Annotated in this window: 32 protein-coding genes; 18 read left to right on the top strand and 14 right to left on the bottom strand. The window is 72.7% G+C overall.

Features of this window, described 5'->3' with window-relative positions; genetic code table 11:
* Positions 1–55 precede the first annotated feature (55 nt).
* Positions 56–529, top strand: a complete 474-nt coding sequence (locus tag ABT247_RS08220; RefSeq protein WP_350739828.1) for a nuclear transport factor 2 family protein — start codon at positions 56–58, stop codon at positions 527–529.
* Between the two features lie 134 nt (positions 530–663).
* On the opposite strand, the gene ABT247_RS08215 is transcribed toward ABT247_RS08220, so the two are convergent.
* Entirely contained in the window at positions 664–3,585 is a 2,922-nt protein-coding gene (locus ABT247_RS08215) for a helix-turn-helix transcriptional regulator (RefSeq protein ID WP_350739825.1), read from the bottom strand.
* A 121-nt stretch (positions 3,586–3,706) separates the two neighbouring features.
* Here ABT247_RS08215 and ABT247_RS08210 point away from each other — a divergent pair, with 121 nt between their 5' ends.
* Entirely contained in the window at positions 3,707–4,264 is a 558-nt protein-coding gene (locus ABT247_RS08210; protein WP_350739823.1) for a TetR/AcrR family transcriptional regulator, read from the top strand.
* A 164-nt stretch (positions 4,265–4,428) separates the two neighbouring features.
* Here the strand turns inward: ABT247_RS08210 and ABT247_RS08205 are convergent, their stop codons facing one another.
* Positions 4,429–4,620 (bottom strand): hypothetical protein, encoded by a 192-nt coding sequence (locus tag ABT247_RS08205; RefSeq protein ID WP_350739820.1) that lies wholly within the window; start codon positions 4,618–4,620, stop codon positions 4,429–4,431.
* Positions 4,621–5,283: 663 nt separating this feature from the next.
* On the opposite strand from ABT247_RS08205, the gene ABT247_RS08200 reads away from it, so the two are divergent.
* A complete protein-coding gene (locus tag ABT247_RS08200; RefSeq protein ID WP_350739817.1) occupies positions 5,284–6,930 on the top strand; it encodes a DUF6351 family protein in 1,647 nt (548 codons plus the stop codon).
* Between the two features lie 179 nt (positions 6,931–7,109).
* Here the strand turns inward: ABT247_RS08200 and ABT247_RS08195 are convergent, their stop codons facing one another.
* On the bottom strand, positions 7,110–8,171 hold the full coding sequence (locus ABT247_RS08195; protein WP_350739814.1) for an alpha/beta fold hydrolase: 1,062 nt from the start codon (positions 8,169–8,171) through the stop codon (positions 7,110–7,112).
* A 464-nt stretch (positions 8,172–8,635) separates the two neighbouring features.
* Here ABT247_RS08195 and ABT247_RS08190 point away from each other — a divergent pair, with 464 nt between their 5' ends.
* A complete protein-coding gene (locus ABT247_RS08190) occupies positions 8,636–9,187 on the top strand; it encodes a CGNR zinc finger domain-containing protein (RefSeq protein ID WP_350739811.1) in 552 nt (183 codons plus the stop codon).
* A gap of 100 nt (positions 9,188–9,287) precedes the next feature.
* Here the strand turns inward: ABT247_RS08190 and ABT247_RS08185 are convergent, their stop codons facing one another.
* Complete coding sequence (locus ABT247_RS08185; protein WP_350739808.1) at positions 9,288–9,719, bottom strand: Ohr family peroxiredoxin; 432 nt, start codon at positions 9,717–9,719, stop codon at positions 9,288–9,290.
* A 437-nt stretch (positions 9,720–10,156) separates the two neighbouring features.
* On the bottom strand, positions 10,157–10,999 hold the full coding sequence (locus tag ABT247_RS08180) for an alpha/beta fold hydrolase (RefSeq protein WP_350739805.1): 843 nt from the start codon (positions 10,997–10,999) through the stop codon (positions 10,157–10,159).
* Between the two features lie 385 nt (positions 11,000–11,384).
* Here ABT247_RS08180 and ABT247_RS08175 point away from each other — a divergent pair, with 385 nt between their 5' ends.
* Together ABT247_RS08175 and ABT247_RS08170 are read left to right on the top strand one after the other, a co-directional pair.
* Positions 11,385–12,302: an alpha/beta hydrolase gene (locus ABT247_RS08175; protein ID WP_350739802.1), complete on the top strand. Its 918-nt coding sequence runs from the start codon at positions 11,385–11,387 to the stop codon at positions 12,300–12,302.
* A gap of 242 nt (positions 12,303–12,544) precedes the next feature.
* A complete protein-coding gene (locus ABT247_RS08170; RefSeq protein WP_350739799.1) occupies positions 12,545–13,651 on the top strand; it encodes a serine hydrolase domain-containing protein in 1,107 nt (368 codons plus the stop codon).
* A gap of 219 nt (positions 13,652–13,870) precedes the next feature.
* Here the strand turns inward: ABT247_RS08170 and ABT247_RS08165 are convergent, their stop codons facing one another.
* The 3 genes from ABT247_RS08165 to ABT247_RS08155 form a co-directional block, all read right to left on the bottom strand.
* Positions 13,871–14,050 carry a hypothetical protein gene (locus ABT247_RS08165; protein ID WP_350739796.1) on the bottom strand — a complete coding sequence of 60 codons (180 nt, stop codon included), beginning with the start codon at positions 14,048–14,050 and terminating at the stop codon, positions 13,871–13,873.
* Positions 14,051–14,285: 235 nt separating this feature from the next.
* Positions 14,286–14,942, bottom strand: a complete 657-nt coding sequence (locus tag ABT247_RS08160; RefSeq protein WP_350739793.1) for a TetR/AcrR family transcriptional regulator — start codon at positions 14,940–14,942, stop codon at positions 14,286–14,288.
* A 25-nt stretch (positions 14,943–14,967) separates the two neighbouring features.
* Positions 14,968–16,407 carry an MFS transporter gene (locus tag ABT247_RS08155; protein WP_350739790.1) on the bottom strand — a complete coding sequence of 480 codons (1,440 nt, stop codon included), beginning with the start codon at positions 16,405–16,407 and terminating at the stop codon, positions 14,968–14,970.
* 222 nt (positions 16,408–16,629) lie between these two features.
* Here ABT247_RS08155 and ABT247_RS08150 point away from each other — a divergent pair, with 222 nt between their 5' ends.
* On the top strand, positions 16,630–17,973 hold the full coding sequence (locus ABT247_RS08150; RefSeq protein ID WP_350739788.1) for a GH1 family beta-glucosidase: 1,344 nt from the start codon (positions 16,630–16,632) through the stop codon (positions 17,971–17,973).
* A 95-nt stretch (positions 17,974–18,068) separates the two neighbouring features.
* Here the strand turns inward: ABT247_RS08150 and ABT247_RS08145 are convergent, their stop codons facing one another.
* Positions 18,069–19,073, bottom strand: a complete 1,005-nt coding sequence (locus ABT247_RS08145; RefSeq protein WP_350739786.1) for a LacI family DNA-binding transcriptional regulator — start codon at positions 19,071–19,073, stop codon at positions 18,069–18,071.
* 279 nt (positions 19,074–19,352) lie between these two features.
* Between ABT247_RS08145 and ABT247_RS08140 the strand changes: the two genes are divergently transcribed.
* The 9 genes from ABT247_RS08140 (at position 19,353) to ABT247_RS08100 (ending at position 34,766) form a co-directional block, all read left to right on the top strand.
* Positions 19,353–20,648: an ABC transporter substrate-binding protein gene (locus ABT247_RS08140; RefSeq protein ID WP_350739783.1), complete on the top strand. Its 1,296-nt coding sequence runs from the start codon at positions 19,353–19,355 to the stop codon at positions 20,646–20,648.
* Between the two features lie 2 nt (positions 20,649–20,650).
* On the top strand, positions 20,651–21,616 hold the full coding sequence (locus ABT247_RS08135) for a carbohydrate ABC transporter permease (protein ID WP_350739780.1): 966 nt from the start codon (positions 20,651–20,653) through the stop codon (positions 21,614–21,616).
* A 46-nt stretch (positions 21,617–21,662) separates the two neighbouring features.
* The gene (locus ABT247_RS08130) at positions 21,663–22,508 is read left to right on the top strand and encodes a carbohydrate ABC transporter permease (protein WP_350739776.1); all 846 of its coding nucleotides are present in this window, start codon (positions 21,663–21,665) and stop codon (positions 22,506–22,508) included.
* Positions 22,505–24,391 carry a DUF5107 domain-containing protein gene (locus ABT247_RS08125; protein ID WP_350739773.1) on the top strand — a complete coding sequence of 629 codons (1,887 nt, stop codon included), beginning with the start codon at positions 22,505–22,507 and terminating at the stop codon, positions 24,389–24,391. The genes ABT247_RS08130 and ABT247_RS08125 overlap by 4 nt, the downstream gene beginning before the upstream one ends.
* Positions 24,392–24,489: 98 nt before the next feature.
* The gene (locus ABT247_RS08120; protein ID WP_350739770.1) at positions 24,490–26,952 is read left to right on the top strand and encodes an RICIN domain-containing protein; all 2,463 of its coding nucleotides are present in this window, start codon (positions 24,490–24,492) and stop codon (positions 26,950–26,952) included.
* 461 nt (positions 26,953–27,413) lie between these two features.
* A complete protein-coding gene (locus ABT247_RS08115) occupies positions 27,414–28,421 on the top strand; it encodes an ROK family protein (protein ID WP_350739767.1) in 1,008 nt (335 codons plus the stop codon).
* A complete protein-coding gene (locus ABT247_RS08110) occupies positions 28,409–29,266 on the top strand; it encodes a class II fructose-bisphosphate aldolase (RefSeq protein ID WP_350739764.1) in 858 nt (285 codons plus the stop codon). Before ABT247_RS08115 ends, ABT247_RS08110 begins: the two co-directional genes overlap by 13 nt.
* Before the next feature lie 564 nt (positions 29,267–29,830).
* Positions 29,831–32,230 (top strand): ricin-type beta-trefoil lectin domain protein, encoded by a 2,400-nt coding sequence (locus ABT247_RS08105; protein WP_350739761.1) that lies wholly within the window; start codon positions 29,831–29,833, stop codon positions 32,228–32,230.
* Positions 32,231–32,735: 505 nt separating this feature from the next.
* Positions 32,736–34,766: a HelD family protein gene (locus tag ABT247_RS08100; protein WP_350739758.1), complete on the top strand. Its 2,031-nt coding sequence runs from the start codon at positions 32,736–32,738 to the stop codon at positions 34,764–34,766.
* Between the two features lie 465 nt (positions 34,767–35,231).
* On the opposite strand, the gene ABT247_RS08095 is transcribed toward ABT247_RS08100, so the two are convergent.
* Entirely contained in the window at positions 35,232–36,221 is a 990-nt protein-coding gene (locus ABT247_RS08095; RefSeq protein ID WP_350739755.1) for an aldo/keto reductase, read from the bottom strand.
* Positions 36,222–36,903: 682 nt separating this feature from the next.
* On the opposite strand from ABT247_RS08095, the gene ABT247_RS08090 reads away from it, so the two are divergent.
* Together ABT247_RS08090 and ABT247_RS08085 are read left to right on the top strand one after the other, a co-directional pair.
* Complete coding sequence (locus tag ABT247_RS08090; RefSeq protein WP_350739835.1) at positions 36,904–37,365, top strand: DUF2199 domain-containing protein; 462 nt, start codon at positions 36,904–36,906, stop codon at positions 37,363–37,365.
* Positions 37,366–37,633: 268 nt separating this feature from the next.
* Complete coding sequence (locus ABT247_RS08085) at positions 37,634–37,963, top strand: deoxyxylulose-5-phosphate synthase (protein WP_350739753.1); 330 nt, start codon at positions 37,634–37,636, stop codon at positions 37,961–37,963.
* 22 nt (positions 37,964–37,985) lie between these two features.
* Here ABT247_RS08085 and ABT247_RS08080 read toward each other — a convergent pair whose 3' ends face one another.
* The 4 genes from ABT247_RS08080 to ABT247_RS08065 form a co-directional block, all read right to left on the bottom strand.
* Positions 37,986–38,519, bottom strand: a complete 534-nt coding sequence (locus ABT247_RS08080; RefSeq protein WP_350739750.1) for a DUF6193 family natural product biosynthesis protein — start codon at positions 38,517–38,519, stop codon at positions 37,986–37,988.
* A gap of 25 nt (positions 38,520–38,544) precedes the next feature.
* Positions 38,545–39,105, bottom strand: a complete 561-nt coding sequence (locus tag ABT247_RS08075) for an HD domain-containing protein (protein ID WP_350739832.1) — start codon at positions 39,103–39,105, stop codon at positions 38,545–38,547.
* A 374-nt stretch (positions 39,106–39,479) separates the two neighbouring features.
* Positions 39,480–39,956 carry a hypothetical protein gene (locus ABT247_RS08070; protein WP_350739747.1) on the bottom strand — a complete coding sequence of 159 codons (477 nt, stop codon included), beginning with the start codon at positions 39,954–39,956 and terminating at the stop codon, positions 39,480–39,482.
* A 115-nt stretch (positions 39,957–40,071) separates the two neighbouring features.
* Positions 40,072–40,899 (bottom strand): hypothetical protein (locus tag ABT247_RS08065; RefSeq protein WP_350739744.1); only part of this gene is annotated, 828 nt, incomplete at its 5' end.

Here is a 40,899-nt window from a genome sequence, read left to right as displayed (position 1 = left end):
GCGGGTCCGTCGTCGGACCCGCTCCGCACCACATCCGTCCCACCCGGGAGAGCCCGTGCCCGCATCCACCGAACCGTCCACCGATCCGGCGGCGAGCCACCGCGCCATCGAGAACCTGATCGCCCGCTACGCCGAACTCGTCGACGACGGCGACTTCGCGGGCCTCGGCGCCCTCCTCGCCGACGCCACCTTCACCGGCGGGGGCGAGCCCGTGCGCGGGGCCGGGGCGATCGAGCGGATGTTCCGGGACACCCTGGTCGTCCATGCCGACGGCACACCGCGCACGCATCACGTCACCACCAACATCGCCGTCGAGGTCGACGAGCGGGCGGGCACGGCGGCCGCACGCTCGTACGTGACCGTCCTTCAGGCGCTGCCCGGCTTCCCCCTGCAGCCCGTCGCCGCCGGCCGCTACCACGACCGCTTCGAACGCCGGGACGGCCGGTGGCAGTTCGCGGAACGCCGGGTCCGCATCACCCTGGTCGGCGACGTGAGCCACCACCTGCGCCGGACCGACGGGCCCCGGTGACCCGCCCTCGGCGCCGGTCGCACGCGCCGCGCCGTCCGGGTGGATCGGGCGGCTGCCGACCGTGCCGTACCGGGCGCGGCGCACCGGCACCGGTCGTCGAGGGCCCGGGCGGGGAGAGGTCCACCGGGCCCCGGTCAGGGCGCGGCGGAGTGGTGGTCGATCCGGGTCAGGGCGTCGCGGAGCGCGGCGCGGGTGGTGATGCCGAGCTTGGGGAAGGCGCGGTAGAGGTGGGCGCTGACCGTGCGGGGGGAGAGGCGGATCTGTTCGCCGATCTCCTTGTTGGTCAGGCCGCCGGCGGCCAGTTCGGCGACCCGCCGCTCCTGCCACGTCAGCGGCACCCCGGTGGGGGCCGGGGACTGGGGTGCGACCCCGGCGGCCCTCAGCTCGGCCTGCGCCTGCTCGGCCCACGCAGTGGCGCCGAGCCTGGTGAGCGCCTCGGCCGCCAGGGCGAGGGAGGTGCGGGCCGCCGCGCCGCCGCGGGTGCGGCGCACGCGGATCCCGTACGCCAGCCGGATCCGGGCCAGTTCGAACGGGAACCGTTCGGCGGCCGGGTGGGACTCGGCGCGTGCGTACATGCGCGCGGCCTCCTCCTCGTCGTCGGCCGTGACCGCCAGGGCCCCGTGGGTGATCAGGGCCAGGCGCGGGGAGATCTCGGGCAGGCCGGCGTCCCGTGCGGCGAGCGCGTGGACCCGGGCCTGCTCGGCACGTCCGGTGTGCAGGGCCGCCTCGACGAGGTCGAGGAGGGTCCGCGACGCCTGGTGGGTGTAGGGCCGGAACGCTCCCGGAGCGGTGATGCCGATGGCGTAGAGGAAGGCGGTCTCGTAGTCGCCCGCGCTGAGGGCGGTGGTCGCGCCGACGGCCTCCGCGAGCTGGGTCAGGAACCCGACACCGCGCGGACGGGCCCACGCGTCGACGGCGGCCTGGAGGTCGCGTGCCTCCTCCACCCGACCGCGCACGGCCGCGAGCTGGGCCAGGTAGGCCCGTGTCTGGTACGCGAACAAGTGGTTGCCGGGCTCCACCGCCAGGGTCAGGGCACGCTGCCCGGTGCGTTCCGCGGCGTCCCACTGGCCGAGCGCCAGCTGGTCGAGCATGATCAGGTGCAGCATGACGATGCCGCTGGACGTCGCGCCGGTGTCCAGTTCACGGTCCACGACGCGCTCCAGGTACGGCCGCAGCGGGCTCAGGACGTCGAGGTGGTAGGCGGACACGGCCAGGCGCGCGACGTCCCACGGATCCTGGTTCTCCAGGTCCGCCGAGGCCCGCTCCACCTTCTCGGACCAGCCGGCGCCATGCCGGACCACGTCGCTCCACGTGTGGGCGTACATCCAGGCCCGTTCGGTGGCGAGGCCGCCGAGGGAGGCGAGGATCTCGTGGGTGCGCTGCCACGCGGCACGGCTCCCGGCGAACTGGCTGACGGCGAGCAGGAGGCTCACCAGCCGGTCGAGCACCTCGTCGTTCCGGCCCGGGGCGTGCTGGTCCGCGTCGCTCCGGTCCGGGGCGTGATGGGCCTCGTCGCTCCGGTGCTCGTCGCTCCGGTCCGGGGCGTGGTGGTCCGCGTCGTGCTGGTCCGGGCCGCTTCCGGCTCCGGTCGGGCCGTTCCGGTCCGTCCCGCCGTCGCGCAGCCGCTCCACCGCCGCCGCGACCTGGCGGTGCGTGGCCCGCACGTCGCCGTTCTGGTAGAGCGCGAGGTAGGCGTTGGCGAGGACCGCAGCGGGGTTGTCGCCCTCTCCGGGCGCGGCGGCGAGCGCGAGGCTGTGGGCCTGGTCGAGCCGGTCGGCCTGCCCGGCGACGTACGCCGCGTCAGCGAGCCGCCTGGAGCGCTCGGCGCGGTTCTCGCTCAGCTCGGCGGCGCGGGTCAGCCAGGACACGGCCACGTGCGCCCCGCCGCGCCGGGTCGCGGACCGGGCGGCGGCTTCCAGGACGGCGGCGACGTCCTCGTCGGGGTCGAGGGTGGCGGCCGCCAGGTGGATGGCGCGCCGCTCCGGGTGCTCCTGGTGGACCTGCGCCAACACCCGGTGCGCGGCGCGGCGTTGGTCGGGCGTGGACAGCTGGACGACGCTCGAGCGCACGAGCGGGTGCCGGAAGGCGAGTTCGCCGGTGGCCGGCTCGACGACCAGCAGACCGCACGCGACCGCTTCGTCGACGCCGCGCATGCGGTACCGCACGGCCGGGGCCGGGCCGTCGCCCGACCTGGCCGTCGCGCCGTCGAGGGCACCCGTGAGCAGCTGCGCCCGGACGGTGTGGTCGAGGCGGGCGAGACGGGTGGCGTAGATCTCCTGGATCCGCCGGGGCAGCGGTACGGCGTCCGGGCCGAGGAGGTCCTCCGGCGCGCGGTCGCCGGGGCGGGAGGCGAGGTGGGTGGGCAGCTCCAGCAGGGCCAGGGGGTTTCCGCGGGCCGTGTCCAGCACGAGCGCGCGCACCTGCTTGCCCAGGTGGGGGTGGTGACGGTCCAGCAGGCAGGTGGCGTCCGCGTCCGCCAGCGCGCCGACCGGCACCTCCGGCAGCGCCGCGGTGTCGAACCGCGAGGCGATGTCGCTGCGCACGGCGACCAGGAGTTTGACGCCGGGGCTGCCGGCCAGTCGGCGGCCGATGAACCCGCAGACGTCGGCGCTCGCGTCGTCCAGCCACTGGCCGTCGTCGAGGACGAGCAGCAGGGGCCGCTTGGACGCCGTCGAGGACAGCAGGTCGAGCACGGCGATGCCGAGGGCCATGACGGACGGCGGCGGGGCGTCCACCCGGCTGGTCACGGCGTCGAACGCCGTGCGGACGACGGCGTTCGGCTGTCTCCGGCCGGGCTGGCCGCCGTCCGCGAGCAGCGGGTAGAGGAGCTGGTGCAGCCCGGCGTAGGGCAGCTCCGTCTCCGCCTCGACCCCGGTGGCGCGGATCACCAGGTGACCGTCCGCGGCCGCGAGCCGGGCCGCCAGGTCGAGCAGGGCGCTCTTGCCGACTCCAGCCTCCCCCCTGAGCACCAGGGCCTGTCCGTCGGGGACCCGGACGAACGCGGACAGCCGCGCCCGCTCGTCGTCCCGACCGACCATCACCATGCCCGGTTCCATGCCCGGTTTCCTCCCCCTACCCCGAGGTACCGCTGACCCAGCCGGTTCAACTGGATGGTTAGTTGATTACACTGTGTGAAAGTGGACCTGTCAAGTAAACGGTTAGTTAGGAGCTGGACGCATGGAGCGTGACGCCGAAGCAACGAGGCGCAGACTCATCGCGGCCGGGCGCGCCGAGTTCGCCGCGCACGGCCTGAACGGCTCCCGCGTCGACCGCATCGCCGCCGCCGCCCGGAGCAACAAGGCGCAGATCTACCACTACTTCGGGAACAAGGCTGGACTGTTCGACGCGGTCTGGAACGAGCTGGTCGAACAGATCGTCACGGGCGTGCAGGTCGACGTGGACGACCTGCCCGGGTTCGCGGCCGGCCTGAGCGACCTCTACGCCGAGTACCCGGACATCCCCCGGATCATCACCTGGCAGCGCCTGGAGCGCGGCGACGCGCTCAACGAGCTCGGGGTCGCCGAGGTGCGTTCCAGGAGTGCCGCGATCGCCGCGGCGCAGGCCAGGGGACTGGTCTCCGACCGCTTCGAGCCCGAGGTCCTGTTCGCCCTGCTCGTCCACCTCGCGATGCTGTGGGCCGCGGCCAACCCGGAGGTGCTGGCGGTGGTGGGCCTCGCCGACCGGGAGCGGCGTCGCGAGACGGTCCGCCGCATCGCCGCCGCCCTGGCGGAATGAGCTCGCACCGCGCCGGGCGGTGAGCCCGGTCGCGGAGGCGTCGCCCCATGGCGGCGGCCGTGGGCGGTCGGGCCTGCCGTGGCCGGTCGGGCCGGGGGTGGCGCGGCGTCGCCGGTCGCGGCGCTGTGGGTTGGCGCGGGCCGCCGTGGGCTGCCGTGGGCTTTTCAGATCAGGCTGCCGCACCAGGTGTTCCGGGTCAGCCAGTCGTCGTGGCTGAACCCGCCCTGCCCGGGATCGACCGTCGATGTCGGCACGGAGACGAACGTGCTCTCCGGTCGGATCCGCTCGGGCAGCTCGCGGAAGCGGTCCCGTCCGGGCTCGGGAGCCGGGGCGGACGTGTCCTTGCGAGGTTTCATCGGGTACCTCCCGCACGTGGTCGTGCTGTGGACGGGGTGCGCAGGCGCAGTGCGGCGTGCTCCCGGCGAGCTTCGCGTCGGGAGCGGGGCCGTGTCGCCTACGGCATGAGAATAACCTGTTGGAACGGTTATGGAAAGCGCCTCTTGGGCGTCGTCGTCTTGTGGGGCGGCGCTGCTTCGGTTCATGCGTCGGCTGATTGCTGGTGCTTGGCCAGGATGAGGCGATCTGGCGTCGCCATGGATAACCGTCTAGATCGGTTATGCGCTGTGCACGGTGGACCGTCGAATGACCTAAGCAACGCGGGCCGGGCGCGCACGTCGGCGACCTTCGCCCGGCCGACGGCCGCGGCCTGCGGCGCAGCCGCGCCGACCGTCAGGTTCCGCCACCGCCACTCCCGTCCCGCCGTTCGGGCGCGGAGCGGCCCAGGAAGGTGGTGATCCGCCGTCAACTGACTGATGTGCCGGGCTGCCACGCCGGGCACTGTTGGTCCCGTCGGCCCACGGGAGGGCGGGCGGACCCGGCCATGGATGGCGGCCGACGCCGGTCCGCCGGTCCGCCGGTCCGTGGGCCTGCCGCCCTCCCCGAAAAAGCGGAACACCCCGCGCACGCCGTAGCGCGCCCCTGCCGGAGCGATCCAACCTCACATCCAAGAAAGGCACTTGATGAAAAGACTGGTGACAGTACTCACGGCCGCGGTGCCCCTGGCCGCCGCGCTGTCCGCGCCGAGCGCCTCGGCGGCAGCGGGCGGCTCCGCCGCCGCCCCGTACAGCTGCACCGCCCCCGCGCTGAAGGCCCCGCCCGGCACCCAGGTGGAGAGCGTCACCGCGGTCGCGCACGCCGCGGGCACGGTGGACGTCCCCGCGGTGTTCCCGCTGGGCGAGAACCACGTCCCCGACGTACCGGCGTTCTGCGACATCACGGTGACCCTCACCCACCCCGGCCAGGGCGAGCACGCCAAGGTGCGGGTCTGGCTGCCGGCGCAGAAGTGGAACGGCCGGTTGCAGACGGTCGGCGGCAGCGCCTACGCGGCCGGCGACTACGGCACGGGCCTCGCGGCGGCGGTCAAGAGCGGCTACGCCGCCGCGACCACCGACGCGGGCGTCAGCTCGTACCTCGACACCCGGTGGGCGTTGAGGGGCGACGGCCGGGTCGACACCGCGCTGCTGGAGAACTTCGCGTCCCGGTCCGAACACGAGGCGGCGGTCGTCGCCAAGGAGGTCATCGTCGGCCACTACGCCCGCGCCGCCTCCTACTCCTACTTCAACGGCTGCTCGACCGGCGGACGCCAGGGCTACGCGGAGGCCCAGCAGTACCCGGACGACTACGACGGCATCCTCGCCAACGCGCCCGCCGTCAACTGGGACGAGTTCGAGGTCGCCACCCTGTGGCCGCAGGTGGTGATGAACGAGGAGGGGACCTACCCGACCGGGTGCGAGTTCAAGGCCTTCACCGAAGCCGCCGTCCGCGCTTGCGACGCGCAGGACGGTTCCGCGGACGGCCTGTTGGCCGATCCGGGCGCGTGCGGCTACGACCCGCGCCGACTGGTCGGCAGCACCGTCGAGTGCGAGGGCCGGCAGCTGACCATCACCGCGGCCGACGCGGAGGTGGTGCGCCGGATCTGGGACGGGCCGCGCACCCCGGCGGGGAGGAAGCTGTGGTCCGGCGTCCCGGTCGGCGCCGACCTGAGCGCCCTCGCGGGCACCACCGTCGACGACAGCGGCCGGCGGGTGGGCGCGCCCTTCCCGGTGCCGGCCGCGTGGGTGACGTCGTGGGTGCAGAAGCAGCCCGTCGCGGACGTCCCGGCCATCACCTACGAGCGGTTCGCCCAGCTGTTCAGGCAGTCCCAGGCCGAGTACGACCGGATCATCGGCACTGACGACCCCGGCCTCTCCGGGTTCCGCAAGGCCGGTGGCAAGCTCCTCACCTGGCACGGCCTCGCCGACCAGTTCATCCCCGCCGAGGGCACCGTCCGGTACCGCCAGCAGGTCGAGCGGCGGATGGGCGGGGCCCAGAAGGTCGATGACTTCTACCGCCTCTTCCTCGTGCCCGGCGCCGTGCACTGCGGTCTGAGCGGGACCGACGACCTCGCCGCGCTGACGGCCTGGGTCGAGCACGGCAAGGCCCCACGGACGCTGCCCGCCACCGTGACCAACGCCTACGGCCAGGCGGTCAGCCGGAACGTCTGCCCGTACCCCTCCGTCGCCCGGTTCCAGGGCCAGGGCCAGGGCCAGGGCCAGGGCGAGGGCCAGGGCGGCGACACCGGCGACGCCGGCTTCCGCTGCGGCCCCGCCGCCGCCACCCGGAACTGACCCGCCCGAACCCGCCGCGGCCTGCCCGCCCTTGTCATGAGTGGGCAGGCCGCGGCTCTCGGCGGAGAAAGGGCGAGGGGGTCCGGCCGTGGCCGGACCCCGTCGACGGTTCCGCTGTCCCGCTGTCCCGCTGTCCCGCTGTCCCGCTGTCCCGCTGTCCCGCTGTCCCGCTGTTCCGCTCAGAAGTGGTCCACGTCCACGACCGCCTGGGCGAACGCTGTCGGAGCCTCCTGCGGCAGGTTGTGGCCGACGCCGGCGAGCATCCGGTGCTCGTACGCCCCGGTGAACATGGCCCGGTAGGAGGAGCCGTCGCCGGGAGCGGTGAACGGGTCCAGCGCCGGGTCCAGGGTGATGGTCGGCACGGTGATGACGGGCTTGCGGGCCAGCCGCTCCTCGTAGCGGTCGTAGCGGCGTTCCCCCTCGGCGAGGCTGAGCCGCCAGCGGTAGTTGTGGATGACGATCGCGGCGTAGTCCGGGTTGTCGAAGGCGGCCGCCGTGCGCTCGAAGGTCGCGTCGTCGAACTTCCAGGTGGGGGAGACCAACTGCCAGACCAGGCGGGTCAGATCGCGCCGGAGCTTCCGGTCCTCCATGGCCTTCCGGCCGCGCTCGGTGGCGAAGTAGTACTGGTACCACCAGGTGTGCTCGGCGGCTGCCGAGATCGGCTCCAGCTGCGCCTCGCGGTTGGTGATGAGGTAGCCGCTCACCGAGACCAGGGCCTTCACCCGCGCCGGCCAGAGGGCCGCGAGGATGTCGCCGGTCCGGGAGCCCCAGTCGAAGCCGGCCACGACCGCGCGGTCGATCCGCAGGGCGTCCAGCAGGGCGATGACGTCCAGGGCGATGGCGGACTGCTGGCCGTTGCGGACCGTCCGGGGCGACAGGAACCGGGTGGTGCCGTGGCCGCGCAGGTAGGGGACGATCACGCGGTACCCGAGATCGGCGAGGAGCGGGGCGACGTCGACGTAGCTGTGGATGTCGTACGGCCAGCCGTGCAGGCACAGGACCACCGGCCCGTGCGCGGGGCCGAGTTCGGCGTACCCGACGTTCAGCAGCCCGGCCTCCACCTGCTTCAGGGGCGGGAAGGTCGTGTGGCTGCCCGGGGTGACGGCGGGCACGGCCGGGGCCTTTCCGGAGCGGCCCGGGACGGGCGCGGCGTCCGAAACCCCCTGCAGGCCGGTCAGCGAGAGCGCGGCGGCCCCGGCACCCAGCCCCAGAGCCTTGTTGAAATTGCGCCTGTCGATCATGTGATGCCTTCCGAGAGAAGCGGATGCGTCCCCTGCGCGGGACAGGGGCCGGTCGGGGCGTACCCAGGTGCACGGGGCGGCTGTCGCCGGGTGGCTCCACCCGGAGCACAAGGGCACAGAGCACAAGGGCTCCGAGCACAAGGGCGCAGAGCGTCAGGGCGTCGGGCGGAGCCGGTGGCGGGCCGGTGCACACGGTTCGCCGCCCCGCACTCTTCCGCCCACCGGAGGGCCGGGACATCGGTCATATGACGGTCAGCACCCGGGGCAGTGTGGGGTGCCGGTGGGGCCCAGCGGCTGGCCCGTGACCGGCTTGGAGGGTGACGGTGCGCTGACGACGGGTCGGCGAGGTGATGGCGAGGCCGTACGGGGGCTGTGAGTGGGGCCCGTCGTCCGAAGCGTCGGCGGGAAGGTGCGTCCGAGGGGCGGGCATTGCGTGCTCACCCATAACTTGTCAAACTGGTGATGTGATCCACGCCTTTCCCTGCGGGACCCTGCCTCTCGACTTCGTCGGGACCCTGCGCGCACGGCGCAGGGCCGCCCCGACGGAGAAGCTGGCGACCCCGGACCAGCTCGACGCGTGGTTCGTCGAGGCGGGCATGCTCGACGCCGCGCCCGGTGCCGACGAGACCGACCTCGCCATCGCCGTGGACCTGCGCGAGTCGATCTACTCGCTCGTCGTCGCCCGCCTCGACGGCGAGCCGCTGCCGCCGCGGGCCGTCGCCGAGGTGAACAAGCACGCCGCCGGGCTGCCGGTGACGCTGCGCCTGCACACCGACGGCGCCACCAGGACCGGAAGCGTGGCCCAAGGGCTCGCGGCCCTGGCCCGGGAGACCGTCGAGATCATCGGCGGAGACGAGGCGGCCCTCCTGCGGGAGTGCGCCCGACCCGAGTGCACCCAGGTCTACCTCGACCGCTCGCGCGGCCACCGGCGCGAGTGGTGCGCGATGAGGACCTGCGGGAACCGGGTCAAGGCCGCCACCTACCGCGCCCGCCAGCACAGCGGGGCCGCGTCGTGAGCACCTCGCCGGGGCCGGCCCGCCGCTGAGGCCGGCCGGCCCCGGCACGGCCTGGGTGGCGCGGGGACCCGGGCGGCCCGGGCTGGGGCTCGTGAGCGGGTCAGCCGGCCAGCGCGGTGGCGTTGACGGTGACCGGGATGTTTCCGCGCGTCGCCTTGGAGTACGGGCACAGCTGGTGTGCCGCGTCGCCCAGCTCCACGGCCATCTCCTGCTCCACACCGCCGAGTTCGAGGTTGAGGACCGCGCCCAGGCCGAACTCGCCGTCGTCGCCGTGGGTCAGTGTCACCTCGACGGTGATGGCGGTGCTCGTGAGCCGGACCTTCCGTGCGGCGGCGGCCCGGCGCACGGCCCCCAGGAAGCATGCCCCCCAGCCGGCGGCGAACAACTGCTCCGGGTTCGTCGCCCCGCCGGCGCCGCCGAGTTCCTTCGGGATGGCGAGCGGGGTGGCGAGGAGTCCGTCACTCGCGGCGACCTGGCCTCCGTTGCGACCCTCTCCCATGACGGTGACCACTCCGGTGTAGCTGACTCCCATTGGTCTGTCTCCCTGTGTCCGGGGCCGTGAGGCGGCCCTGAGGAATAACCGGTTGAACCGGTGACGATTATGGTTGGGCCTCTTGTGGGGCGTCAACCCTGCGTTCGGCGCGCGACCGGCGGGCGAGACGTTCGCGGGTGTCTGCTGTCGCTGCCTCGGATGCCCGCCGCAGGGCCCTTGATGTATCGCCAACTCGCTTGGAACAGAGCCGATGTGTGCTGCATGGCGGCGCTCGCCTCGAGTGGCTCGGAGGGGCGCACGCCGGCGCGGCCGGTATGCCTTTCCGGGTCTGGCGAGGTGGCGGGTGTGCGTCGATCGGGGCCGCACTCTGGTGATCCGTCGGATCGGAGTAACCGGTTCGAGCGGTTATGAACGCGGTCGCGAGTTGACTTGGCGTCAAGGTGCGCCCGCCCCGGACCGACGCGCCCCCGGCAGTGTCAACGGGTCGCCCGCGCGGCCTCCTCGATCACCCGGACCACGACCTCCGGACGAGCCACGGCGACCGAGTGGGAGGCCGCCACCTCGGTGACGTGGGCGTTGGCCCGCCGGGCCATGAAGAGCTGGGCCGCCGCGGGGATGTTGAGGTCCTCGGTCGTGACGACGTCCCAGCTCGGCTTCTGCTGCCAGGCGGCGACCGTCGCCGGTTCCTCCAGGGCGCGCTGGGCGATCGGGCGCTGGGTGGCGGCCATCAGCGCCGCCTGGCCGGCCGGCACATCGGCGGCGAACTGGTGACGGAACGCGTCCGTCCGGATGTACAGGTCCGTGGTGCTCGTGCCGTCCGGGCCCGGGTAGGTCACCGGGTCCAGGGCGCCCGCCAGCGTCGACCCGGGGTACCTGCCCGTCAGCTCCAGCGCCGTCTCCCCGGGGGCCGGCAGGAAGGCGGCCACGTACACCAGGGCCTTGACCTCGGGGTCGTCCGCGCCGGCCGTGCTGATGACCGAGCCCCCGTAGGAGTGGCCCACCAGGATCTTCGGCCCCGGGAGGTGGCCGGTCAGGCCGCGCAGCGAGGCCGCGTCGTAGGCGGGCCCGCGAAGCGGGTCGGCGGGGGCCACGACCGGGTACCCGTCCGCCTGCAGCCGCTTGATCACCGCGTTCCAGCTGGACGCGTCGGCGAACGCGCCGTGCTCCAGGACGATCGTCGGCTTAGCGCCGGCCGTGCCGGCGGCCGGCGCGGGCGCGCTCGCGGTGCCGCCGACCACCGTGGCGCCCACCGCGAGGACGGCGGCGGCCCGGATCGCCACGGTGGAGAACCGACGCCTGCTGATGTTGCTGCCTGCCATGGGGGAGTCCTTCCGCGGAAGTGTGATCAGCCCGGCCGACGCGCGGTGTGCGCCCCCTGGCCCGGCCCTCTCGGGCGGCAGGGGTTTCGGCGCCTTCACCCTGCCGCCATGGCGGCCAGGGGAGATCCGTCAGATGACGGTCGATCCGGACGGGCGCCGCACGCACCCAAGTCCGCCCGGGGGACCAGCACGGGCGGAACCAGGTCGCGTTCGACGGTCAACTGACTGATGCGGCGATCCCGCGGTCCGCACCAGGGTGAGTACGACCCGGAGCGCCTTCGCACGGGCACGCACACCGGCGGCCCACCCGTCCGGTACCCCCCTCCCGCCCACCCGTCCGGCACCGCCTTCCGCCACAGCCTTCCGCCCCACCAGGAGACCTTCCATGGCCCGCATGAGCGTGACCTTCGACAGCGCCGGCATCGACATCGCCGCCCACCTCCACACGCCCGACGCCCCGGCGGCGGCCGGCCCGTGGCCCGCCCTCGTGGTCGGCCACCCCGGCACCAGTGTCAAGGAGCAGTCCTCCGGCCTGTACGCGCGGCGGCTGGCCGAGCGCGGCTTCGCCACCCTCGCCTTCGACGCCGCGCACCAGGGCGAGTCCGGCGGCCTGCCCCGGGGCCTGGAGGACCCCGGCCAGCGGGTCGAGGACTTCAAGGCGGCCGTCTCCTACCTGAGCCTTCGCGAGGACGTCGACGCCGCCCGCATCGGGCTCCTCGGCATCTGCGCCTCCGGCGGCTACTCGCTCGCCGCGGCGGGCGGGGACCGCCGGGTCAGGGCCGTCGCCACCGTCAGCGGCGTCGACGTGGCCCGGCAGTTCCGGCTCGGCGCTGCCGGCACCCAGGACCCGGCCGTCTTCCTGAGCCTGCTCGACGCGGCCGCCCACGCCCGTACCCTGGCGGCCCGCGGAGAGGACCCCGGCGCCCTGCCGGTCTTCCCGGAGAGCGCCGAACAGGCCCGTGAACTCGGTGGCGAGCACGCGGTGGAGGGGTTCGAGTACTACTGCACCGCCCGTGGCCGGCACGAGCGTTCCGCCAGGACCCTCGCCTGGCCCAGCATCGACAAGCTGGCCGCCTTCGACGCCTTCCACGCCGTCCTGCTGATCGGCCCCCGGCCGCTGCTCCAGATCGTGGGCACCAGGGCCGTCACCGACTGGATGGCCGTCGAAGTCCACCAGCGCGCCACCGGCCCCAAGGAGCTGTACCGGATCAAGGGGGCCAGCCACGTCGACCTCTACGACCGGAAGGAGTACGTCGACCCGGCCGTCGACAAGCTCACCGCGTTCTTCACGGCGAACCTCTGAGCGCGCCGCCCGCCACCACCGCACTCAGGAACGGCCACCTGCCGCTCCGCCCCCGTCCGCCCCGGCAGGGCTCCCGGGCGGTGGTCGCGGCGGCCGCACCGATGTGGTGGGGGTACCGCGTCGCATCACCCACGGGACGGTCCAGGGTCATTATCAGGGTGATCACTGATGGCGGCGCCGGCTGCGCGCAGCAGAGTTGGCGCGGTCAACCCGTCCCACGAGCGCCGTTCAGGAGAAGCTCGATGCGCATCCGTCTCGCCGTCACCACCGTCGCCCTGGCCACTGCTCTCGCGGCGGGGGCGGCTGCACCCGCCATCGCCGCGAGGCCTGCTTCCGGCGCCCCGATGTCCGCGACGCCCACCGTGCAGGACATCCTCGGCCGCCTGCCCGACGACGTCGTCGCGGGCGCACTGATCAGGAGGGACGGTGTGGGCGCCACCGCCGGCCCGGTCACCGCCGATGCGTACCTACGGATCGGCAGTGTCACCAAGGTGTTCACCAACACGGTGGTGCTCCAACTCGTCGCCGAGCACCGGATCGGACTGGACACACCGGCACGGCGGTACGTCCCCGAGGTCCTGCCCGAGGCGTACGCCGGCGTCACGGTGCGCCAGCTGCTCGACCACACCAGCGGCCTGCCCAAGCCCGCCGGGACCCCCGGTCCGGCCGACGGACCCGGATGGCAGCTCAAGTCCGTGGCGCCCGGGGACTTCCTGCGCGAGTCCTTCGCTGCCGCGGCCGACGAGGTGCCGCCGGCAACGCCCGCCGCACAGCAGTACAACGGGCTCAACTCCCTGGTCCTCGGCCTGATCGTCGAGAAGGTCACCGGCCGCTCCTTCACCGCCGAACTGGAGCGCCGGATCATCCGGCCGCTGCACCTGAGCCACACCAGCCTGCCCGCCGCCGACGACCCGGCGCTGCCCTCGCCCCACGCGGAGGTGTACCTCGACGGACAGGACGTGACCGAGCAGAGCCCGTACCCGTGGGCCGAAGGCGGCATGATCTCCACCGCCGCCGACCTGGACCGCTTCCTGACCGCGCTGTTCCGGGGGCGTCTGCTCCCGCCCGCCCAGCAGGAGCTGGTGTTCGAGGTGCCCGACGTGTCGAACGGCGTCGACAACACCAACTGCGTCAAGGACCCCTGCTACAGCGTCGGCGGGCTCATGCGCTACCAGCTTCCGAACGGCGAGTACGTCTGGGGCAAGACGGGTTCCCGTCCCGGCTGGGACAACGGGTTCTTCGCCACCCGCGATCTCCGTCACCGGCTGGAGTACTCCCTGAACCCGACGGGGGCGGGCAACGACCTCCCGTACATCAAGGCGCTCGTCAACGCCGGACTCGCCGACTGACGGCCGGCGAACCGTCCGTACCGCCCGGGGCGGGTCCGACCGATGACCGGAGCCGGGGCGACCCGGCGGACCTCCTCGGTCACTGCACCGGTCGCGCGCCGAGGTCGATGTGCGCGGGAGGGTATTCACCAACGGGTCCTGAGGGCAACCGCGTTGTACCGGCCGGCAGTATCGACCCGCGGGATCGGGGCGCGGAGCGGGCGGCCTGCTGATCCGGTGTCACCAGCCGGTCAGGACGGCGCCGAGTACGACGGCGGCCGCCGCCAGGAATCCGAGCAACCAGGGCAGGTCGGGCAGCGTGCCGACGGTCTTCTCGAACGCCGTCGGCGTGCAGGAGGCGGCGCGGGCGGCTCGTGGTGGGGGCGCGATCGGCGCCGGCTCGTTCGCGGTGGTGTTCATCGGTTCCTCTTGGAGGTTCGTAAGGGGGATTCCCGAGGGGCATGACGGCCCGATCGGCCCGCCCGACGGGTCATCAGGTCCTCGCACGGCGCCCCGGGGGCCGTCCGAGGTGGGTGGTCGGGAGGCATGCGTTCGCGGTGGGCGTTCGACAGCGCACAGAGCCCACCGCGAACGCACAGGCCGCTCGGGGCCGCCGGAGTCGGCACCGGGTCGGGTGCGCCGGGTGCGGTGGTGCTCAGTCCGCTTGGCGCGCAGGCGTGTTGGCGCGGATCAGGGTGTCGTCGATGGCGGGGTGGGCGAGGGGTTCGGCGGCCGGGCGGAAGCCGGCCAGCACGATGGCGAGGTGGCGGCGCCAGACGCCGGGCACCTGGCCCTCGGTGTCGTCGATGAGGACGCGCAGCGCGAGTAGGGCGGCGTAGACGTCGGTGCGGGTGATCTCCTCGCGCACCCGGCCGGTGTGCTTGGCGCGGGCGAGGAGGTCGTCGACCAGGGTGAGCAGTTCCGCGCGGCGTTCGTCGGCCTCCGGGGGGATGGCCGCCCACAGGCGGGTGAGCCAGCCGTGGCGGACGGCCAGTACCGCGCCGGTGTCCCAGAGCGCCTGTTCCAGGGCCCGGCCGTCCGGCTGCTGTTCGGCCGCGCGGCGGAAGCAGGCGAGGATGGAGTCGAGGATCTCGTCGCTGAGTGCGGCGAGCAGGGACTCCTTGGTGGGGAAGCGCCGGTAGAGGGTGCCCATGCCGACGCCGGCGCGTCCGGCGATCTCCTCGACTCCCGCGTCGGGGCCGAGTTCGGCGAAGACCTCCCACGCGGCCCGCAGCAGCTTCTCCCGGTTCTGTGCCGCGTCGCGGCGCAGGGCCTTGGGCTTGCCGGGGGCGGGCCGGTGGGGGGTGGTCATCGCGGGGTCCGGTCCTCGTGCTCGGTCACCGGTTCACCGTGGTGAGCCGGGGCGATCCCACGCTGTGGTCGCTCCGGTGGCGCCGGGCCGTCGGGATGGCCAGCGACGCGGCGGCCGCGAGCCCGGCGCCGATGGTCAGGAACCAGAAGGTGCTGGTGTAGCCGGAGTCCTGGGGGAACGGGTGGGCGGCCGTGACCCCGGAGGACAGGATACTGGCCGCCACCGCGCTGCCGATCGCCCCGCCGATGGTGCGGATGTTGGCGTTCATGCCGCTGGCCGCGCCGGTCTGGGCCGGGAGGACGGCTTCGACGACGATGGCGGACATGGCGGAGAAGGCGAGTCCGAGGCCGATGCCGATCAGGGCGGAGGCGGTGTAGATCTGCCAGGCGTGGTCGTGCCGGAGGGCCAGCATCGCGAACGGGACGATGCTGATCAGGCTGCCGGCGACCAGCACGCGCTTGGAGCCGTAGCGGGAGGCGAGCCTGCCGGCCAGCACGCCGAGGGCGAACATGCCGCCGGTCATCGGGAGCATGTAGAGACCGGACCGGGTGACGCTCGCGGTGAAGCCGTAGCCGGCGAGCTTCTCGGGCGTCTGGACCAGTTGCGGCAGGAATGTCATCGAGGTGTACATCCCGATGCCGAAGAGCAGCGCGACGAGGTTGGTGGTCCAGACGGCCGGGATCCGCATCACGCGCATGTCGATCAGCGGGGAGGCGGAGCGCAGCTCGGTCACGATCCAGTAGCCGGCGAAGACCACCGCGGCCGCGAACAGGCCCAGGATCCGCAGGGAGCCCCAGCCCCACTTCTGCCCCTCGCTGACCGCGAGCAGGAGGGCCACCAGCCAGACGGAGAGCAGGAGCCCGGCGCGCCAGTCGATGGGGCCGGGGACGCGCACGGGGGATTCGGGGACGAAGAGGTAGGTGGCGATCGCGGCGGCGCAGATGAGGACCATCGGCGCCCAGAACAGCCAGTGGTAGTCCAGGTGGTCGACGATCGGTCCGGCCATGATCAGGCCGAGCCCGGCGCCCACGGCGGTGAGCGCGGCCGTGACGCCGACGGCGCTGCGGACCTTGGCGGGCGGGAACTCGTCGCGGATGATGCCGAAGGCCAGCGGCACCACGGCGCCGCCCGTCCCCTGGATGACCCGCGCGACGATCATCGGGCCGACGGAGTGGGAGGCTCCGGCCAGCGCGGACCCGGCGGCGAGGGCGACGAGCGTGACGATCAGCATCCGCTCCTTACTGACCTTGTCGCCGATCCGGGCCAGGATCGGGGTGGCCACGGAGGCGGACAGCAGGTAGCCGGTCATCAGCCAGGTCGCGGTGGACTGGGTGGTGTGCAGGCGCTCCATCAGGGTCGGCAGGACCGGGACCACCAGCGACTGCAGCAGGGAGAACGCGCCGACGCCGAGCAGCAGCACGGCGAAGGTCAGGTTGTAGTGGGGGCGGGCGGCTGTTCGGGGCATGGGTGTGGGCTCCAGCAGGACAACGGTTAAGCGGAGAAATGGCTCCGCATTCCTCGAGGCTAACAGAAGCGGAGAACGGACTCCGCATGGCGGTCCGCCGGAGGGTGACCCGCATTTGACTGGGTCGGGTGGGTGGCACCGCTCCGGGCCCCGACCTCCTCTGGCGTTCCGGCGTGGCGCCAGTAATATGAGGACTCCTCATGTTTTCGTCAGGAGGCTGCCATGCCGGACCGCTACGACCTGCCGGCGGGGTTCCGCTGGGGTGCCGCCACCGCCGCGTACCAGATCGAGGGCGCGGTCGACGAGGACGGCCGCGGCCCCTCCGTCTGGGACACCTTCGTCACCCGCCCCGGCGCCGTCCGGGACGGGCACACGGGTGCGGTCGCCTGCGACCACTACCACCGCTACCCGGAGGACATCGCCCTGATGAGGGGCCTGGGGCTGGACGGCTACCGCTTCTCCATCGCCTGGCCCCGCGTGGTGCCCACCGGCAGCGGCCCGGTGAACCCCGCCGGGCTCGCCTTCTACGACCGCCTCGTCGACGCGCTCCTCGGCGCCGGCATCACGCCCCTCCCCACCCTCTTCCACTGGGACCTCCCGCAGGGCCTCGAAGACCACGGCGGCTGGCTCAACCGCGACACCGCGTACCGCTTCGCCGAGTACGCCGCGATCGTCGCGGACCGCCTCGGCGACCGGATCCCCGCCTGGATCACCCTCAACGAGCCCTTCGTCCACACCGTCTTCGGCTACGCCCTGGGCGTCCACGCCCCCGGCCGCACCCTGATGTTCGAGGCCCTGCCGGCGGCCCACCACCAGCTCCTCGGTCACGGCCTGGCCGCCTCGGTCCTGCACGAGCGCGGCCTGGAGGTGATGCTCTCCAACAACCTGACACTGGTGGAGCCGGCCTCGGACTCTGCTGCCGACGCGGCCGCCGCCGAGGCGTACGACGTCCTGCACAACCGGTTGTTCACCGACCCGGTGCTGCTCGGCCGCTACCCCGACCTCTCCGTCCTCGGCGTGCCCGACGACGTCTTCGGTGCCGTCCGCCCCGGCGACCTCGGTCTCATCCACAGCCCCGGCCTCGACGGCCTCGGCCTCAACTTCTACAACCCCACCCGCGTCGCCGCCCCCATCGACCCGGGCCTGCCCTTCGACCTCGTCGACATCCCCGACGTCCCCCACACCGCCTTCGGCTGGCCCGTGGTCCCCGGCGCCCTCACCGGCCTCCTCCTCGGTCTCCGCGACACGTACGGCAAGGCCCTCCCGCCCGTCACCATCACCGAGAACGGCTGCTCCGTCGAGGAGTTCACCGACCCCGACCAACCCCGCATCGACTTCCTGGCCGCCCACCTCGACGCCCTCGGTCGTGCCGTCGCCGAGGGCGTCGACGTCCGCGGCTACTACACCTGGTCCCTGCTCGACAACTTCGAATGGGCGGAGGGGCTGTTCAGTCAGCGCTTCGGTCTGGTCCACGTCGACTTCGCCACGCAGGTGCGCACCCCCAGGGCCTCGTACGCCTGGTACCGCGACCTGATCGCCGCCCACCGGGCGAGGTCGGGGGAGTAGCCGGGGCCGTCGGCCCCGGGTCGGACGGCGCGCCGGCCGGGCCGGCCACCGTCGGGCCGACCGCGGGTCCGGCGGGGCGGTGGCGGGCCGGCCGGTCAGCGGGTGCCGACCGGGCCGGTGCTGTCCCGGACGACCAGCTCGGGGCGCAGCAGCTGGATCGAGTTGGCCGGGGTGCCCGCCCGGGTGAGGGCGCGCAGCAGCAGCTCGATCGCCTCCCGGGCCATCTCCCGCTTGGGGATGGCCACGGTGGTGAGCGCCGGCCGGGCCACGCCGACCTCCGGGTTGTCGTCGTGTCCGACGATCGACAGGTCGTGCGGGACGGAGCGGCCCGAGGCCCGGGCCGCCTCCAGGGCGCCGAGGGCCAGGACGTCGTGGGTGGCGAAGACCGCGGTGATGGTCGGGTCGGCCGTCAGCGCCGCCGTCGCCGCCGCGAAGCCGCCTGCGGGCGTGGGTTCGGGTGCCAGGTGGACGGCGGCCTCCGGGACGGTCAGGCCGTCGGCGGTGAAGGCCCGCCGGAAGCCGGCCACCCGCGGGCCGTGGTCCGGGCTGGCGAGCACGGCGACGCGTTCGTGCCCGAGTTCGCGCAGGTGGCGTCCGGCCAGGTGGCCGGCCCGCTCGTAGTCGATGGTGACCACCGGGAAGCGGTCGGGGGCGTCGGTCTCCCAGGCGCACAGGGCGACCGGGAAGGCGGCCTCGGCCAGGAGCGGCAGGTGGTCGATCAGGTCCCGGTCGCCGGCGATCAGCAGGGCGTCCACCGAGCGGCTGGTCAGTCCGGCCAGGTGCCGCTTGGCGCGCTCGCCGTCGAGCCGGGTGGTGCACAGCAGCAGGTGGTAGCCGTTCGCGTCGAGGACGTCCTCGACCTCCTCGACGATGTCGGCGTAGAAGGAGCCGGTCACGGTGGGGACGAACAGCCCCACCGTCCTGGTGGCGCCGGTGGCGAGGGAGCGCGCGACCAGGTTGGGGGTGTACCCCAGTTCCTCGATCGCGGCGCGCACCCGGGCCGCGGTCGCCGTGCCCACGGCGCCCCGCCCCCGGATGACGTTGGAGACGGTCTGCTTCGTGACCCCGGCACGCTCGGCCACGTCCTGCATCGTCACCATGACTGGATCCTTCGATTTACCGGTCAATTCGCCTCCGTGCAACGTAGGGCACGGGAGCAGCGGCGTCAAGGATCGCAAATCCGCTGTGCACAGCGCTACTTGACGGGTAGTTGCGGCGGCCGGGCCCACCAGGTCCGCGCCGTCGGGGAATTCTGCAAGAACGCTTGATTTACCGGTCAACCCGACCGTATCGTCCCAGCCATCCAGCCGCCCGCCGTCCTCGGCCCCCGGCTGACGACACGTCCGCGCGGCTTCTCGCGCCACCGAGAGGAACCACCCATGGGCAGAACGACCAACTCCGCCGCCCGCGTCGTCGGCGCGGCGACCGCCGCCGCACTCGCCCTCGGCGTGAGCGCCTGCGGCGGCTCGGGCAGCGGCGCGAAGGCCGACGGAGGCTTCACCTACTGGTCGATGTGGCGTGCCGACGAGCCGCAGGCCAAGGTGCTGAAGGCCGCGATCGCCGACTTCACCGCCGCCACCGGCGCCAAGGTGGACATCACCTGGGCGGGCCGCGACATCGCCAAGAAGATCGGTCCGGCGATCGCCGCCAACCAGGCACCGGACCTGTGGGACCAGTCCGACGACAAGGTCTACGGCGCCACCGCCTCGGCCGGACAGGCCCTCGACCTCTCGCCCTTGCTCGACCAGCGGATCCCGGAGGAGAACGTCCCGGTCTCGCAGGTCATCCCGGCCAAGTACTTCGACATGCTGCCGAAGGACCCGTCCGGCGCGAACCACTACCTGATCCCGTACGAGGTCGTCACCAACGCCATGTTCTACAACGCGGCCGACCCCGTCCTCGCGTCGGCCATGCCGACCCCGCCCACCGACTGGGCCGGGCTGCTCAAGGTCTGCGACGCCCTGAAATCGGCGGGGAAGGCCTGCATCGCCTCCGAGGGCGAGGACCCGTGGAGCAACGCGCTGTACTTCGACTACCTGCTCAACGGCGCCGGGGTGAACGTCGCCAAGCTCGCCGCCGACACGTCCGGCGCGACCTGGGACGACCCGGCGGTCCTCACCGCCGCGCAGCAGATCGAGCAGTTGGTCAGGGGCGGCCACCTGATCGCCGGCTACGACGCCACCAAGTACCCGGCGCAGGAGACCAACTGGGCGAACGGCAAGGCCGCCTTCTACATCGACGGCAACTACGTCACCGCCGAGGTCGCCCAACAGGTCCCGGCCGGCTGGAAGTCGGCGTCGATCCTGCCGCCCACCGCGAAGACCCCGGACGCCAACCTGATCGGCTTCGCGATCCCCAAGCGGGCGAAGAACGCCGCCGCGGCACAGAAGTTCATCGCGTTCTTCCTGCAGAAGAAGCAGCTGTCCGGCATCGCGACCACCGCCCTCAACCTCACCCCGCGCAAGGACATCCCGGCCCCCGCCGAACTGGCCGACGCCCAGCGGGCCCTCGAGGCCCCGGCCGTCCGCCTCACCTTCGACGGCGTGTCCGGCGCCTGGCTGCCCAAGGTCCTCAACGAGAACTACCTCGACCTGTGGCACGGCAAGACGACGGCCGCGCAGTTCGTCGCCAAGTGCAAGGCCGACCAGGTCGCCTACTGGCGGGCCCAGGGCTGACGGTGGCGACGACGATCGAGAGCCCGCCCCGGACGGACACCGCCCAGGGCCGGCCCACCCGTGCCGCGCGCGCCGGAGCCGGCCCGCTGGAGCGGCAGCGCCGCAGGACGTTCTGGCCGTTCACCGCACCCGCGCTGATCGCGTACGCGGTGCTCTTCCTCGCCCCGGTCGGGTTCGCGCTGTGGACCAGCCTGTACCGGTGGGACGGCATGGGCGCGATGGAGTGGCGCGGCCTGCGGAACTACACGCTGCTCTTCCAGGACCCGAACTTCCGCACCTCGCTGGTCAACACGCTGGAACTGATGGTCGTCGGCGGAGCCGTCACCTTCGTGCTCAGCTTCGCGCTGACCCTGGTGCTGCGGGAGATGCGGGCCCGGCTCTTCGCCCGCTCGGTGCTGTTCTTCCCCTCGCTGGTCAACGGCATGGTCTTCGGCATCGCCGCCGGGTTCCTGTTCTCGCCCACCGGTCCGGTGAACCAGGCGCTGAAGCTGTTCGGGGTGACCACCCCGCCCAAGTGGCTGTCGACGGACAACCTGCTGCCGATGGTCCTCGGCACCCTGGTCTGGACGGCCACGGGCTACTACACCTCGATCATCATGGCGGCGGTCGACCAGATCCCCGACTACCTCTACGAGGCGGCCGAACTGGACGGCGCCGGCCCGTTCCAGCGCTTCCGCCACATCACCCTGCCGTGCGCCTGGGACGTCATCGCGGTCTGCGCGGTGCTGTGGACCGTCAGCTCGGTGAAGATCTTCGAACTCATCCTGCTCTACGGCGGCAGCACCAACGCCTTCCCGCCGGTGAGCAGTTGGAACACCGCCGTGTACGTGTACGCCGAGGCGTTCCCGCAGGGCACCGTCCCCCGGCTGGGCACCGCCACCGCCGCCGCCGTGGTCAGCCTGGCCATGGTCACGCTGGTGACCGTCGTCCTGCGCCGCCTGCTGCGCCGCGACCCGGTCGAGTACTGACCCGCCGCGCCCCGGCCCCCCACCGCCACCCGAAAGGCCACCACCCGTGCGACGCCGAACCACGGCCGCGGGACTCGCGAACAGGATCGGCACGACGGCCGTCTGGCTCGTCGTCGCCGCCGACCTGCTGCTGGTCCTGTGGATCCTCCTCACCTCGCTGCGCAGCGGCCCCGACATCCTCCGGAACGGCTTCGGCCTGCCGACCAGCCCGCAGTCCGGCAACTACACCACCGCGCTCGACCAGGGCGGCTTCGCACGGGCGGCCCTCAACAGCGTGATCACCGGCGGCTGCTCCTCGCTCGTCGCCGTCGCCCTCGCCGCGCCCTGCGCCTACGCGCTCGCCCGGCGCCGTTCGCGGACCTCCTCGGCGCTGACGATGACCTTCGCCATGGGTCTCGGCGTGCCCGGACAGGTCCTGGTGGTGCCGCTGTTCGTCGGCCTGTCCAGGATCGGACTGACCGACAGCGACCTCGGCCTGACCCTCGTCTACGTCGGCCTGGCCATGCCCTTCACGGTCTTCCTGCTGACCGGGTTCTTCAGCGGCATCCCCGGCGTCCTGGAGGAGGCGGCCGTCCTGGACGGCGCCGGGCCGGTGCGCACCTTCGTCCAGGTGGTCCTGCCGGTCGCCCGCGGCGGGCTGATCACCGCCTTCCTCCTCCAGTTCATCGCCGCCTGGAACGAGACCCTGTTCGCCCTCGTCCTGACGAACAGCCAGGACCGGCTCACCCTGCCGGTGGCACTCGCGTCGTTCGTCGCGGCACAGCAGTTCAACGGCCTGGACTACGGCACGATGTTCGCCGGAGTCTGCATCATCCTCGCCCCGATGATCGCGCTCTTCTCCTGGGCGGGCACGCGGATCATCCAGGGCATGACGGTTGGAATCGGCAAATGACCTCGACCCTGCGCACCGACCTGCTCCGCATCGACGGCACCCCCGACCCGCTCGGCGGCACCCTGCCGATCCTGCACGGCCTTCCCGACCGGGTCGGCGCGGGCGCCGGGGTCGACGAGGAGATGCGCCGCAACCTGGCGTACGGGGTGCCCGGCACGCTGCTCCCGTACACCCGGCAGGGCGGCTACGACCGGGTCCGCAGCGAACGCCGGCTCCCCTGCGTCGTGCTGGAGAACGAGACCCTCACCGCGACCTTCCTGCCCTCCCTCGGCGGGCGGCTGTGGTCCCTGGTGCACCGCCCCGACGGACGCGAACTGCTGCACCGCAACCCGATCCTCCAGCCCGCCAACCTCGCCCTGCGCGACGCCTGGCTGGCCGGCGGGGTGGAGTGGAACCTCGGCACCACCGGGCACTGGCCGCTGACCTGCGAGCCGCTGCACGCCGCCCGGGTGAGCGCACCCGACGGCACCCCGGTGCTGCGGATGTACGCCTTCGAACGGCTGCGGCGCCTGGTGCTGCGCATGGACACCTGGCTGCCCGCCGGCTCCCCGGTGCTGTACGTCCACGTCGCGGTGCACAACCCCGCGCCGACCGCGACACCGGTCTACTGGTGGTCCAACATCGCCGTGCCGGAGAGCCGGGACGTCCGCGTCCTCGGCCCGGCGGACCACGCCTTCCACTGCGACTACGTCAGCGACCTGCGTCGCGTCCCCTTCCCGGACACCGACGGCGCCGACCGCAGTTACCCGGGCCGGGCGCGCCGGGCGGCCGACTACTTCCTCGACGTCCCCGCCGGCGAACGCCCCTGGATCGCCGCGCTGGACGCGACCGGCACCGGACTCGTCCAGACCTCCACCGCCCGGCTGCGCGGACGCAAGATGTTCTGCTGGGGCACCGGCACCGGTGGCCGGCACTGGCAGGAGTGGCTCTCCGGCCCGGACTCCGCCTACCTGGAGATCCAGGCGGGCCTGGCCCGCACCCAGCTGGAGCACATGCCGCTGCCCGGTGGCGCCACCTGGTCCTGGACCGAGGCGTACGGCCTGCTGGCGGTCGATCCCGACACGGTGCACGGGAGTTGGGACACCGCCCGGAAGGCCGCCGGCGAGGCGCTGGACCTGCTCGCCCCGCCGCCGGACCTGGAGACGGCCCACGCGCTGGCCGACCGGTTCGGCGAACCGGAGGAGGTGCTGGCCGAGGGCGACGGCTGGGCCGCGCTGGAGATCGAGGCCGGCGCCCTGCCCGCCCTGCCCGGACTGCCGTTCGGCAGCTCGGCCGCGGCCCAGGAGCCCTGGCGGCAACTCCTGCGGACCGGCAGCCTCCCGGTCTGCGACCCGCCGGCCGAGCCCGTCACGGGGGCGCACTGGCGGCTGCTGCTGGAGGAGAGCGCCGCGGACTGGCACGCCCTCTACCAGCTCGGACTGCTCCGGCTCGCCGCCGGGGAACCGGAGTCCGCGCATGACGCCTTCGCACGCTCCGTCGCCGCCCAGGCCTCGCCCTGGGCGCTGCGCTCGCTCGCCTTCCTCGCGCCGGACCGGCAGGAGGCCGCCGACCTCATGGTCGAGGCCCACCGACTCCGCCCGGGCCTGCGGGAGCTGACGATCGAGACGCTGGAGGCGCTGAAGCGCGCCGAGCGCCCCGCCCAGGCCCTCGCGCTGATCGGGGAACTGACCCCGGCCGACCGGGCGCACGGCCGGATCAGACTGGCCGAAGCGGAGGCGGCGCACGCCTCCGGCGACGACGACCGGGTCCGGCGCCTCCTGAGGGAGGGCATCCAGGTCGACACCATGCGCGAGGGCGAGCTCTCCCTGGACGCCCTCTGGCTCGCCGTCCACCCCGGAACGCCGGTGCCGGCGCACTACGACTTCCGCATGGCGGACGGCTGAGCCGCGCCGCCCCCCACCCCGGCCAGACCACTCTCCCGTTCCGCCACCCCCACCACGAGGGGCGCGACGGCGCGCCCCCGCACGGAAGAGGAGTACCAGTGCCAGTCGCTCGAACACGACCCGCCCGTTCCCGACTCACCCGCGCGGTGACCACCGCCGCGCTGGCCGCCCTCGCCACCTTCGCGCTGGCCGCCCCCGCCCCCGGGGCGGCGGCCGGCGCCACCACGTACACGGTTGCGGTCGGCAGGACCAGCGCCTTCCCGTACCCCGACGACACCCCGGCCGCCGGCTACACCGACAAGGACGGCACCTTCTACTTCCAGGAGTCGCATGCGCTGTACGGCGCGAACGACCCGAGGCAGTGGACCTTCTACACCGGCAAGGACTTCGACACCGCCACCCGGTCGGCCGCGATCAGCGACGCGGCCGACCCCGCGGACCCCGCCGACCGCAACAACGACACCACCTGGCGGTGCGACAACAGCCCCACCGGCCGGGAGGCCAGCAACGCCCCCCAGGGCTCCGGCTACTCCCAGAAGAACTACTGCGACCTGACCGGCGTCTGGGTCGATCCGGACACCGGCGACTGGTACGGCCTGGTGCACAACGAGTTCACCCCCCAGCCGTTCGGCGACGGCCTCCACTACGACGCCATCGACTACGCGGTCTCCACCGACCAGGGCCGGACCTGGGACATCAAGGACCACGTGATCACCTCGCCCTACAGCACCACCCGGGGCGACACCGCGGCCTTCCCCGCCCAGACCTTCGACTACGGCGACGGCGACCAGCGGCTCTTCGTGGACACCGCCTCCGGCTACTTCTACGTCTTCTACGGCTCCCGGATCGTCGACAAGGGCGGGTCCTGGGGCGACTTCATGGCGCACGCCGCGCGGTCCCCGATCTCCGCCAAGATGGCGCCCGGCAGCTGGCAGAAGTGGTACGACGGCGCCTGGTCGCAGCCGGGCAAGGGCGGCCGGGAGAGCGACATGGTGCCCGTCGACGCCGCCCACCCCAGCGGCTACGTGCCGCCCGCCGAGGAGTACGACCCGGCGAAGCCCGGCACCGTCAAGCAGCAGGTCGCGGCCGGCACCCTCACCCCGACCTCGCCGCTGTTCGCCATGAACGTCGCCTACGACGCCCACCTGGGCCTCTACCTCGGCACCCCGCAAGCCGTCGACCAGAGCGGCAACGCCCCGCAGCAGATCTACGCCACCAAGGACCTCGCCACCCAGAAGTGGACCCTGCTCGGCGACACCGGCGGCTACCGCACCGCCTCCTGGTACCGGTGGTTCCTGGACGGCGCCAGCCGGACCGGCTCCACCATCGTCGGCCGCGACTTCCGCCTCTACTGCGCGTACGGGTGCTCCCACGGCTCGTCCGGCGAGTACACCGAGCTCACCGTCGGCGCCTCCCAGCCGGCCGCCGCGCCGTTCGACCTCACCAGGACGTACCGGATCGGCAGCGGCGACGGCCGGCTGCTGACCCAGCGCCCCGGCAGCCCGGCGACCACCTCGGCGGACCGGGCCACCGGAGCCGCGCTGGAGTCCTGGTCCTTCGCGAGCAACGGCGACGGCTCCTACCGGATCTTGAACGCCGCGACCGGCGGCGCCCTCGGCGTGGACGCCTCGACCACCGCGGGGCGCGCCTGGGGCGCCGCCCTGACCGTCGGCACCACCGTCGGCGTCGGGCAGCAGTGGTTCGTCGTGCCCGCCGGCACCGGCTACCGCCTGGTCAACCGCTACAGCGGCCTGGTGCTCGGCCTCACCGCCCCCGGCACCTCGGCCGAGACCACCCCGGCCCGCTTCTGGACGGACACCAGCGGCTCCGCCGTCGGCGGCGGCCGCACCGCCGCCGCGCAGACCCTGACCCTCACTCCGACCGGAAAGGCCCCCGAAACGGTCGTGCTCACCGGCTCCGGCGACCAGTCGGGCACCGTCGGCAGGGCCGCCTCCGTCCAACTGACCGCGACCGACAACGCCGGCAAGCGGCTCACCTTCTCCGCGACCGGCCTGCCCGCAGGGCTCACCATCGGCTCCACCGGGCGGATCTCCGGGACGCCGACCGCGCCCGGGGTCTCCACCGTGACCGTCACCGCCTCCTCCGGCACCGCGCGCGCCTCGGTGTCCTTCACCTGGACCGTCAGCCCGGCCTTCAGCGGCACCCACACCCTCACCACTGGCGGCCGGGCCCTCGACGACGCCGACCGCAGTACCACCGCCGGCAACCGGCTCATCACCTGGAGCCCGACCGGCGCCGGCAACCAGAGCTGGCAGTTCCGCCCGCAGCCCGACGGCTCGTACGAACTGGTGAACGGCCTCTCGGCGATGTGCGCCGACGTCAGCGGCGGCTCCACCGATGCCGGAGCCGCCGTCATCCAGTGGCCGTGCAGCGGCGGCGCCAACCAGCACTGGACGGTCCGGCTGCTGGCCGACGGCAGCTACACCGTCGCCTCGGTCGCCAGCGGACTGCTGCTCACCGCCGACTCCGCCACCGACGGCGCCGCGGTGACCCAGCAGCCCGACACCGGCGCACCGCTCCAGCGGTGGTCGATCGGCTGACCCGGGCCCGTCCGGGGGGGAGTGACACCGGGCCCCGGGGCCGTCCCGGGGCCCGGCCGTCCCACCGTCCCCCGCTTCTTCCGTGCAGCCCCCTTCCGTGCCGAGCCCCCTGCCGTACCGCCCCTCTTGCCTACCGCCCCCTCTTCCGCGGGCACGACGACCGCGCACGACGACTGCGCACGACGACTGCGGGACGACGACCGCGCACGACCCCCAGGAGGAACCCCGATGGCCCACGTGGACGAGGAGATCGCCGGCCGGCCCGAGTGCCGGCGGCGCGCCCTCGACCTGACGCCGAAGCACCTGCCCGCCCCCGGGACCACCACCGAGGCCGCTCTGCACCCAGCGCCTGGCCGTCGGGCGGGCCACCGGCCGCGGCCTCGACCCGGACCGGCCGCGCCACCTCACCCGCTCCGTCGTCCTGGAGCGGTGGCGACCCGCAGGTGCCTCGGGGCGGCCGCATGAGCGTCATCGCGCTGGACGTGGGCGGCACGCACATCAAGGGCGCCGTGGTGGACGGCGGCGAGCTCGTCGAGGGCGCACAGTGGTCCACCCGCGCCGAGCGCGGGCCGGACGCGGTGCTCGCAGCAGTGCTGCGCTGCGCGGACGAACTGGTGACGTACGCCGTACGCCGAGGGTCGACGCCGCAGGCCGCCGGGATCGTGGTGCCGGGCCTGGTGGACGAGGCCCGCGGCACCGCCGTGCTCGCCGCCAACCTGGGCTGGCGGGACACACCGGTGCGCCGCCTGGCCGCCGAGCACCTGGGACTTCCGATCGCCTTCGGGCACGACGTGCGGGCCGGCGGCCTCGCCGAGGGCCGGCTCGGCGCCGGACGCGGCTGGCCCGACTTCGCCTTCGTCCCGGTCGGGACGGGGATCGCCGCCGCGCTGACCATCGGCGGGCGGCCGTTCGCGGGCAGCCGCGGTTTCGCGGGTGAACTGGGCCACCTGGTGGTCCGGCCCGGCGGCGACCGGTGCGCCTGCGGCAACCGCGGCTGCCTGGAGACGGTGGCCTCCGCCTCGGCGATCGCCCGCCGCTACGCCGAGGCGTCGGGCCGGACCGGGGCGAGCGCCAGGGAGGTCGCGGCCGGAGCGGAGTCGGGCGACCCGCTGGCCCGCCGGATCTGGACCGAGGCGATCGAGGCGCTGGCCGACGGCCTGGCCGCCCTGACGGTGCTGCTCGACCTGGATCGCGTCGTCCTGGGCGGCGGGCTGGCCCAGGCCGGCGACCCCTTCCTGACCCCGCTGCGCGGCGCGCTCGTCGAACGCCTCGCCTTCCGCCCGGCCCCGACGCTGGTCGCCGCCGTGCTGGGCGCCCGGGCGGGCTGCCTCGGGGCGGCCCTGCTCGCCCAGGACCTCCTGGACGGCGTCGGCACGCCCGAGGCGGCGGCGACGCCGACGCAGATCCGTCCCGTCCGGGGCGAGGAACTCGACCCGGCACATCCTCAAGGAGACCCATGCCCCTCGTAGCAACCGGGGAGATCGTCCTGTCCGCCGCTCAGGCGGGGCGCGGCGTCGGCGCGTTCAACCTCATCCAACTGGAACACGCCGAAGCCGTCGTGGCCGGGGCCGAATCCGCCGGTGCACCGGTGATCCTCCAGATCAGCGAGAACGCGGTGCGCTACCACGGCGGCCTGGCGGCCGTCGGCGGCGCGGCGCTCGCGGTGGCCCGGGCGGCCGCCGTTGCGGTGGCCGTCCACCTCGACCACGCAACCGAGCGGACCGCGGTGGCGGAGGCCGTCCGGCTGGGCTTCGGGTCGGTGATGTTCGACGCCTCGGTGCTGCCGTACGAGGAGAACGTCCGGGCCACGGCGGAGGTGGTGCGGCAGTGCCACGCCTCCGGTGTCTGGGTGGAGGCCGAGCTCGGCGAGATCGGGGGCAAGGACGGGGTGCACGCACCGGGGGCCAGGACCGACCCGGGGGAGGGGGCCGAGTTCACCGCGCGCACCGGCGTCGACGCGTTGGCCGTCGCGGTCGGCACCTCGCACGCGATGCTCACGCGTACGGCGAGCCTCGACCTGGAGCTGATCGCCGCCCTGCGGGCCGCCGTACCGGTGCCGCTGGTGCTGCACGGCTCGTCGGGCGCACCGGACAACGTCCTGGCGGAGGCGGTCGCGCACGGCATGACGAAGATCAACATCGCGACGCACCTCAACAGGGCGTTCACCGCAGCGGTCCGCGCCCGCCTCGCGGCCGACGCCGCCCTGGTCGACACCCGGGTCTACCTGGGCGCGGGCCGGGAGGCGGTGGCCCGCGAGGTGGCGCGCCTGCTCGGGATCCTGACGGTGCCCCGGGGAACTGCCGCCGCCTCCTGACCCCGCGGGTACCGCCCGCCGTTCCCGACCGGCCGACAACGGACTCGCCCACAAAGCACCGCAACCAAACGCCGGACGCGGAAATCTGCGTTCTATTTCCTTCAGAGTTGTTGATTGTTGTTGGAAGTCAGGGCTACTGTCCTCGGCAGCATGTCGGCATGTACTCGCCAGCACCCCCGTGCCGGCGTGCGCTCACGCCCGAGTCCTGACGGCCCCTCACCCCACTGCCGGCCCAGCTCAAGGAGCAGAAGCAGTCGATGAGCAGATCCCCCCACCCCTTCCGCCGGAGCCTCGCGGCCCTGGCGGCGCTCGCCCATGGGACGGTCTCGTAGCGGTCCGGTGGAGCCCCTGCCCACCCCAGGTGGGGCCCCTGCCCGCCCAGGCGGGGCCTCCGCCCACCCCGGGTGGGGCCTCCGCCCACCCCGGGTGGGGCCCCTGCCCACCCCCAGGTGGGGGCCCCGCCCACCCCACGCCGTGCCGGCCGCCCGCCAGGGTGTCCGGCACGGAGCGCCACCACGCACCACACCCACCCCTCCGCACCTCCTCCCCACCTCGGAGACGCCCATGGGCCGTCAACACCCCTTCCCCACCTGGCGCACCGCCCTGAGCGCGGCGCTCGCGCTCGCCGGCGCGCTGGGCGGCCTCACCGCACCGGCGGCCGCACAGGCCGCCGAGCCGCACGCCACCACCACCGCCGTCACGATCGACGGCACCAAGCCGGGCCTCACCTTCGACGGAGTCGGCGCGATCTCCGGCGGCGGCGGCAACTCCCGCCTGCTGGTCGACTACCCGGAACCCCAGCGCAGCCAGCTGCTGGACTACCTCTTCAAGCCCGGCTACGGCGCTTCGCTGCAGATCCTGAAGCTGGAGATCGGCGGTGACACCAACTCCACCGACGGCGCCGAACCGAGCATCGAGCACACCCGCGGCACCGTCGACTGCAACCAGGGCTACCAGTGGTGGCTCGCCGAGCAGGCCAAGGCCCGCAACCCGGACATCGTGTTCTCCGGTCTGGCCTGGGGAGCCCCCGGCTGGATCGGGAACGGCGACTTCTGGTCCCAGGACACCGTCGACTACCTGATGTCCTGGATGGGCTGCGCCGCCCAGCACCACCTGAACGTCTCCTACCTCGGCGGGTGGAACGAGCGCGGCTTCGACAAGGCCTGGTACGAGAACCTGAAGAGCACGCTCGTCGCGCGGGGCTACGGCGCCACCAAGGTCGTCGCCGCCGACGACAGCTGGGCCGTCGCCGACGCGATGGCCGCCGACCCGGCGTTCGCCAAGGCCGTCGACGTCGTCGGGGTGCACTACCCCTGCGGCTACATGAGTTCCTTCACCACCTGTCCGAGCACGCCGACCGCCCGGGCGCTCGGCAAGCCGCTGTGGGCGAGCGAGAACGGCTCCCTGGACGCCGACGCCGGCGCCCCGGCGGTGGCACGCGGCATCAACCGCGGCTACCTCGACGGGAAGATGACCTCGTTCATCAACTGGCCGGTCATCGCCGCGCTCTACCCCGACCTGTTCTTCTCCACCGACGGCATGTCGATCGCCAACCAGCCGTGGTCCGGCCACTACGGCATCGGCAGGACCACCTGGGTCACCGCGCAGACGACGCAGTTCGCCAAGCCCGGCTGGCGCTACATCGACGCCGCCGGCGGCTACCTCGGCGGCGCGCGCGCCAACGGCAGCTACGCCACGCTGAGGAGCCCGAACAAGAACGACTACAGCACCGTCATCGAGACCGTGGACGCCGGCGCCGCCCAGACCGCGAGCTTCACCGTCACCGGCGGTCTGTCCACCGGAACGGTCCACGTCTGGTCCACCGACCTCACGTCCGACGACCCGGCCAGCTGGTTCGTCCACGAGCAGGACGTCACCCCGGTCCACGGCGGCTACACCCTCACCCTCCAGCCCGGCCGGGTCTACACCGTGACCACCACCACCGGCCAGGGCAAGGGCACGGCCACCCCGCCGCCCGCCGCGCCGATGAAGCTGCCCTACGCGGACGGCTTCGACACCCCGGCCACCACCACCTCGCCGAGGTACTTCACGGACATGAACGGAGCCTTCCGGACCGTCGCCTGCGGTGGCGGCCGAGCCGGCACCTGCCTGCGACAGATGGCTCCGACCTCACCGATCCGCTGGACGGACGAGCGCTACAACGCCCCGTACACGATGGCGGGCGACAGCAGCTGGTCCAACTACACCGTGACCGCCGACACCATGTTCGAGCAGGCGGGCACCGTCGAACTCCTCGGCCGGGTCAACCAGCAGGGCCGCAACAACAACGGCCTGAACGCCTACCACCTGCGGGTCAGCGACACCGGCGCCTGGTCCATCGACAAGAGCGACACCCGCTGGAACTTCACCACCCTGGCGAGCGGCACCACCACCGCCCTCGGCACCGGTCACTGGCACACCGTCGCGCTCTCGCTCCAGGGCACCACCCTCAGCGCGGTCGTCGACGGCACCACCGTGGGCGGCGCGACCGACGGCAGCTTCACCAACGGCCGGGCCGGCCTCGGCGTGACCGGCTACCAGACCGACCAGTTCGACAACTTCGCCGTCACCCCCGGCACGCCCACCACCCACACCGGCCCGGTCGCCTCCGGCCTGCCGGGCAAGTGCGCCGGCCCCGCCGGCGACACCAGCGGTGCCGCCGTCCAGCTCCGGACCTGCGACGGCAGCGCCGGGCAGACGTGGACCTGGACCAACGGCACCCTCACCCACAACGGGAAGTGCCTCGACGTGACCGGCGCCGCCACCGCCAACGGCAGCCCGGTGGAACTGTGGGACTGCAACGGCGGCGCCAACCAGCAGTGGACGCCCCAGCCGGACGGCAGCCTCAAGGGCACCCAGTCCGGCCGTTGCCTGGACGACCCCGCCTCGGCCACCGCCGACGGCACCCCCCTGGAGATCTGGGACTGCAACGGCGGCGCCAACCAGCGCTGGACCCTGCCGTAGCGGCGGCTGACCCTGCGGGGCCCGCGACGGCCCCCACGCGACCGGTCGGGCGCCTGCGAGATCGCGGGCCCCCGACCGGTCCGCTGTGTCGGCGCTCGTCCACCGCGGCCGTTCGCCGCCCATGGCCGGCGCCCTTTCCGCCGTCCGTCTTCCAGGCGCCACTCGAACTCTCGCCGCCGGAATCCAGGGCCGGCCTTTCCCGGTGAGGCAGGAAAGCATCGACAGTGCAATGGGGAACATGCCTGAACGGCGGAATTCTGAATACCCGAAGCCGTGCGGCGGCTCATCGTCGGTGCGGGCGCGAGGACATGACCTCACCAGGTAAGTCAAGACTTACCTTCGGGAATGATCGATCGTAGGGTGTGGCTTCGATCGAAGGAGCCCCCTCTTGTCGAGAACAAACGATTCCGCCGCGCATGCGGTTGATTCCGCCGCACGTGCGGTTGATTCCGCCACGCGTGCGGTTGATTCCGCCGCGCGTGCACTCGAATCCGAGCAGGAATATGTGTCCTCCCTGTATGCCGTGCTCACCGAGCGGCTCGCCGAGGCGCGGGCAAACCGCGCGAGGGTGCTGAAGTCCCAGGCGGACAGCCCCGACGCGGCATACGAGCGAGACATCACCGCCGAGCGCCTGGCCAAGGAGATCGGCCGGCTCGAGGGCGCCGACAAGGGACTGGTCTTCGGGCGCATCGACTGGACGGACGGCACGGCCCTGCGCATCGGGCGGATCGGACTGCACACGGACGAGGACGACCTGCCCCTGCTCGTGGACTGGCGCGCCAACGCGGCGCGGCCCTTCTACGAGGCGACACCGGTCCACCCGATGGGCCTGCGGCGGCGCCGGCACCTGCGCGTCGAGGAGCGCACGGTCGCCTCGGTGACCGACGAACTGCTGGACGGGAGCGCCCCGACCGAGGAGGACGTCGTCGGCGACGGCCCGTTGACGGAGGCTCTGTCGGCACGGCGCACCGGCCGGATGCACGCGGCCGTCGCGACCCTGCAGGCGGAGCAGGACGCGATCGTCCGCTCCGCCCACCGCGGCGTGACCGTGGTCCAGGGCGGCCCCGGCACCGGCAAGACGGTGGTCGCCCTGCACCGGGCGGCCTACGTCCTGTACGCGTTCCCGCGCGCCGCCCAGGAGGGCGTCCTGGTCGTCGGCCCGAACGCCCGGTTCCTCGACTACATCTCCCAGGTCCTTCCCTCGCTCGGCGAGAACGACGTCGTCCTGGCGACCTGCCCGGAACTGGCCGGAGTGCCCACCCACGCGGCCGACCCCTTCGCCACGGCACGCCTCAAGGGCGGCGCCGACCTCGCCGACGCCCTGGCCGGCCTGCTGCGCGCCCACCAGGCCCACGCCGGTGACTTCACCGCGCGGGTCGGACAGGAACTGGTCCACCTGTCCGGCGAGGCCGTCGCCACGGCGCGCGACGCCGCCCTGGCGGCCGCAGTTGGCCACAACCCCGCCCGGCAGGCGTTCAAGGAGCTCCTGGCCGACGCCGTCGCCGACGCGATGCGACGGGACATGGGCGACCTCCTGGAGCAGATCGACGCCGATGCCGCCCGCATGACGGGCCTGGACCTCGACCGGTTCACGGGAGCCGCCCAGCGCCGCACCGAAGGCGCGCCCGACGCCGGTCCGGTCCACGAGCTGGACCTGGACGCCATCCGCGCCGACCTCCTCGCCGACGCCGACGTCGACCGAGCGGTCGAGGCGCTGTGGCCGCGACTGGCACCCGGCGACCTCGTGCAGGCGCTCCTGACGGACGCCGACGCGCTCGCCGAGTTCCTGCCCCACCTGAGCGCGCCGGAGCGCTCCCTCCTGCTGCGCGGTCCGCACGACCCGTGGACGGACGCCGACGTGGCGTTGCTGGACGAGGCGGCGAGCCTGGTCGACGGCCCCCCGGAGCGGACGTACGGGCACGTCGTGGTCGACGAGGCGCAGGAACTGACCGCCATGCAGTGGCGGATGATCGCCCGCCGCTGCCCGGCGAGGTCGATGACGCTGGTGGGTGACTTCGCCCAAGCGGGCCCGGTCGCCACGGCGCGCGACTGGAAGGAGGCGCTGAGCCCCCACCTCGGGCCGCGGTTCCAGCTGCACCACCTGACCGTCAGCTACCGCACCACACAGGAGATCCTGGAGAGCGTCCGGGACCTGCTCGCCCGGATCGCCCCGGACCAGAAGCCCACCCGGTCGCTGCGAAGCGGTGAGCACCCGCGCACCGTGACCACACCGTCCGCGGACGGGGCGGTCGCCGCCGTCCTCCGCGAACTCCACGCCCAGAGCACCGCACACCCGGGCGAGCTGCTGGGCGTGGTCTGCGCGGACACCAGGGTGAGCGAACTGACGGCCCGGGGCGTCGCTCACCACGCCCGCGTCGTGCCGGCGTCCGAAGCGCGCGGCCTGGAGTTCGACGGGGTCGTCGTCGTGGACCCCGAGGAGATCATCGCGGCCCGCCCCGGCGGGGAACGGGACCTCTACGTGGCCCTGACCCGGGCCACCAAGCGCCTGTGCACCGTCACCGTCCAGCCCGCCTGACGACCCGGCGCCCTCGCTATGTCGCAGGTCCCACCAGATCTCCCTGACGGGGGACTTCGCGACCGGTGGCTGGCTGGTCGGGCTCCTGGAACTCCGAGAACACCGGCCGGGTGGTCAGCGCCCATCTCCTCCGCCGGCGCCCCGCCCCCCTCTCCGGGGGGCGGGGCACCCGCCGTTGCGCCCTGCACCCGGCCCCAGCGCGACGCCGCGGTCCGTCCCGGTGGCGCGGGCTCCGACCTCGCCCGCAGATCCTGGACAGGCACCTCACCCGATCACGGAGCCCCAGCGCCGGCCCGGCGACGTCGAGCACGTCGGCACGCGCCGCGCGCAGCGCCACCCATGTCGTCCTGGAACCTCACCGCAGCCGCCCCCGGCCACGGTCGGCCGCCGCACACCGGGGCCCGTGCCGTGAAACACCGTGACCGTCTTCCTCACCTCACCTACTCGCGCGGCCGCAGCACCAGCTCAGCGGTTCACCGCCCGCATCCCGTCCTCGTCGTAGCGCTCGCCCGCCGCCTTCGGCACCTCGGCCTCGATGCGGGCCAGGTCCTCGTCGGTCAGCTCGACGTCGACCGCGCCCGCGTTCTGCTCCAGGTAGGTGCGTCGTTTGGTGCCAGGGATCGGCACGAGGTCCTCGCCGCGGGCCAGGACCCAGGCGATCGCCAGCTGGGCCGGGGTGACGCCCTTCTCCGCGGCGATCTCCTTCACCTTCTCCGCGAGCCGGAGGTTGGCCGCCAGGTTGGCCTCGGTGAAGCGCGGGTTGCCGCGACGGAAGTCGTCCCGGTCCAGCTCGTCCGGAGAGCTGAAGCGGCCCGCGAGAAAGCCGCGGCCTAGGGGCGAGTACGGCACGAACCCGATCCCGAGCTCCCGGCAGGTGGGCAGCACCTCGGCCTCCACGTCCCGGGTCCAGAGCGAGTACTCGCTCTGGACCGCGGTGACCGGGTGGACGGCGTGGGCGCGGCGGATGGTCTCCGCGCTCGCCTCGCTGAGCCCGATGTGCAGCACCTTGCCCTCGGCGACCAGCTCGCCGAGCGCGCCGACGGTCTCCTCGATGGGCACGGTCGGGTCGACCCGGTGCTGGTAGTACAGGTCGATGCGGTCGGTACCGAGGCGTGCGAGCGAACCGTGCACGGAACTGCGCACGTGCTCGGCGGAGCCGTCCTGGCGTCCCACCGTCGACATGTCACCCGGCACCGCGCCGTCCATCCGGTAGTTGAACTTCGTGGCGATCACGTACTCGTCGCGGTGCCCCCGGACGGCCTCGCCGACCAGGGACTCGTTGGTGAGCGGGCCGTAGACCTGCGCCGTGTCGAGGAAGTTGATGCCGAGTTCCAGGGCACGCCGGATGGTCGCGATGCCCTCCTCCTGGTCGGCCGTGCCGTAGAAGGCGGACATCCCCATGCAGCCGAGGCCGATGGCCGACACCTGGAGGTCCCGCAGACTGCGCTGGTGCATGCGACGTGCCACCCTTCCCTCTCGGATCTCTTCGCAGAGGACCTTACGGTGCCGGCGCCTTCCACGGGAGGACCGGCACGGCCGCGAGCCGGTCCCCGATCCGCTCGCCCATCGGCCGTGCCCGCCGGGCGCTGGGGTCGGGTCGCTTGGGGTGGCTGCCGGTCAGGTTGCGGGGAGTGGAGTGGGTCGGATCGGAGGCGCTGACGGACGCCGGCGGCTGACAACCCGCCGTCAGGGGTCCTGATCGAACCGCTCGAGGGATGGCTCCGTCATCCGGTTCCCTTGCGCCGGGTCTGGCGGCACGAGGTCGATCACGCCTGCCCGCCGTCGAATCGGCCGGGGGGGCGACAGCACGAGTGTAGGGGCAAGTCCACTTTTCCGGTGCTCCGTCGGCTTCACCGACATCACCTGGCACAGTCCGGACTCCAGCGGGTACTACCAGCCCGTGCTCACCGCACGGCGCCCTCACTCAGCGGGGTAGTCCAGGCTTCGGTTCCGCCTCCGACCTCCGTTCGTCCATCCGGTGACCGTTGCCGGTCAGAGCAGTAGGACGAACAGGGCGTCGCGTGGGCGCAGACACCGCCCTGAAGGGTGTCGGAGCCTGATCATTAAGCTTGCGCTTATGACCAGTGATCTCGGATTCACCTGCTCGTGCTGCGGCGAGCACCGCACACAGCTGCCGATGAACTTCTCGACCATCGCCCCGTACGTGTGGGACCCGAGCTTCGACGACGCCCCCGACTGCCTGCTCTCATCGGATCAGTGCGTCATCAAAGCACAGCACTACTTCGTCAAGGGCCTGATCGAGATACCGGTCATCGGCACCAACGACGTCTTCTCCTGGGGCGTCTGGGTCTCCCTGAGCCGTGAGAACTTCTCCCGCGCCGCAGACCTCTGGGACACACCAGGGCGCGAATCCGAGAAGCCGTACTTCGGCTGGCTGACCACCGAGCTCCCCATCTACTCGCCCAGCACCCTCAATTTGAAGACCAACCTCCGCACCAGGCCGATCGGGCAGCGCCCCCTCATCGAGCTGGAGCCCACCGACCACCCCCTCGCCGTCGAACAGAGGACCGGCATCACCCGGGAACGCGTACGCGAAATCGCCGAGGCCGTTTTCCATCAGACCAACGACGGCTCCTGACCAAGATCGGCCAGGGAGGGGACGTGAAACAGCTCTCGGAGATGAGCGAAGGCGAGTACTTCGCCTGCGTCGGCGACCGTCCCGGCATGTTCGTCGGCAGAACCCCCTTCACCTGCTGACCGCCTTCCTGGCCGGCTACCACCAGCACGCCATCCGCCACGGCGGACACGGGCTCGGCAGCGGCACGACCTCCTCGCCGGCGGGGCCGCGAGTGTCCGGCCCGGAGATACAGTCGATCGTCTCCCGTGGCCATCTCTAGGCTGGGCGCATGGCCCATGCGAAAACCTCGTACGTCTGCCTCTCTTGCCGGGCCTCCTACAAGCAGCCCTACGACAGGACGAGGCAGCGGACCTGTCCGCGCTGCACCGAGACGATGATCCACGCAGGCTCGGCCTTCGCAGCACCCCGGCGCCGGGACGTCGCAGCATGGCGAGCCCTCACGGTCCTGCTGAACGCCGGCGTGGGCTTCCACAAGAGTTGCTGCGGTGGACCCGGATACCGGCCCCGAACGCTGCGGGACATCCGCGAGCGTCTGCTGCATGCAGGGCGCACTGGCGAGCCGGTCGCCAGGGCACTCGTACTGCGAGAGCTGCCATGACGGCTCAGTGACTGCTCAAGGCTCAGTCGACCTGTACGGACGGCCCGCCCGCGCAGCCGTAGGAGACGGACCGTCCGTAGACGTCAAATGGGTGGTCAGCGGCCGATCTGACCGTGGGCGACGGCTGGGCCGAGCCCTGCCGGGAGGTTGTCGACGACGAGGCCACCGCAGCGCCCGCGGTGTGGGTGTATCCGATGACAACGGAACTTCGGGGGTTGCGGACGCGGAAGCGTCCGTCACGGAGAGGGTCGACCGAGGGGGCCCGGAGCGACCACGGGTAGCTCGTGCAGCTGCTGAAGTTCAGGCTGAAGTGGCTGATGAAGGGATAGAGCTGCTGCAGTTGCGGTTCCGCTCCCGCCGCCTTGATCAGGGACACGATGTCCGGGTAGGCGGTGCCGGGGTGCAGGACGTCGTGCCGCTCGTGATGCCACTGCCAGACGAGCAGCAACTGTTGCCAGCGTGCCTTCACGGTCTCCGCCGGTCCGAGTTCGCGGAGATCGGGAAACCGGGGCTTCGGCGGGACGCTCAGCATGGGATCGGGGGCGTCCGGGCTCATCGTCACAGGGTGCCGCCGGCCTCTCTCAGATCGGGAAGGATGCCTGGAACTCCAGGCGCTCGTCGGCCTCGTCGCCGATGCGGGAGAGGACTTCGTCGAGTGCGATGAACTCTTCCCAGACCTTCCGGCCGGTCGCCTCGGCCAGCCGAGCCACGACGAGATCCTCCAGGTCTGGAATGCGCTTGTTCTTCCAGATCTTGTCGGCGAGGCTCACCAAAAGATCTTCCAGACCGACACGCGACCCCGTCCACGATGCATGTGTCGCGGCGAAGCGGGCGAGCTCCGGGCTGACGCCGCGGCCGAGCAGAAGGGTTTGCCCCGCCTCCTCGTGCGCCGAGCCGGGCTCGGAAAGCTCGGGAACATGCACCGATTTCCCGATGTCGTGTGTCGCGGCCCCGAAGAGCACCGCCTCGCGGTCGAAGTACAAGCCAGGACAGTGCCGCTCGATCCAGTCGACCAACTGGTGTGCAACATCGTGGACGGCTCGCAGGTGGGCCGCCAGCCGCGGCGGGCTCTTCGCATCGGACAGAAGCTCCGCGACGCGATCCGGCAGTGGAAGCAGAGCTGGTTCGACGGTGCCACTCATGGCCCTCGACAACAAGGCGGTGTCTGTCGTCACCGCGTCAGGGTAGCGGCCAGGTCGTCGTTTGTGTTCGTTAAGGAACCTTCACCGAACAAACGTGATCTTGCCCGGCGAGAAAGACCCACCTGCATGGTCAACGTCTCATTCAGGGCGTCCGGTGATCCGTGCGCTGAGCCCGGGGCGGTCGGCCCCGTCGAGGGCTTACCGTACCGCGCATCCACCCGGTCACCGCGGTCCAGAGCGAGTACTCGCTCTGGACCCGGGACGTGGAGGCACCGGCGGCCAGGCCTCTGACGGGCGGCGTTGACTGATCGACAAGCCGCCTTGACCGCCCGATGTGCCCCCTCCGGCCGAGGCGTACCGAGGCGAGGTCGGTGTCAGATCCCGCTCGGCACCACGCGCATGTTGTCGAGGTGGAGGCGCAGCGCGCCGTCGACCGGGCAGCGCAGGCCGACCGACAGGCGGCGGACCTGGCCGTCCTCGGCGAGGGCGAAGGCGGCCGCCGCCTGGAACACGTCGTGACCGGTTGGACAGGTGATGTCGGCCGGCTTGCGGAAGGCCCTTGTCAGCCAGGACCGTGAAGGAGCGCCGCCCGCGAGTTCCCAGCTGGATCCGCCGGCGTAGACGTTTCCGTCCGCGATGCCGAGCGGCAGGCAGCAGCCCTCGCAGAAGTACTCGTCCGTTGTCAGCTCGAACCGGTCCCAGTCGCACGACCGGCAGACGAGGGGTGTGATCACCATGCGCCCGTGCTGCTCGGGAACAGCAGCCCGGCGCAGCAGCGACAGCAAGTCACCGTCTCCCGCCATCACCGCCTCGCCCGCCGGTCCGGTGCTCAATGCGTCTTCGGCTTTCACAGTCGGGATCCTTGCACGGCCTGGGATGGGACAGTCCGGCGGACCTGCCTTCCCATCACCGGTCGAGATCAACTGCCCAGAAACTCGCCGCCGGTAGGGATCACGTGGCAGGCATTCAGGGCCGCTTGGTAGGAGGCCATAGCTGGAGGCCTCGGCGCCACCAGGGCTCCGAAGCGGAAGGTGTGTTCTCGGTGGTGGCGGGGCCGGGGTTGCTCTCGATCGGGGCGTCCCACTCGATCAGGGCGCCGGGGAACCAGGTGACCGGTTTGGTGTCGTCACGCGCGTTGGCCCAGGCGGCGACGCGTTGAGCGGTGTCCCGGTCCGGCAGTAGGCCGTGTTCGTTGACACCCACGCCGAGACTGAGCACTGCATCGTCGTACAGGTCGTTGCAGAGCCAGCTGTGGAGCAATCCGTGGTCGTATCCGAGTACCTCCCAGCCGCGTTCGCGGCCGTCCTCCGCCACCTCCCGAGCGGCCTGGCCAACGCCCCCACCGTCGAGGTGGGCGAGCAGTACCGGCTCGTCCAGCCCGGCCGCACGGATGTCGGCGACGAAGCCGCCGACATGCTCGGAGGGCACGAGCAGGGCGTACAGGCGCGCCTCTGGGGACACCTGGAACTGGAGGCAGGCCGCCAGTGCCTCCTGCGCGGTACCGAACCAGCAGTCACCCTGCGGGAGCCGGTCACTCAAGCACTCGGACGCGGTGAGCAGCCGCTCCGACCGGGGCATGCCCGAGCCCGTAAGCCGCTCAGGCGCTGTGACGAAGTAGCCGGCGAGCAGCAGCTCGTCCGGGACGTGAACCTCGGCAGAAGGACCCTCGATCATGCCCGCACGGTACCTGACCTGCGGCGTCAGACCGATCAAACGTCGATGAGACGGGTCAACGCGGATGTCGTCCGGCAGGGGGACCGGAGGGTTGCTGGAGGCGGCCCGGATGCCGTCGAC

It is taken from the genome of Kitasatospora sp. NPDC001539, assembly GCF_040298565.1.
Classification (GTDB): domain Bacteria; phylum Actinomycetota; class Actinomycetes; order Streptomycetales; family Streptomycetaceae; genus Kitasatospora.
The sequence above is the reverse complement of the archived record's forward strand: the minus strand, read 5'-3'. Positions and strand labels throughout refer to the sequence as shown.

Bases quoted from the DNA above. Each gene is read 5' to 3' on its own strand.
- ABT247_RS08160 (WP_350739793.1), bottom strand. From the start codon at position 14,942: ATGACCACCCCCCACCGGCCCGCCCCCGGCAAGCCCAAGGCCCTGCGC.
- ABT247_RS08080 (WP_350739750.1), bottom strand. From the start codon at position 38,519: ATGAGCCCGGACGCCCCCGATCCCATGCTGAGCGTCCCGCCGAAGCCC.
- ABT247_RS08155 (WP_350739790.1), bottom strand. From the start codon at position 16,407: ATGCCCCGAACAGCCGCCCGCCCCCACTACAACCTGACCTTCGCCGTG.
- ABT247_RS08175 (WP_350739802.1), top strand. From the start codon at position 11,385: ATGGCCCGCATGAGCGTGACCTTCGACAGCGCCGGCATCGACATCGCC.
- ABT247_RS08205 (WP_350739820.1), bottom strand. From the start codon at position 4,620: ATGAAACCTCGCAAGGACACGTCCGCCCCGGCTCCCGAGCCCGGACGG.
- ABT247_RS08150 (WP_350739788.1), top strand. From the start codon at position 16,630: ATGCCGGACCGCTACGACCTGCCGGCGGGGTTCCGCTGGGGTGCCGCC.
- ABT247_RS08180 (WP_350739805.1), bottom strand. From the start codon at position 10,999: ATGGCAGGCAGCAACATCAGCAGGCGTCGGTTCTCCACCGTGGCGATC.
- ABT247_RS08170 (WP_350739799.1), top strand. From the start codon at position 12,545: ATGCGCATCCGTCTCGCCGTCACCACCGTCGCCCTGGCCACTGCTCTC.
- ABT247_RS08095 (WP_350739755.1), bottom strand. From the start codon at position 36,221: ATGCACCAGCGCAGTCTGCGGGACCTCCAGGTGTCGGCCATCGGCCTC.
- ABT247_RS08140 (WP_350739783.1), top strand. From the start codon at position 19,353: ATGGGCAGAACGACCAACTCCGCCGCCCGCGTCGTCGGCGCGGCGACC.
- ABT247_RS08210 (WP_350739823.1), top strand. From the start codon at position 3,707: ATGGAGCGTGACGCCGAAGCAACGAGGCGCAGACTCATCGCGGCCGGG.
- ABT247_RS08215 (WP_350739825.1), bottom strand. From the start codon at position 3,585: ATGGAACCGGGCATGGTGATGGTCGGTCGGGACGACGAGCGGGCGCGG.
- ABT247_RS08145 (WP_350739786.1), bottom strand. From the start codon at position 19,073: ATGGTGACGATGCAGGACGTGGCCGAGCGTGCCGGGGTCACGAAGCAG.
- ABT247_RS08075 (WP_350739832.1), bottom strand. From the start codon at position 39,105: ATGAGTGGCACCGTCGAACCAGCTCTGCTTCCACTGCCGGATCGCGTC.
- ABT247_RS08195 (WP_350739814.1), bottom strand. From the start codon at position 8,171: ATGATCGACAGGCGCAATTTCAACAAGGCTCTGGGGCTGGGTGCCGGG.
- ABT247_RS08110 (WP_350739764.1), top strand. From the start codon at position 28,409: ATGCCCCTCGTAGCAACCGGGGAGATCGTCCTGTCCGCCGCTCAGGCG.
- ABT247_RS08090 (WP_350739835.1), top strand. From the start codon at position 36,904: ATGAACTTCTCGACCATCGCCCCGTACGTGTGGGACCCGAGCTTCGAC.
- ABT247_RS08105 (WP_350739761.1), top strand. From the start codon at position 29,831: ATGGGCCGTCAACACCCCTTCCCCACCTGGCGCACCGCCCTGAGCGCG.
- ABT247_RS08115 (WP_350739767.1), top strand. From the start codon at position 27,414: ATGAGCGTCATCGCGCTGGACGTGGGCGGCACGCACATCAAGGGCGCC.
- ABT247_RS08185 (WP_350739808.1), bottom strand. From the start codon at position 9,719: ATGGGAGTCAGCTACACCGGAGTGGTCACCGTCATGGGAGAGGGTCGC.
- ABT247_RS08125 (WP_350739773.1), top strand. From the start codon at position 22,505: ATGACCTCGACCCTGCGCACCGACCTGCTCCGCATCGACGGCACCCCC.
- ABT247_RS08165 (WP_350739796.1), bottom strand. From the start codon at position 14,050: ATGAACACCACCGCGAACGAGCCGGCGCCGATCGCGCCCCCACCACGA.
- ABT247_RS08200 (WP_350739817.1), top strand. From the start codon at position 5,284: ATGAAAAGACTGGTGACAGTACTCACGGCCGCGGTGCCCCTGGCCGCC.
- ABT247_RS08085 (WP_350739753.1), top strand. From the start codon at position 37,634: ATGGCCCATGCGAAAACCTCGTACGTCTGCCTCTCTTGCCGGGCCTCC.